Raw genomic sequence first — 57,671 nt, 5'->3', positions numbered from 1 at the left:
GAACCCATTAACGTCCTTCCATCCTCTTGAAATGTCATTGTACAAATTACCTTCATGTTTGTATTTTCCTTTGCCGCGAGGATAGCCGCCTTTGCTTCAAGCATATCAGACATTGTTTCAATCAAAACAATATCTGCACCAGCCTGTTCCCCTGCAATTACAACTTCCTTGAAAATCTCATAAGCTTCTTCAAATGCTATATCACCGTAAGGTTTCAGAAGTTCACCGATAGGTCCTATTGACAGTGCAACACTTTTCTCCTGTGCTGCATTTTTGGCAATTCGGACAGATTCACCAATTATTTTAGCCGTTTCTTTTTCAAGGCCGTATTTTGCCAATTTAGCTCTATTAGCACCAAAGGTATTTGTCTCTATCACATCTGCACCTGCATTGATATATGATTTGTGTATGTCAAATACAACATCCGGATGAGATATATTCATATACTCAGGACATTCACCGGTTTTTAGCCCTCTTTCCTGAAGTTGTGTTCCCATAGCTCCATCAAAAATTATTATCCGTTTCAACAGCTCTTTAAATATGTCCATATGCTGACCTCCATTTTAATTTGTCTCTACCTTCTTTTCTGAAAGCTTAAACTCCATATTATCAATTCTACTCGCTATATCAGCAACAACATCTACTTTTCCAAGCGGCATAACATGAATACCGCCAACATTGTTTCTTATATTCTTAATAAATTCGACGGCTATATTTATTCCTTCTTCTTTCCCTTTTATTTTTAATTTTTCAATTATATGTTCTGGAACATCTATTCCTGGAACTTTTTTATTTAAATTAACAGCCATTTTATAGCTTTTAAGAGGGAGTACGCCAACAAGTACTGGTATATTTAAAGCTTCTATCTTTTTTATAAATTTAAACAAAATATCTTCGTCATAAACCGGTTGTGTTTGTATAAAGGCAACTCCTGCATCTATTTTGCTTTTTAATTTGTCAATCGCTTTTTCAGTCAAATCATTGGGATTTGCAGTAGTTCCAATGCAAAATTCAGTAGATGACTCCAACTTGTTTCCACTATAATCATAACCGTTATTCAGAGAATTTACAATCTTTAAAAGTCCAATTGAATCGACATCGTAAACTCCTGTAGCTGTAGGTGTATCACCACGTGACGGATCATCTCCAGTTAAAGCAAGTACATTTCTGACACCAAGGGCATATGCACCAAGGAGCTCTGATTGAAGCCCAATCAAGTTTCTATCGCGGCAAGTAAGATGAAATATTGTTTCAATATTTAAGTGATTCTGCAAGAGATGCGCCAAGGCTATAGGGCTCATCCTCATGTTTGCCATAGGACAGTCTGTTATATTTAAAGCATCTACAATGCCTTTTAATTTTCTCGCTTCTTCAATTGTCTTCGTTATATCTGCTCCTTTTGGCGTGGAAATTTCAGCGGTAATTATAAACTCACCTCGGTTTAATTTATTACAAAGGCTTTCATCTTTAAACATCATAATCTCCTCCACAAAAAAATTCTTTAAAAAAACAAAAAATCTCTTCGCCAAAAGAAGAGATTTGACTTCTCTCATCTTTCAGCGATACGCTGCTGGAATTAGCACCGTGATATCCGGTTGCCGAGTTTCATAGGGCCAGTCCCTCCACTACTCTTGATAAGAGATTTAAAATATTAACTTGTTAAACTATATACTACAATGTATTTCTTAATATGTCAATAAAATTATTTTTTATACATTACAATAATTTAGTAAGTTTAATGTTAAGATTAGTCAAATACTTAATTTATCCTATACTTTTTTCAAGTTCGATTTCATCTCTTATTGGGATTCCATTATCCGCGATAAGCGGTATTTCAGGTTTTATTTTTCTTGCTTCATCAATAACTCCGGGATAAACGGCTTTTATTTTAAATCCTTTTTTTTGATAAAATCCAAGAGCATTAAGATTGTCATTTGTTGTTATAAGCCATATCCTATCACATCCCTCTTTTTTGGCTATCTCCTCAATTTTATTTATTAATGCAGTTCCAATACCTGCATTTTGTTTAAAACTTTCAAGAATTACAATTTCACACTCATTATTTTTTATGATATGCCCTATCATACCTATTACATTACCATCTTCATCATATGCAAAAAAACCTTTTAAATCTTCTGGCTTGTACACAGTATTATGTACGACAATAATTTCAGAACCCCAGTTTAGCTTTATGAGTTTTTTAAATATTTCATAATCCTCAATCACCTGAATTTGCATAACAACATCATCCTTACTAGCTTTTATTCCTTTACTCACTCTTCCAATTCATGTTGAAAAAGGTATTTTACTTGGTTATAGTAACATTATACTATAATTCAAGAAATAGAAAAAGGTCTATACGACATCTTTTTCGATAATATAATAACTTTCTGCACGGGATGTAAGCCATATTGTAAAACCCCCAGCATAATTTTTTATCCATTCCAAGCAAACTTTATATAACTTTTCGATTATGGTTAGATAGCTGCTTTATTCAAGTATTTGATTTTCATAGTAAAGAATTTATTAAATTATGTAAAAAAATAAGCCAGGACCTATCCCTGACTGCATTATCTCAATTTTTATATTCACTGTTGCTGTCAGTTATTTGTTCAAATTATGTGACTTTTTTATACCATATTCTCATTTTAAATTCAACATATGAGTAAACTTATATTAATATTTATCCGTAACTACCCCTAATGATGATGCTTTAATAAAAGGTAAGCCACGCAGCGATTTTAAGGTTTCTGCAGTACCTGTTACAACGACGCCTTGTATCTTGATGTTTTCCTTTTTTATTTTTCCATCTTTGTCTTTTAGATTGTCGTAAATCCTTTTAACCTCCGATTTGATACCGTTAACCTTATGATTATCTGTTTTAAGTTTTTCTATATCCTTTATATTATTTTCAAGAACACCTATAAAAAATTCTTCCGGATTTTTTATTAAATCACCATTGCTATCATAAACCTTTATTCCATATGCGGCTTTTTCAGAACATACATCTGCTGGATTATCCACGACAATAGATTTTCCATTTGGGAGTTTTTGAATATTTTCACGGGGTTTATGTGCTTCTTTTTCTTTGCTATTTAAATCATCAATCCAATACCATGTTAAAGTTACATTTTTGGGCATCATGTTATTTACTTCGTCGATGCTATATTCCTTGTCAAAAGATAATGCCATCTCAATATATTTGTCATTTCCTATGTCTTCTAATAAATTTAAGTCATTTTTGTATGTCTTGTATTTTACATACGGATAGAAAAAAATCATTTCCCTCTGTCCAAGTTCGTTGTACGTTGGTTTATTTAAACTGTCTTCATCAAAGCTTTTTCCGAATACTATAGCCGGTGAATTAATAGCCTGTACATCGACAGTGTTAAAAAGCCCGTAACTGTATTCCTGCTGACCTGTATAAACTACCTTACCTTCTATTATCTTGTAAGTTGAATAAACTGTTTTACCTCCAAAAATTCCTTCATACCTAATTGATTTTCCCATGTACATATCAGGGGCAGATATAATATTAAATAGCGACAAGGCCTCATCTATTAAAGAACTTTCCGACTGTGTTACTTTGTTTCCTATAAAGATACTGCTTATTGAAACAATCCCTATAACTATCAAACTTATAACTATAGTTCTTAAAATAGAGCGCCATTTTGCCCTTTTTACTGCTTTTTCAAATTTATCCTTCTTTGTGCTCTCAAAAATATCATCAAGATCTTTCTCATCATTATTGCCATTTCCGTTTATTTTTTTTTCATCTGCCATAGTCTAATACCTCCCATAATTCTTTAAATTTAATTCTTGCGCGATAAAGATATGTCTTTACTTTGCTTTCATCCAAATTCAAAATATTGCCTATTTCCTTATAAGATAAACCGATAAAATATTTAAAAATTAAAAGGGTTCTGTAACTTTCCTTTAATAAGCCAAGAACTTTTTGTACGTTTGCCTTCAGCTCTTCATTAAGCACATGGTCTTCTATCATACCATCTGAATGCAGGCTTGAAAGTATTCGATCGTCAAGTCCAATCTCCTCCTTCTTTTTCTTGTTATACAGGTTATAATATCTGTTTATTGATACCTTAAACAGCCAGGAAGAGATTTTTTCACCATCTAATGAATCAATGTACTCAATAGCTTTACATATGGTTTCCTGTACGATATCTTCCGCATCCTCTGAGCTCGCACCTATTTTCATCAAATACCTATGTATTACAAACATTTCTTTTAATAAAAGATCTTCTAACCTCTCATCTTTCATGTTTAACCTCCCTTAAATTTAAGGGTAAAAATGCCGTCATTTTTATAAAAGGGTCATGCAGTTAACTGCTTTCATTAATATAACAATTTAAGAAAATAAATGTATACACTTTTTAGATTTATTTTATGCAATTTATCAATAATCTCTGCTGTATTTATATTAATTGTCAATTAGTCGCCTCAAAAAAATTAAAATACTCTCATTTTTATACTATATGAGAGCATTTTATTTGTTTTATTAAATTGAATTTTAACAAATAAATCTATGTATTTTTGAATGTCTTACAAATTAATAAATTTATATCTTTCTTTAATCCCCATGAAATATTTATTATTTATTTAGTATTTTTCAATAATCTTATCGCAAAGTTCAGCGTATTGCTAAATATAATGCTCTTCATTCTAACTGTGTTTCCTTTTGAGCAAAACTACGCACTCGATGTGTGAAGTGAATGGAAACATGTCAACTGGTTGAACTTTTTCTGTTTTAAAACCATTGTCTTCAAGGTATCTTAAGTCGCGCGCTAATGTTGACGGATTGCAAGATACATAAATTATCTTTTCCGGTTTCATTTTTGTACAGGCTTCAAGTACGGCATTGTCGCAACCTCTTCTGGGTGGATCCACTACAATTACATCTGGTCTTATGCCTCTTTTATATAGTTTTGGCATTACCACTTCGGCTTTTCCTGCTATAAATTCAGTATTTTTTATATTATTTATCTCGGCATTTCTTTTAGCGTCTTTTATAGCTTCTTCTACGATTTCTATGCCATAAACATGTTTTGCCGATTTCGCAAAAAATAATGATATAGTGCCAATACCACAGTAGACATCTATAACAGTCTCATTGCCTTTTAAATCTGCATAATCTAATGCTTTATTATACAAAACTTTAGTTTGTACCGGATTTACCTGAAAAAATGAAAGTGGAGAGATTTCAAATTTTATATCCCCTATGTAATCCGTAATAAAATCATCACCAAATATCGTTATATTTTCCTTTCCCATTACTACTTTTAATCTACGCTTATTTATATTTAATACTATACTTTTAAGTCCACTTATATTTTCTTTCAAAGAATTTATTAATTCATCTTTGTGTGGTATGTCATCACCATTTATGACAAGTACAGCCATTACTTCACCTGTTTTAAATCCAACTTTAGTTACGATATGTCTTAAAAGGCCTTTCCCTGTTTTATCGCCATATGCCGTTATCTTAAAATCCTTCATCCAATCTCTAATAATCTTTGTAATCTTTATGCTTGTCTCGTTTTGTAACATACAAGTATCAATCGGAACAATATCATGTGTTTTTGCGGTATAGAAACCTGTAACTACTTCACCGTTATTAACTCCAACTGGATATTGTGCTTTATTTCTATAATTTTTTGGATTTTTCATACCAATTGTATCGGAAATTTCCACATTAATCTTACCAATTCTCGATAGATTATCTCTGACAATTTGTTTTTTAAACATCAATTGGCCTTCATAGTTTAAATGCTGCAGCATACAACCACCACATCTATCTGAATAAGGACATTGCGGGTTAATCCTCTCCAAAGATGCTACAATTATTTTAACTACATGCGCATTTAAATAATTTTTATGCGCTTCATCAATCCGTGCAACAACTTTTTCACCTATTAAAGCACCATCTACAAAAACAGCTATCCCATTTAACCTTCCTACACCTTGCCCTTCATGTGCCATATTATCAATATATATCTCATATCTATCGCCAACTTCGATGTTTTGCAAATGCAATCACCCCATACAAATATTCTTTTTTTATTATACTTCATATATAGCAAAAGTACTATTCACTTTTTGCACAGTCAAATCATGGTTAAATCAAAATTAAAAAGCAGAACAATTAGAAATTCGTAAGCGGCTTTTTGTTTCGCATTTACTAAAGTTAATAAAATAATATTATGTACTCACCTTGCGAAATAAAAAATGAAGCATGAGTAATATCCTTATGCTTCACTTTCACGTGCTTCATTTATTGATAATATATCTATTATATACAATATCAGGTCTATCAAGAACTTTATGTTCTATATTAGATGCAAATAAGATTACATATTCTGCATGTGCCCAATTAAGCGGTGATGCAGAACCTGTTGGAAGACCTGTATCCTCCCATATCTGTTCAGATATTATGCCGCCTTCATTTGCGTAATTCTCCATTGCTTTTACATATGGTGTCGCATCTTTTTCTGCTGCAATTTCGTACATTCCTCTCTCACCGGTAAGTAATGGCCATAATCTCCCTTTCCCTGTACCATGGTACAGCTCCGTCTTTGACGGTTCACCATATCCATCATGGTTATACCTATACCACGACGGTCCTTTTGGTGTGTCTATTTTTAATGTACTATCTACAACTTGTAATGTACTTAATATTTTTGGGTCATCAGGCGATTTTATACCAAGCCTTACAAGCTCGAGAAAGCTTGGATCTACTATTTCTTTCTGGTCATATGTACCGCCACCATTTGCAATGTTTATCATAAAATTAGAATTTGGATCAGGTAATCCTGCAATCCTGATATAATACTTTCCACTTCCGAGAAGTCCCTTTTCAGTGTATGTCAGTTTATCTATAAGTTTTTGCCAATTGTCAGCCTTTTCCTGATATTTTTTTGCTGCCTCAAAATCTTTATTCTGTTTTGCTATTTCAGATGCACATGTAAGTCCTGCAACTTCTGAGGCCATTGTTGCAGGGGAATAACCTCCTACTTCTTCCCATCTTTCTTGATTCGTCTTTGGTCCAACCTTCATAATAAAATCTGCAAGAGGTTTGACCATCTTTTTATAAAGGTCATACCTTTTAAGGCGATATGCAAGTATAATTGGATCAGCCTGTTCATCAAGCTGTATACCATTCCAATAGGGTTTACCGGTTATCCATGTATTTTGCGGAATCATACCATTTTCCTCTACTACTTTTGTGAGAAAATCTAATGCACGTCCAGCGGAGTCTTTGTCACCTGCAACTATAAAAGCATTTGCTATATGGTATAAGTCCCTCGACCATATAAGATGGTAGCCGCCTTTATTTTCATCACCTTGTCCTTCACCCCATGGTATTGAAAGTGAAGCAATGTATGCTCCCTTATTTGTCTTATCTTCGCTTGCTTTTAATATCATCATGCTGTTATAATATAGAGAATTTGCTTTACCACCATAGTTATTTAAGCTTTTACAATATTTAGTCCATTCAGATATATAATCACTTTTAAGCTTGTTGTAATTATCATTAAGTGTATTTAAGACTGTCTTTGCGGCATCCGCATCACTTTCGCCAAATGAAAGGACTGTCTCAAATTCGTTCTTCTTTGATAAATCCACCTCCGCAGCTTCTATGATGCTTCCTCTTCCACTGTCAAAATGTAATGTCATCTTTTTATTTTGCTGTAAGTCTTTCAATATATCATTCACATTATAATACCCTATAGAATAGCCAATCCACGGTACATCTGTAGCTAATGCTGAATAAATGTTTTCCCTTTTTGCAACTAACATATTCTTGCCATTTGACTTTATAACATATCCATCATTGTATTTTCCCTGATTTTTTATATGTGGATCATAGACAAGATAAAGCTTATAATCGCTGACATTACCTTTCAATGCTTCAAATTTAGTCTTCATAATAAGTGAATTTCTTTTTGGATCTGTAAATATTTCTTTCGTAATCCTGTATCTACCGGTTTTGTCTGTGTTTATGAGTTTAAAGCCTAAAGACTTTTCATCTAACTTTTCTACCTTACTCAAAGTATCTTTCGTCTCATCGGATACAAACGATTTTCCATCACTTACAATAAATTTTAGTTCCTTTGTGTTTGCAGTATCTATTGTAGGATAATAAACTTCAGATATCGCGCCATTTGCCAATGTAAACCACACTTTAGAATTATAATTATTTGCTGTACCGATCCCTTGCTTCTGTGCAGGTGCCCACGTATCATCATTTCCCGGTGCATTCACTGCTTTTGCATTGTCTAATTTTTGAATTTTTACTGACGATACATTACTGGAACATCCTGTTATTATAGAAAAAACGAAAATAAGTAAAAAAATACATGCTAAAGCTTTTCTCTTCATCAGAACACCTCCTCCATCTCTATTTTACTATAATATTTTCTTTTGCGCAAACGATTTTTCTAATTACATTATTTTTATCTATATAAATTTTTTATCTTTTTTGATTTTATCCAAAATGTTTAATTCAAAAGTAAGTCCTTAATTTGAATAAAAAGTTGATGAATTAAAATCCCTTTTCGGGGATATAGTTAGAAGAAACATTTTTGTTTACATTTTACAGAGAATATAAATACTTTCAAAATAAAAATGTGGGGACAATATGTCCCCGTAATACAATCGGTTACCAATTACCATTATAACCATTTTATTCTATAATATTCATCTTCTGAAAAAAAATCTTATTCCACCACCGCGGATGAGATATAGCAAATAACTTTTAAGCCACCTTTTTGCAGTATTACGTGTAGCAGGAATCAATAGTAAAAAACCCATCGCATCTGTAATTAGCCCAGGTGTTATTAATAGTACGCCACCAACCAGTACAAGTATGCCATTTAACAATTCATCACCAGGTACTCTTCCTTCATTTAAGGCATTTTTAAATTCTCTTATTACTTTGAAGCCTTCTCTTTTTAGCATTGAAACACCTACTATTCCAGCACCGACGACAATCAGAATTGTAGGTAGTACCCCGATATTCTTTCCCAAAACTATTAATATGTACAGTTCAATAAGTGGAACTACTATAAACAATGCAAGTATTTTATAATACATAAAACTATCTCCTTGCATTAAATGTAAAAACTTACAGTTAATGCATTTTACTTTTATCATTCTTTACCATCATAGCATTTTAACAACATCTCATATACTTCTGGCAATACCTTTTTTATGTTAACTGGCTTTTTCTCGAGTGTTGTGAAGGGATGTTCTGTAGTACCTTGTGCCAAAATTTTCCCGTCATCTTCCCTTATTATGTCGTAAGAAAATCTTATTCTCGTTCCTTTTAAGAAATCTATATGTGTCCTTATTATTACAATGTCATCATACTCTGCGGACCATAGATATTTGCAATGTGTTTCTATAACAGGAAGCATAATCTTATTATCTTCAAGTTGCCTATATGTCATACCAAGTGAGCGAAAAAATTCTGTCCTTCCTATTTCAAACCAATTTAAATAATTGGCATAGTATACAATACCCATCTTATCTGTTTCTCCGTAACGTACACGTATCTTTGCATCATATGAATACATATATATTCCCCCAAAAGTTAAAGACAAGAAGTGTTAAGCTTCCTGTCTTATTTGATATTTACTATTCCTTTATAGACAAGACCTCTCGCTGTATCAAGAGTAACCGTCATGCCGTCTTTCAATTTTGCTGTCACTCCTTCACATCCTACAATTACAGGTATGCCATAGTTAAGACCTACAATTGCAGCATGTGATGTGAGACCACCTTCTTCTGTTATTATAGCAGATGCTTTTTCTATTATCGGCATATAGTCTCTCTCAGTTTTTTGTGCTACAATAATATCTCCCTCTCTAAATTTGACCTTATCTTTATCAATATCGTGAATAACAGAGACAACACCGCTAATCGATTTTGTACCAATGCCTGTACCTTTTACTATTACATCTCCCACGATATGAACTTTCAGCATATTGGTTGTTCCAGTTGTAGCGACAGGTATACCCGCTGAAATTACTACTATGTCACCATTTCTTATAAGCCCCTCATTAAGTGCTGTATTTACAGATACTTCTATCATCTCATCAGTAGAATTAACTTCCTGTGAAACCAGTGGATATACACCCCATACAATACTTAACCTTCTAGCAACACCTCTATCAGGTGTCACCGCAATTATAGGTGATGATGGTCTATACCTTGATACCATTCTTGCAGTATATCCTGATATTGTAGAGGTAATTATGGCAGATGCACCTATGTCTCTTGCTGTTGTACATGTAGCATGGCTTATGGCGTTTGTTATAGAGACATTGTAGTCTATATTCTTGTCCGTATTTTCTTTATAATTAACATATGTTTCTATCTTCTCGGCTATTTTTGCCATTGTTTTAAATGCTTCTACAGGATATTTTCCTTGTGCCGTTTCACCTGATAGCATTATCGCGTCTGTTCCATCTAATATGGCATTTGCAACATCTGTTACTTCAGCTCTTGTTGGTCTTGGGTTTCTTATCATCGAATCTAGCATTTGTGTAGCTGTTACAACCGGTTTTCCAACTTTATTGCATTTTTCAATAATTCTTTTTTGAACAATTGGAATTTCTTCTATAGGTATTTCTACGCCCAAATCTCCTCGGGCAACCATAATTCCATCTGATACTTTTATGATCTCGTCGATGTTTTCTACACCTTCGCGGCTTTCTATCTTTGATATTATTAATATATGTCCAGCATCATTATCTTCAAGAAGCCTTCTTATCGAGATAACATCTGCCGCTTTTCTTACAAAAGATGCGGCTATCATATCTATGCCCTTTTTTATCCCAAATTCTATATCATCTACATCTTTTTGTGTCAACGCCGGAAGATTAAGCTTTGTCCCTGGAACGTTGACACCTTTATGATCGGCGATCAGGCCCGAATTTTCAACCATGCATATTATATCTTCACCTTTTACGTCATTTACTTTTAATGATATTAATCCATCATCAATTAATATGCGAGAACCTCTTTCAACATCCTGCGGAAGTCCTTTATATGTTACAGAGCAAATATTTTCATCGCCTTCAACTTCCCTCGAGGTTATCGTAAATGTTTGGCCTTCTTTAAGTTCGGCACCTCCATTTTTAAATGTACCAGTTCTAATTTCAGGTCCTTTTGTATCTAGCATTATAGCAATTGGCAAATTCAGCTCTTCTCTTATTTTCTTTATATTATCCATTCTTGAACCATGTTCTTCATGGTTACCATGTGAAAAATTAAGACGGCAAATATTTAGACCACTTTCTATTAATTCTTTTAATATTTCAAATTTCTCACTTGCAGGACCTATTGTACATATAATCTTAGTTCTACGCATATTTTCACTCCTTAGATTGATAATATCTTACTAAGTTCATATAGTTTAAAGTTAAATTCTTTTTTCATCGATAATGCAACATCGATGTCATCGTCAACTATTTGATTATTTCTAATGCTTATTATTCTCTGTGATTTATTTTCTATTAGAAGTTCTACGGCTCTTGCACCCATTTGGCTTGCAAGTATTCTATCCATAACAGTTGGTGCTCCACCTCTTTGTATATGTCCAAGAGTTGTATGTCTTAAATCAAGCTTAGGCAGCCTTTCCTGTATCATTTTTGATAGTTCTAAGCCGCTCATTACACCTTCTGCAAGCACAATTATGTGGTGCAGCTTTCCCCTTTTTATTCCATATGTGATTTTATCGCAAATTTCATCGATATCAAACTTCATTTCCGGAATAATTATCATCTCAGCACCACCTGCAAGACCTGCATAAAGTGCTATGTAACCAGCATTCCTTCCCATTACTTCAATGATGTTTGCTCTTTCATGGGATGTTGCTGTATCTCTTATTTTATTAATCGCATCTATTGCTGTATTGCATGCTGTATCAAAACCGATTGTATAATCTGAACATGGGATATCATTATCAATAGTACCAGGGAGCCCAATAGTATTAACACCATGTTCATTGCTTAAAAGCTGTGCACCTCTGAAAGAACCATCACCGCCAATAATAACAAGCCCTTCTATTCCATGTTTCTTTAATACCTCAGCAGCTCTTGTCCTACCTTCTTTTGTTTTAAATTCCTCACACCTTGCTGTTCGAAGTATAGTGCCACCACGCTGTATAATATCACCTACAGATGATAATGTCATGTCTTCAATTTCGTCATCAATTAGGCCTTGGTACCCTCTCATGATACCTTTAACTGTAAGACCATGGTATATTCCACACCTTACAACAGCCCTTATTGCAGCATTCATTCCCGGCGCATCACCGCCACTTGTTAATAAACCTATAGTTTTCATTATATATCCTCCTTACCCACTGGGTCTTATTTTGTCCCATCATATTAAAAGTTACCCCTTCTGGGGCATATTAAAGACCATATTCAATAATAGTATTTTGAGCATCTTGAGCCTCAGAATTTGGGACCATGACTTCACAATATCCCTCGCTATTATCTAAATTTTTATTAAGTGGTTTTAATTTTACTAAAAAGCCTTCTTTAGTTAAAACATCTTTGACCTTTTCAGCAATCTCCATACTATGTGCCATATATATAACTGTCCACATAAAAAGGCCTCCTTGATTTTTCTAACTATTATTTTAATTTATTTTTCATATAATATCAATATATATTTAAAAATTATACAATTTTAACATTCTCCTCGCCGAGAATATTATTAAGTTCATCAATAAGTTCATTCGTCCCATCAACCCACAAATCTTTCCTTGCTGCAAGGCTTCTATTGCTGTATTTTATAAATACAGGGATATTGCCTTTATACTTCGATAGAACACTTTTAATTTTTTCAAAGTCCCTTTGCTCCTTAACATTTAACCATAACTTTTCGTTTATCATATGTGTTAGTGGTTTTATTTCGTTGCACAAAATCTTTGGTTCTTCCTCTTCTTTGATGCTGACCTTACCAGTTATTATTACAGGAAAATCCTCTTTTATGAAATTTGAATACTTTTCGTAAATTGTCGGAAATACAATTACTTCTATTGTACCATATAAATCTTCTAAATTGATAAATGCCATCATATTATTATTTTTAGTAAATTTTACTTTTTTACTCTCTATTATACCTGCCAACACTACTTCCTGATTATCAAAAATAGTCTTCCCAATCAATGCATCATCACTATTCTTGAGGTCTCTCGTAGTATATTTTGTTATCCTTTGAATATCATTTTGAAATTCATCAAGTGGATGTCCACTTATATATAATCCCATTGTCTCCTTTTCCATCGATAATATGGTATTTTGAGAAAATTCCTTTATATCAGGAAGCGTATAATTTATTGAATCTGTATCATCTTCATGTACAAATAAGGATATCTGGCCAGTTATATTTCTTTCTTTATTTTTATGTATGCTGTCTATAATATTTTCATATACAGCAAGAAGTTGTGATCTATATATACCAAATGAACCAAACGCACCAGCTTTTATAAGACTTTCAACAGCCTTTTTATTTAATTGCATATCATCGATTCTTTCGAAAAAATCGATGATCGATCTGTATTTCCCATTTTTCTTTCTATCCCTTACAATTTCAAGCGTTGCATTGACACCGACATTTTTTACAGCCGCAAGGCCAAAGCGAATATTACCATTTGTTACACTAAAATGTGAATAACTCTCATTAATGTCTGGTGGCAATACCTTAATACCCATTTTTCTACAAACTTGAACATAAAATGCTACTTTATCAGTATTATCGACAAAGCTATTTAAAAGTGCAGCCATAAATTCTACTGGGTAATACTTTTTTAAATATGCCGTCTCAAATGCTACAACCGCATATGCAGCCGCATGGGATTTGTTAAAGGCATAATTGGCAAAATCGATCATTTCATCAAATAATCTATTTGCTGTTTTTTCATCGACGCCTTTATTTATTGCACCAGGCACTACGTAATTCCCATTCTCATCCTTTATACCGTAAATAAAATTTTTTCTTTCTTCTTCCATGACTTTCATTTTCTTTTTTGCCATGGCACGCCTTACAAGGTCAGACCTTCCGAGGGAATAACCTGCGAGGTCCCTCACTATCTGCATTACTTGTTCCTGATATACCATACAGCCATATGTAACCTCAAGTATAGGCTTAAGCAGTGGATGTTCATATTTTATATTTTCCGGATGGTTTTTATTCTCTATATATCTTGGTATTTGATCCATAGGTCCGGGTCTATATAGAGAAATACCTGCGATGATATCCTCAAGTTTCTCTGGTTTTAATTCTGTCATAAATTGTTTCATACCAGACGACTCAAGTTGAAATACACCCTCTGTGTCTCCTCTACTAATTAGAGCATATACTTCCTTGTCATCAAAATCAATGCTATTAATATCAATATCTATTCCATAATTTTCCTTAATCATATTTAAAGTATCTCTAATGACTGTCAGGGTCCTTAAACCTAAAAAGTCCATCTTTAGCAGACCTAATTCTTCAAGTGTTGTCATCGTAAATTGTGTGACAACAGTTCCTTCATTCTTTTGAAGTGGTACCCATTTTACAAGGGGTTCACGAGAAATAACAACACCTGCTGCATGTGTTGATGCATGTCTTGGAAGTCCCTCTAAGGATTTTGATATATCTATGAGCCTTTTTACTTTTTCGTCGTTTTCGTATTTTTCTTTCAACTCTGGATTATATGAAATTGCCTTATCTATCGTCATACCTATTTCAAAAGGTATCATTTTTGCTATCACATCGACATCTGCATATGGATAATTTAGAGCTCTTCCAACATCTCTTATAGCTGCCCTTGCCGCCATTGTTCCAAATGTGATAATCTGCGCTACCTTGTCTTCACCATATTTTCTGACGACGTAATCTATCACTTCCTGTCTTCTCTCATAACAAAAATCAGAGTCAATATCAGGCATGCTAACTCTTTCAGGATTTAAAAATCTTTCGAAAAGAAGGTTATACCTTATAGGATCTATTTTGGTTATGCCGAGGCAATATGCAACAAGGCTTCCGGCAGCTGAACCTCTTCCAGGTCCCGTCATTATACCGTTATCGCGTGCAAATTTAATAAAATCCCATACAATAAGAAAATAATCTACATAGCCCATCTCTTCGATAACAGATAGTTCATAGTTGAGTCTGTCCATCAATTCTTTATTTGGGTTACTATATCTCTTATTAAATCCTTCAATACACAATTTCCTTAAGTATTCTGATGATGTCATGCCATCTGGGACATCATACTTAGGCAATTTTGTCTTATTGAACTCAAATTCTACATTACACATATCTGCAATCTTCTCTGTATTTTCAACGGCTTCCTTACAAAAGGAGAAAATTTCACACATTTCCTCTGGAGATTTAAGGTAAAACTCATCAGTTGGGAAGGACATCCTATCCGCATCATCCATGTTTTTTCCTGTTTGAATACAGAGTAAGACCTCATGTGCCATATGATCTTTTTTCTCAAGGTAATGTACGTCATTAGTTGCGACAAGAGGAATATCAAGTTCTTTAGATAGCTCTATCAACTTGGAATTAACCTTTTCCTGTTCTTTTAGGCCATGATACTGCAACTCTAAATAAAAATTACCTTTGCCAAATATTGAATTATAAAATATGGCAGTATCCCGTGCTTTATCGTAATCATCAGACAGCAAATATGTAGGAATTTCGCCGCCTAAACATGAACTTAATGCTATTAATCCATCACTATGTGATTTTAGATATTCATGATCAACTCTCGGCTTATAATAAAATCCATCAAGAGAAGCCTTTGATACAATTTTCATTAGGTTTTCATAACCTGTAATATTTTTACACAACAATATCAAATGATAATTGAGATTATCTATGCCATATTCCCTATCATACAATGACCTTGGTGCAACATATATTTCACAGCCTATTATCGGTTTTATGCCTTGCGATTTTGCTTCTTTGTAGAAGTCAATTGCACCGTACATTACACCATGGTCTGTAATAGCGATAGAATCCATATTTAACTCTTTTGCCATGTTTATAAGCTCTTTTATCCTGCATGAACCGTCAAGCAAACTATATTCACTATGAACATGTAAATGTACAAACATATGAATCACCTTAGAATAATTTCTTGCTTTTTAGCAATCTTAATGACATCAATGCTTTAGCAATTATGTTGCCTTCATTTACAACGATTATTTCTAATTTACAGAAATTGCTGCTAAAATCATTTATAATTGCGTTAACTTCTATATTTTTGCCTATCTGCAAAGGCCTTATAAAGTAGATTAAAAAATTGTCAACAACAGCATCGAATCTTTTGTTTTTTGTAACAGCCGCAACTCCGCATTCACACATAAGCATCATAAGTGCGCTGCTGCTGACTGTTCCAAGCTGATTAATCATACTCTGTGGAATTGTACCTACGAATTTCATTCCATCCTGAATTTTTTCCATTTGAAAATCTTTAAATATAGTATCTTGAATAGCTTCGCCAATTTGAGGCTGCTTCGACATATATTGCAAAGCTTTTATAACATCTTCTCGGCTCATTATGCCAACAAGCTCTTTATTATTTGTAACAGGTAAAACCTCGATATTCCACCATATCATGAGATGTGCCGCAAAAGCTACTGTAGTCGTTTCTGTGACAAACACGGGATTTTTGGACATTATATCTCCTATTTTATCACTATCATCGGCTTTAGCAACATCTCTCGATGTAACCATGCCGACTAATAATCCATTATTATCCACAACAGGGTACCTTGTATGGCTTGTTTTGCCCAATAGCATCTTCCATTCTTTAACTGTTTGATCGACAGTCATATAAACTGGGTTTGTTGACATAATATTGTTTACAAGAAGTATCTTCTTCTTTGTCATGCTTTCATTTATAGCTTTGTTAATCAATGTAGCTACTGTAAATGTATCATATGTCGTAGATATCAATGGTAATGAAAGGTCATTAGCCAACTTTTTTATATCATCCTTCGTATCAAATCCACCTGTTATTAAGACGGCTGCTCCTGCTTTCAATGCAGCTTTTTGTGCATCTTCCCTATTCCCAAGTATTATTAAATCACCTGGCTGAATATATTTAATCATTTCTTCAATTGTCATAGCACCTATTAAGAATTTATGAAGTTCAATGTTAAGACCATTTTCACCGCCTAAAATAACTCCATCTACAACATTTTTTACTTCTTCATATGTTAACCTCTCAATTTGCTTGCTTTTTTGTTTTGTCCTAATGGTACCTGCCCTTGGGATCGTTGTTACGAGATACATGCTTTCTGCATCTTTAATTGCTTTATATGCTGTTCCTTCGCTTATCTTTAGAGCTTGTGCAAGACTCCTGACTGAAATTCTGGTACCCTCGGGTAGACTTTTTAAATATTCAAGTACTTTTTCATTTTTTGTCATAAAAAAATCATCCTTCATACAAAAAAGGTTTCCTAAGAAACCTTTTTTGCTTATTCTTCTCCAAATTTTGAATCAATTAATTCTACAAGAGACTTTATGGCTTCCTGTTCGTCGCTGCCATCAGCAATTAGCTTTACTGTATTGCCTTGTGCAACTCCCAGTGACATTATACCCATAATGCTTTTTGCATTTACTTTTTTGTTCTCCTTCTCCACCCAGATTTGCGAAGAAAATTTGCTTGCTGCCTGTACAAACAATGCAGCTGGTCTTGCATGAAGTCCTGTCTTGTTCTTTATTTCTACTGTCTTTTCAGTCATAATTGACTCTCCTCTCTTTTAATTTTGATACTATTTCTTCAATTTTTCTTAATCTATGATTTACTCCTGATTTTCCAACAGGAGGATCTAGCATCTGTCCAAGTTCCTTTAAGCTTATATCCGGATACTTCAATCTTAGTTCTGCAATCTCTTTTAAATTATCTGGAAGATAATTTAACCCAACACTATCTTTAATATAATTTATATTCTCTATCTGCCTCAATGATGCATTAATTGTTTTTGTGAGATTCGCAGTTTCGCAATTTACAAGCCTGTTGACGTTGTTCCTTATATCTTTATATACTCGTATATTTTCTAAGTTTAGTAAAGAACTATGCGCACCTATTATATTTAAAACATCAACAATTTGCTCTCCCTCTTTTAAGTATACTACATAATTATTTTTTCTTGCAATAACTTTTGAATGCAAATGATAATAATTTATTAATTTACATAAATCCTTAGCATGATCTAAATTATGCGTAATAAACTCCAAATGATATGCCTTTTCAGGATCACTGATTGAGCCACCTCCAAGAAAGGCGCCTCTAATATATGCCTTTTTACAGCATTTTTTGCTTATCAAGCTTTTATCGATCCCATAATTTAGTCCTATTCCATCACTGTTGCTTTTTATTAAGCCTACTTCTTTTAAAATTTTCTCAGCAGAATTTTTCTCAGATACCAAAATCAAGTAACTTAAAGATTTCTTTAAATGGCTGTTTCTCCTAACCATCACCTCTGCTGTTACATTAAAAATATCTTTTATAAACTTAAAAACAAGCCTTGCCACAGAAGCATTTTCTGTAATAAGACTTAAGCTTATCCTGTGATGCCCATAAATAGATATTGCCCCTATAGTTCTTATCAATGCAGCAAGCTCAGCCATCTTGCAGCAATTATCCTCGGGATATATCCTTGAAAGCTCGTTTTTTGTAATAGATGAAAAGGACATAAAATTTCACCTCACATTGTCCTAATTTTATTATACTACATTATTAAAAAAAAACCCCTATAAATTTTATAAGGGTTTAAAATAATTTATGAATTCAGTTTCCTAATTTCCCAATCAATGTAATCATTGGAAGTCTTCCAATCCAATTTTTCCTTTGAGTAAAGCCATTCTTTAAAGTCCTTGTAGTCTTTCCATTCTTCATATTCGCCAAATTCAACAAGTTTTTTTGCTGTTAAAAATCTAAAAACGTCAAGGCTTCCATATAGTTTCTCATATTCCTTGTAATATTGGTAATCTCTTCCGTATCTTGCATTTGTCTCCATACTCTCACCCCAAACATATTATGGAACAAATACGGGAAAAATGTTTCCCAAATAATAAATACCTATAGTATATTATTCAATAATTCATATAAAGGTTACTTTAATATATATGCACTATTTGGCTCAATGACAGCATAATCTTTTTTCAATTGATATTCATTCATACCCAATATATCCCTTTTGCCTATAATATCGTGAATTGATATTTTGGCACTTTTGTCGCTGTTATTTATAACGACAACAATAGAATTATCCATATATTTTCTTTCAAAGCATATAATAGAACCTTCTGCACACAATGTCTTATAATTACCATATCTTAATTCTTCATTTTCTTTTCGAATAGATATTAATTTTTTATAAAAATTATAAATTTCTTTATTTTGTTTATCATCATCCCATACCATACACATTCTGCAATCAGGATCATAGCCGCCAGTCATACCAACTTCATCGCCATAATAAATATATGGTATGCCCGTATATGTGAATTGAAATGCAATTGCTAATTTCATCCTCAAAACATTGCCGTCAGCCATCGTCAAAAATCTCTCAGTATCATGGCTTCCTATTAGATTAAACATACATCTATTAACTGCTTCAATATGTTTCATCATATTTTCAATTAAAATGGTATTAAACTTAGAAGAATTTATAGTTCTTTTCGCAAAAAAGTCAATCATAGCATTTCTAAAAGGATAATTCATTACACCGTCAAACTGATCACCTTTAAGCCACGGTGACGCATCATGCATCACTTCACCAATTATAATTGAATCAGATTTTGTACTTTTTACAACATCCCTGAATTCTCTCCAAAAATGGTGATCTATCTCATTTGCAACATCAAGCCTCCACCCATCTATGTCAACTTCTTTGATCCAATATTTAGCAACTTCGAGGAGATATTTTCTAACTTCAGGGTTTTTTGTCATCAATTTTGGCATTCTCCATGCATGATCACCAAAGACTTCGTAGTTACAATCATCACCGATCTTTATAGGATATTCATATATATTAAACCAATCCCAATATTTTGAACTTCGACCATTTTTAATTACATCCTGAAATGCAAAAAAATTATAACCGCAATGATTAAATACTGCATCAAATATAACTTTAATGCCATTTTCGTGGCACTTTTTTACCAATTCCTTAGCAGTTTCAATATCGCCGAAATGTGGATCTATCACATAATAATCTGTCGTATCATATTTGTGTGTCGAGGGTGATAAAAATATTGGTGTAAGGTAAATTGCATTAATTCCAAGGTCTTTTAAATAATCTATCTTTTCGATTATCCCTTTTAAGTCTCCACCAAAAAATGTATTGGAGCTAGGCTTTTCTCCCCATTTCATCACATTTCCGGGGTCATTTGATTTATCACCATTATTAAATCTTTCAGGGAAGATTTGATAAAATATGCAATCGCTTGTCCATGACGGTGAAAAAAAGATATCCCTTTCACATATATAAGGAAACTGAAAATATCCATGATAATTCATAGGTGGTTTGGAATCAAAAAAGCCATTTTCAGTATAATATATTTTTTCACTATTATTCGATATTAAATAAAAATAATATGCAAATTTTTTATTAAGCTTTAATGTTGTCTCAAAATAATCGAACAGCTCATCACTCTGTGTACGCACCATGGGCTTTACTTTAAACTTCCCATTCCAATCATACCTATCCCTGTAAAATATATATGACCTCTTTATATCTTTTGCTGCGGCTTTTAATACTATATGCAGTTCATCCTTATTTAAAGAATATGCAAATGGGGTATCGCTTTTGTGAAATATAGCTTGTTTTATCAATTTAGTACTCCTTTCTTATTTTGCCAATTTTAATGTAACCGGTGCTGGAACATCTATATGTGGAATTTCCTGCCCGTCTACTGTTATTTTAACATCTGGAGGGTTTCCCATCAATATGTCAATATTGCTTTTGACGTCAAAACTTTTTGTCATGCCATTTGTTAAAATTCCTTCATAAGTGCTTGCACCATCTACTTTAACATTAAACCAGCATTTTTGACCAGGTATTGTTATATCGACTTTATAAGTATCTTTTTCGGGTATAACTTTATAATCAAATTCACTCTGTGTATTTCTAATTTGCTGTATTGACGTCTTCTTTACCACATTATTGTAAACAGAATTATTTGTAGTGTCATTTTTATTATTATCATTATTATTAGTTTTACCTTTATCAACCTGATTTGTATTTGACAATGGTGCTAGTCCCTTGTTAATCTGATTTACCATATAATAAAGTCCGTAGACAAATAAACCTATTACTATAATTCCGATAAATGGCTTTACTAACTTCCTTAGAAATGTAAATAAGTCAAAACTTCTTACTTCTTCAAGACTTGCCAAAGCAGCCTCTTGTTTTTTCTCTTCCTCTTCTTTTTTTTCTTCAAATAAATAACTGTATTTATTAAGTAGCTCATCCGAATTAATACCTACAGCTTGTGCATAGCTCTTTATAAATCCCTTTGCATAAACTAATGCAGGTATTACATCGAAATTGCCATCTTCTATCGCTTTTAAGTACCTCGTGCGGACTTTTGTAATCTCTTGGAGGTCGTCAAGTGTCATTCCCTTTTTTAATCTTGCATTTTTTAAAATTTCACCGAGTTCATTCACAAAAATCACCCCATTCATATACTTCCATTTTCTATTTTAACATTTTTACCTATTATAAGTATACCAATAATTATAAAATTTTTCGATATGTAATAAATAATTAATAATTATTTAAGATTTATGATAGATTTATATTAAAAAGACTAAAAAATAAAATTATGAAGATAACTTCATCTTTCGTCTTTCAAGTAAATCTGTAAAGGCTTCAAGCCTCGTCTGGTATCCAGCTTGCCCCGTATTTTCATCATAGCTTAAAGACATTATAGGGATATTCATATCCGTGCCAACTTTTGCAATTATCCCCTGTGCTACAATTTCTGGTGTACAAGTAAATGGGAAAACCTGTATTATGCCATCGTAATTTTTTTTAGCATATTTTACTGTATTTGCGACAGTATTCAATCCATGTCCTCCTATGTCCCTTTCTAGGTATCCATGTGCATATCTTTTGAATTCTAATCTTTGTGGTAATTTAAATGCGCTGTTCTTTAGATAATCTGAAAGATATTCTGTTTTTGTCACTTCAATGCCTAGTTCATTCAAAGCTTTGCATATATCCATATTTGAGAAGGGTTCAAGCAAAAGGTATATCTCCCCTACAACAGCTACTTTCAATTGAATATCTCTTATTATATTGGAATTTTGCTTTATTTTTTTGATACCTTCCCGTAAAATATCGTTCACATCACTTTTAGTTTTTGCATCTTTAATATCTTTTATATATCTCTTATATATTTTTGTAGTAATTCCATTTTTATCTTCATGTGCTCTTGATATAAGAAGCTGTTTTTCCAACTTATCTGCGGCAATCATCTTCGAAACAGCGAAAATAAATGCTTTTATAGCTTCTTTAAAACCAATGCCCGGAAAATCTCCTGAAAGCTCACTTAAAAAGTCAATTAATCTACCATGTGGTGGTTCAACTATTATCATTTTAAAATTGTAACCCAAGTCTTTTAAAGCTTCCCTTTGTACTTGGCCATAATAGCCAAATCTGCATGGTCCAACACCACCAAGCATTATTATTGTATCAGCACCTTTATCAAGTGATTCTATGAAATTACCAAGATTTATTTTAAGAGGAAGACAAGCAAATTCTGGAGAATATTTAACACCCAGTGAAAGAGTATGGTTTGTAATTGGTGGTGGCTCGACTACATCAATCCCTATGCCTTCAAACATAGTCTTTAATATCATATTAATTGATCCCATATGCGGATATGTTATTCTCATACTATTATCTCTCCTTTTCGCCATCTCAATAAATCAATGAATGCTTCAAGCCTTGTTGTAATTCCAGCTTCACCAGTATGTTCATCTATTGTAATGGACATGTACGGGATACCTCCGTTTCTTTTATAATCCCTCTCAAGCAAGTCATCTGTTAATGAATCTGGCCCACATCCAAATGCAGATACTGTTATCACACCATCAACTTCTTTTTCCTCAAGAAAATACTTCCCAGCACCTATAATTTCGCGGCCATATGTCCAAAAAAGGTCCTTTTGAAGTTTTTTTGCACCTCTCTCAATTTTGAAACTATCCATCATACTCGTTGTAGTAACTTTCGCCCCCATCTTCCTTAATCTATCGATTATTCCCATGCAAATATAATCATCCATAATGTCATAGGAATGTGCCAATAAAGCAATTTTTAAGTCACCGCTATTCTGTACCTTTATATTTTTACCCTCAAGATAGTTTATAGCTTCCTTAGATGATAGCCCTTTTTTCATAATGCTTTCAAATTTGTTCTGGGTTTCTAATGATTTGAAATATGCATTATAAATTTTCACCTCATCGTTGATGAATTTTTTCCCTATTCTTAAGACTTCCTTCTGCATTGAATTATCACTTCGATACAAATCAATTTTCATATCGATTATCTCTGGTAGATCTGGAACAAGACTTTTCACCATGTCAGGTAAACCTAAAAACTTCGCACATAAATATCTTTTTCTTTCAACACTTATAACTCTTGGGATAAAGATATAGTCAACACCTTTTTCCTTTAAATCTATTACATGGCCTACATATGTTTTAACAGGAAGACATGTCTCGCCAACGCAGCTTTTTACACCGTCATCAATTATCTTTTTACACGTATTCCTTGATGTAACAACTTCTGCACCTAATTCTTCAAAAAATACTTTCCACATGGGATAAAAATTATAATATAAAAGCGCCTTTGGTATTCCAACTGTTTTTCGCATATTGACCTCCACTTGAAAATATATAATTATTAACAGCAAAATATACTACTATTATTTTTGCCATATAAATGTACATATATACATAAAAATACCGGAGTAAATCTCCGGTATTCCCAATATGTTCCATGTGTAACAAATATTAACCTTTTACTGCACCTGCCGCAAGGCCTTGTTGCAAATATCTCTGTAATGCCATAAAAAGTATTACAAGTGGCAGTGATGCAACGACAGACGCCGCAGCAAATAATGTCCAGTGCGCTGAGAATTGATTATTTATAAAACGTTGCAGTCCAAGTGCGACTGTATAACTTTCAGGCGATTTTAAAACTGCACTTGATAATATAAATTCACTATATGTCCCAATAAAGCTAAATAAGAAAATTACGACAAGCATTGGAGTAGTAAGTGGCAAAATGATCTTTACAAAAATCTGCCAATATGATGCACCATCGACAAGGGCAGCTTCGTCTAATTCTTTCGGTAGGCCATCTATATATCCTTTTAAGAGCCATATATTAAATGCACTGCCACCGGCAAGAACCAATATAAACACATATAGATTATCAAGTAAATTTAATTTTGCAAGTATCCCATATATTGCAGGTAATGCCATAAATGTCGGAAACATCTGAAGTAACAGTAGTATCATTAATCCATTTTTTCTTCCAACAAATTTCATCCTACTGAAAGCATATGATGAAGTAGATGTCAATATTGACTGAATTATCGCAACACCAAAACATAGTATTAAACTATTTTTAATCCATGCCAAAAGTTGAGTTTTACTAAATAAATCTATATAATTCTGAAAGCTTAATTGCTTTGGAAAGATCGTTCCTGAGAAGAATGCATCACCTTTGCCAAGTGAAGCACCTACAACCCATGCAACTGGAAACAGAATAATAATTATAAATGCCCATATTATTATTCTGCTAACCCATAAAGTAACTCTTTCATTGGGCCGCATTTTATGATCTGCTCTGTGTGTAACCTTAGCACTTCTCTTTGGTATTTTGGCACTTGTAGAAATATCCACTTAGTCCACCTCCTCAAACGAATGTGTCATTCTCATGTTAATATAACTTAATGTTCCAATTATCAAAAAAATTATTATAGACAATGCAGATGCAAGGTCATATCTATTAAAATTCATTGTCATCTTATATGCCGAGCTTACAAGTAAATCTGTAGATCCGGCAAAGGCAGTATCAGTTCTAGGTGGTCCACCACCCGTAATCAAAAATACTGAACCAAAGTTATTAAAATTAAACGCAAATGAAGATATTATAAGTGGCAATGCAGATGTCATAAGCATTGGAAGTGTTATTAAACGTAATTTTTGAAACCATGTAGCACCATCAAGATCTGCCACTTCATAAAGCTCCGGTGGTATTGCCTGTAACCCTCCTAAGGACGCATTCATCATAAATGGATAACCCATCCATGTGCTTGCTATTATTATGCCCACTTTTGCCCAAAATGGATCTGTAAGCCACGGTATCTTTGCAATGTGTAGATAACTTAATACCATATTTATACCACCATACTGCTGATTAAAAAGACCTTGCCATGCGAGAATAGCAATTGTGGACGGCAATGCCCATGGTATTATAAGTATTGCCCTGTATATATTTGTTTCCCACATGTTTTTATTATTCAATAAAACAGCTAAAAATAATCCAATCACATAATTTGCAAAAGTAGCTATTGTTGCAAAAACAACAGTCCAGATTAATACAGGTAAAAATACAGTTTTTAATGGTCCATTAATAATATCTATAAAATTTTTTATGCCCACAAATTGATATTGTTTAAAATGATTTAAACTAAAATTTGTGAAGGCAATATAAATAGTATATGCAATAGGTAAAAAGCTCAATATCGTCATAGACAATATGGCTGGTGATAAAAATACATACGGTGTTAATTTGTCTCGCATCCTATTCCCGTTTATCATCATAGCCCTCCTTTTTAAAAGGAGGCCGTAACTCCGGCCTCATTGATTTTACTCTTATTGTTGTGTCGCTATACCCTGTTTAATCTGATTAACCATATCATCAGCAGCCTTTTCAGGTGTAGCCTTACCTGATGTTATGAGTTGAAGTGCATTGCCCGCTGGTGTCCATACTGCCTGCATTGCAGGTATATTTGGCATTGGCTGTGCATTTTTAGCCTGTGTAGCAAATGCATTCATTATCTCATTATTTTTAACTTCGTCACTGTTTAGTGCACTATTTAATACAGGGATTCTGTTACCTGTTTCAAATAATGGTAATGCTGTATTTTGTGCTAAATATTTCATTAAATTCCATGCTTCTTTTTGATGTTTTGAACTTGAGCTTACAAATGCAGTCTGAACACCTGCAAATGTCGGGATTGGCTTTCCGTCTATCGTCGGCATAGGAGCAACTTTAAACTTTACATTGGCTTTCTTAAAGCCATCCACATCCCATGGACCACTTATATATAATCCTATTTTCCCACTTTGGAAATTACCTTTAGCCATATCGCCTTTAAGATCAGCTGGCATAAATTTATCTGTTATTACGAAATCCCTTATCATAGCAAGACCCTTTTTTGCACCATCATTGTTAAGTCCTATGTCATTAGGATCAAGCTTACCACCGCTTTGTTTAAATACGTATCCACCATTCGCTGCAAGAAAAGCATAGCTAAAATAGAAGTTATTTACGTCATATTGGAATCCAACTTTCTTTCCTTGGTCAATTAAATCCTGCATTGTTGACGGCGGAGTTGGTACTTTATCTGTATTATAGAATAATGCATATGTTTCCATTGCAAGTGGTATAGCATACAATTTTCCATCAAATGATACTGCATCAATGCTCATAGAAACATAATCAGATTTATTTATAACACCATCTGGAACCTCTGCAAGTAATCCCGCTTTCTGGAATGTACCAAGATTATCATTTGGTAAGCCGAACATTATGTCAGGTCCCTTACCGCTCTGTGCTGCTGTTGAATATGCCTGGAAATCGCTCTGATCTGCTAAAACTTTAACAGTATTCCCTGTCTCTTGAGCCCACTTATTTGCAATTTCTTGAACTTTTGCAACTTCAGTATCTGTTAAGTGTGACCATACTGTAAGAGAAACAGAACCCTTCTTTTGTTCTTGTGCAGTGTTATTGCTAGATGTCTGATTTCCACTTGATTTACTGCCACCACAACCTGTCAATACTGCTGATAAAACTAATACCATCACTGTAAATAATGCAAAAATCTTTAAAAATCTCTTCATAAAAATCCTCCTCATAATTATTTAGTCTTCAGCATTGAGAAAATAATTCTATCGTTTACAGCTTATTATGAAGTTAATGCCCCTCTACAAATATACGCCTCCTATTTCAATATTATTACAGCAACCGCTTTCTTTAATGTGAAATATTTAAGCGCATTTAGTTGCAATCGATTGCGCTTATCTTTAATTTTATTTTATATCTTACATCTACAAATGTCAATAGATTTTTTTGTTTTATTATAAATAATAATATTTTATTACAATTTAGTGGAGGCTCTGTTATTTATAGAATTGTATGCAAAGCCTCCTTAGATCATTAGACGTCATTTCTATTATTGCTTTACAGCACCTGCAATTATAGCAGTTACTAATTTTCTTTGAGCTAAAAAATAAAATATTAATACCGGCATAATAGCTATTGTAAGACCCGCCATGCCAAGATTCCATTGCTTAGTATACTGACTAAAGAAGTAAAATATCATTAATGGAAAAGTCCTTGAGCCTACTTTATTTATTACCAATGATGGCAATAAATAATCATTCCATATCCACATTATGTCAAGTACAGTTAAAGTAATTGTCGTTGGACTCAATAAAGGTAAAATAATATTCCAATATATTCTAAATCTACTGCAACCATCAATAAGTGCAGCTTCATCAATCGACCTTGGTATTCCTTTTAGAGCGCCATAATAAAGGAAAACGCCAAGGCTAGAACCAAAGCCTAAATACATTATTATAAGCCCAGACTTTGACAGCATATGAAATCTACCAAATTCTGCAACAAGTGGTATCATTACTGCCTGAAACGGAATAAGCATAGCAAGTGTAAAAATCATATATATTAAAGTACTGCTCCTTCTTTTTATTCGCTGTAAAGCATATGCCGTCATCGAAGAAAATATAGCAATTATTAAAATGCTTAAAATAGTAATCAATAGAGAATTAGAAAATGCCTCACTTAAATTCAAATTTGCAGCTGCTATTTTATAGTTATCTAATAATAAACTTTTAGGTAAAGAAAGGGTATTAATAAATAGCTCTTTTTTCGTTTTAAATGAATTAACAAGAATAATATAAAATGGTGAAATCCAAATTAAAGATAATAAAATACCAAATATTGTTAATATATATTTATGAATATTTATTTTCCTCATTACATCTCAACCTCTCTTTTTTGAGTAAAATAAACCTGTACAATTGAAATAATCGCAATTATTACAAACATAACTACTGCTTTTGCTTGGCCTAAAGCCATTTCTTGTGCTGAAAATGCCGTCTGGTATATATTTAAGGTAATCATTTGCGTTGTATTTCCCGGTGCACCCGCGGTAAGTGAAAGATTCTGATCAAAAAGCTTAAAAGAATTCGACAGTGTAATAAATAGGCTTATAGTAAATGCTGGAGATATTAATGGAAATATAACATTTTTGAACTGCTGCCAAGAATTTGCACCATCGATCTTTGATGCTTCAATTAACTCGGTTGGAACGCTTTCTATATATGCTATATAAATTACCATAACATATCCGATCATTTGCCACGAAGTCACTATAACTAAACCCCAAAAACCAGTGTTAGTAGTAGACAGCCATCCATTAAGCCAACCTATATGAGTAACGTTAGCTATCGACTGAAATACATCTACAAAAATGAAATTCCATATAAATCCTAATATAAGCCCTCCTATTAGGTTTGGTAAATAAAAAGCCGTACGCATTAAATTTCTACCAGAAATTTTTCTTGTAACTAACATTGCAAAACCTAATCCTATAATGTTTATTATTATTATACATGCTATAGAAAACTTTGCGGTAAATAATATTGAATTCCAAAATGCATAATCATTTTTCAGCATAATAAAATTCTTAAGACCAATAAACAACGGCTGATTTATTCCATCCCAGTCAGTAAATGAATAATATATACCAATAATAAATGGAATTAATACAACAATAATAAGTGATAAAAGAGTAGGTGCTATAAAAAACCAATACCATGTTCCACTATTTGTATATTTTTTTTTGTATAACATAATATCCCTTCCTTCCTATGATTTATAAAAGTGGGAGAATATACGTCTCCCACTTTTTAATTATAAAATTAAACAATTATTTTCTAGCATCTGCCCACGTTTGCTTAGCATGTTCAATCAGCTTATTCCAATCAAGTGAACCACTAACATACAGCTGTATATCAGCACCAAGTACATTCTGGCCCCAATTATTTGGATAACCCATAAATACCCAGCCATATGTCTTACCTTTACTTGCAGCAACAAATAATTGTTTGCCTAATGGATCAGATATACTGCTTTTATCATATCCATTATATGCCGGCACAAACTTAAATTGCTGAGTAACTATTTTTTTGCCTTCATCAGAAGTATATAGCCAATCGAGAAAATCCTTAGCTGCTTTTTGCACCTCACTTGATTTATTGCTATTTACACCCCAATACATCGGAACACCTTCAGGATAGCTATCTTCTACAAATCCAGGAACTGGATATGGAAGTATTCCAATATCGTTTTCTGCAAAGTTTTTATCAAATCCTTCTATTGTCGGATATACCCAGTTGCCTTGTTGAATCATAGCAACTTTACCTGTACAAAATAGTTTTTCAACTTGTGTGCTATAATCAAGGCTTGCCGTAGGCTGTACTGAATATTTGTTTTGAAGGTCAATCATTTTTTTCATAGCATCTGCATATTTAAATTCTACATTCTTTGCATTAAATGCTTTCATTACATCTCCAGTAAATTCGGGTGACAAAAAAGCATTAGAAAGATGTAATCCTGTTACCCATGTCTCTTTAGCAGGGAAAGCAAAGACTGCTTCAAGACCAAGCTCTTTCTTCTTTGAATCAAGTGTATTTACCGCATTTGTCAATGCTTCAAATGAATTTATTTTTAGAGGATCTATACCAGCCTTATTAAATATTTGCTTATTGTAAATAAGGCCATAACCTTCAAGGTCAAATGGTAAACCATAAATTTTGCCGTCTAATGTTACACCCTTAAGAGTGCCATCTAATGCCTCTTTTGCGGCTTTCGTATCTTTAAGATCTGCTAATTTTGACTTCCATGTCTCGACATCTTGCGGACCCCCAACATTAAATATTGCCGGTTCCGACCCCGAATTAAATTTTGCTTTAAGTGCTGCACCATAATCCTGACCTCCACCAACTGTTTCAAGGTTAATTTTGACATTGGGGTTCTCTTTCATGTAAGTATTTATCGCATTTTGTAATTGATCTTTAATTTCCACCTTAAACTGGAATATATCCAATGTTACCGGTGAATTTGTTTTTGTCGATTTATTTTGTTCTGTTTTGCTATTACTGCTACAGCCAGAAATGAGCACTGAAAAAGCCATTAAGAACACCAAAATTAGAGCTATACCCTTTACGGTACGTTTCATAAAAATACCTCCTCAATTTTAAGGTATCGTCAAAATTTTTATATTATTTTGGCGTATACCTTTGATTTATTTAATTTTTATTGATTTTTAAATTGCCCTCTACTTTTTAATTTAATAACAAAAAGTTAAAGGACAAATTTAAGCGGTACTTAATACACGTTAAATTATACTTCTCCATTAAACAACTATTTTCTTAAGCTTTTTATCTTGTCAATAATAATTGTTATCAACCATTTTAAAGCTTTAACAAAACTTGTTTAAAGCGTTTTCATATAAATTAAAAATGTATATACTTCCTTCATCACCTCCGCATAATGTCATATTATTACAGCAACCGCTTTCTTTAATGGGAAACATTTAAGCGCATTCAGTTGCAATCGGTTGCGCTTACCTTTAAATTTATTTTATATCTTACATCTACAATTGTCAATAGGTTTTTTTGTTAAATTAGAACTAAAATTTTATGTTATGTCAATAAATCGATTATTACCTCTGCAAGCTTTTGCTCATCATGTCTAATATAATTATTTTTTATAGCTAATACATCTTTCTCTATCACTTTTATACCCTTTTGATTGAATTTATCCAAATCATACGAAACCGGCTGCGCCATATCTTCCTTATAACGGTTTTTGTATTCATTAGGTACTTCGGCACTATTGACAATTACATAATCAAGGGATTTTAAGCCATGCGAAAAAAGTGCTTCTACATGCTCATTAGCATCATATCCAAAAGTTTCACCAGGCTGTGTCATTATATTGCATACATAAATTTTTAATGCCTTCGATCCTTCTATGGCATCACAAATACCATCAACTAAAAGATTTGGTACTATACTTGTATATAAACTACCAGGTCCCAATACAATTCCATCTGCATTAACTAAATCTAAAAGTGCTTCATCAACAGGCCTTGCATCTTTTGGCTCAAGGCATATTTCTTCAATAGGACTCTTTTCCTTTATCTGCATTTTAGGTATCAATGATTCTCCACCTATTACTATACCATTTTTTAGCTTGGCCTTTAGTTTAACATTGTCCAGCGTAACAGGTAAAACCTTGCCTGAAACAGCAAGTACCTCACTCATTTTTTTAACAGCTTCTTCAAAATTTTCTGATATGCCATTTATTGCAGCTAAAAATAGGTTTCCAAAGCTCTGACCCTTTAACATTCCATCTTTGAATCGGTACTGTAAAAGTTTTTCCATCGTAGGCTCTGTATTTGCAAGTGCAAGTATACAGTTTCTTATATCACCAGGAGGTAGCATTCCAAGGTCTTCCCTTAGTACGCCTGATCCGCCCCCATCATCAGCTACTGTTACTATGGCTGTTATATTATGTGTATATTGTTTTAATCCACGTAACATTGTAGAAAGCCCAGTCCCACCGCCAATAACGACAATTTTGGGACCATATAAAAACCCATTATTATCCCTCATTATATACAACCCCTTTATTTATGTAATTTTGATAATTTTCGATTAAACTATAATGCTCACATACAATATGGTACTAAAATATAATTTAGTTTTTGAGGGATGAGCGTCTAATTGTAAGTATATTAGAATACCTTTATTAAGCTTACTCTTCACCTATATCCCTATGGGTAATAACAACAGTATAATCTCTCTTTTTTAATAATTCATAAAGTACATTTGCTATCGTTATAGACCTATGCTTACCGCCTGTACACCCTATAGCTATTACAAGCTGTGACTTCCCCTCTCTTATATAAAAGGGCAATAAGAATTCAATCATATCTTCTAATTTGTTAAGAAATTGCTTAGCTTCTTCCCACTTCATTACATAATCTCTTACCTTTTTATCATTGCCGGTCAATAGTCTTAATTCATCAATATAATACGGATTTGGTAAAAATCTAACATCAAATACAAGATCAGCATCAAGTGGTATTCCATATTTAAAACCAAATGACATAACGTTAACTATAATTCCTTTAAATTTTCTGCCTTCTATAAATATATTGAATAATTCTTGTTTGAGCTGTGCAGCAGTTAAGTTTGTCGTATCAATTATACTGTTTGCCATACGCCTTATATCGATTAACTTCTGTCTTTCATCATTTATACCAGTTATAACTGAACCCCCGTCTGACAATGGATGCTTTCTTCTGGTCTCTTTAAATCTTTTAATCAATGTCTCATTCGAAGCTTCTAAAAATATAATCTCATAGTCATATTTGTTCTTTTTAAGATAATCGAGTGCTGAGAAAATATCCTTAAATAACTGTCCGCCACGCAAATCCATACCAAGGGCAACTTTATCAATATCTTTCGATTCATAGAATAAGTCTGCTAACTTGGGTATTAGTGCAGGTGGAAAATTATCAATGCAAAAAAATCCTATATCTTCCATTGCTTTTAATGCCTGGCTTTTCCCAGCACCTGATAAGCCTGTAATTATAACAAATCTCACAACAATCACACCTCCGCATTTATTATATCATTTACTGTAAGCCCTGCTTTTTTTGCTATTTCTAAACCTCTTTCAAAATCTCCTATACGTTCTACCGTATGTGCATCGCTATTTATTACGAATTTTGCCCCTGCAGCCTTTGCAATTTTTACATATTCTACAGTCATATAACCATGACCTGAATTAATTTCAAGGGAAGTCCCTCTTGATTTTGCCGCCGCTGCAAGCCTTTCAGTATCTATATCGACTTTTGCACCAGGATGTGTAATAATGTCTATTTTATGCTTATTTATTGCCTTAATCATTGCATCCGTATTCTGTTTCCTTATTACAGGCCTTAAAGATTTTATTAATTTTATCATTGTATTTTTGCCAAACATGTTAAATCCATTATAGATATCCTTTGGTGCAACCCCCGTATGATAACCCATAAGCAAAATATCTAAATATCTCATCAATTCGTCATCTACGTCGATATCTCCATCTAGACTTATTAAATTTGCTTCAACTCCCATAAGTACTTTAATATCAGGATATCTTTCATTAAGCCTATCAATCTCGTCTCTCATTTTTTTGTAATTGGGCCTTCTTAAACCGAAAAATATATGACCTGGGCCATGGTCTGTAATAGCAATTTCTTTTAATCCCTTCTTCAAAGCAGCTTTGACATTTTCTTCTATAGTACCATGGCCATGGCTAAATATCGTATGTGTATGATAATCGGCAAATATTTTCATGCATTGTATGCGCTCCTTTCATATGCCTATTTCTCCCCTACAATTCTTACTTCTGTTTGCAACTCCACTCCAAATTTATTTTTTACTTCCTTTTGTATATGTTCAATTAATTTTAATACATCTTCTGCTGTTGCATTTCCTTTATTTATTATAAAACCGCAGTGTTTTTCGGATACTTGTGCACCACCTATCATATAACCCCTTAAGCCAGCATCCTGTATCAATTTACCCGCATAATATCCCTCAGGTCTTTTAAATACACTACCAGCACTTGGATATTCCAATGGTTGCTTCATCCTTCTTAGACCGTTTAATTCATCCATTTTGGCTCTTATGTCTTTGTAATTGCCTTTTTTTAAATTTATCCATGCTCTTAATGCAATCAATTTGTCTATCTGTATAGCACTACTTCTATAGGCAAATCTCATTTTGCCATTTTCAAGTTCATAAATATTTCCCTTTCCATCAATGACCTCTACCATCCCTATCACATCCTTTATTTCAGGACCATATGCACCAGCATTCATTGTAACAGCCCCACCGAGTGTACCGGGTATACCACTAGCAAATTCAAACCCTGTAAGCTCGTTGTCAAGGGCTGCATTTGCGATTGCTGATAATAATGCACCTGTCTCGGAGATTATTGTTTCACCAATAATTGATATCTTTCTCATGGCAGTCAATTTAACTACTACACCTCTTATACCTTTATCAGAAACTATAATATTTGTTCCATTGCCAAGTATGTAATAAGGTATATTGTCATTTCTAATGACATTAAGTACATTTATCAATTCATCCCTATTTTGCGGTATCAAAAGTAAATCGGCAGGTCCCCCTATTCTAAATGAAGTGTGCCTTGACATTGGTTCATTTATAAAAATGTTCTCTTCTGATATTATCCCTTTAAATTTGTTAATAATATCTATCACCATATCACTCCCTATATGGAATTACAAGAAAATTATTACATAGTAATATTTTATCAATTATCATTTACTTTAATTCCTTTTTATTGGCTCTATCTTAAATAGTATATCACTTTTTTGTATCACAAAAAAGGCAAAAATAATAGAGGGTTAAGCTATCCCCTCTCAAACATTATAACAAACTTTAAATCTTTTGCTTATACAGCCCTCAGAGTCATATACACTAACAACAGCTGTACATTTTTTAATTTTAATCTCACAATTGCAATCCCTACAAAAATACAGGTTATTGCCTATTTTGCCCACATTAGTGCTTTTGCAATTCGGGCATTCCATATTACTCACCTCACTACTTAGCTGATCTGAACCTCCTCAGCCTCAAGGCGTTTGATACAACTGATACTGAACTGAATGCCATTGCACCCCCTGCTATAGCAGGACTCAAAAGCCCCATAGCAGCAAATGGTATACCTATTGTATTATAAACAAAAGCCCAAAACAAATTTTGATAAATATTTCTCATTGTTGCCCTACTCAACTTTATAGCCGTAACTAATCCCAAAAGATTACCACTTATCAGTGTGATGTCAGCTGTCTCAATAGCAACATCTGTGCCAGTTCCTATTGCAATACCAACATCTGATTGTGCAAGTGCTGGTGCATCGTTGATTCCATCGCCAACCATTGCAACTATTTTACCCTCTTTTTGCAATTTAATAACTTCTTCCGCTTTATTTTCAGGTAAAACTTCTGCTAAAACATTTGTAATGCCTACCTGTTTTGCAATAGCTTCGGCAGTTCTTCTATTGTCACCAGTTATCATGTACACATCTATATTCATTGCCTGTAATTCTCTTATTGCTTTTAATGAATCATCTTTTACTGTGTCCGCAACAGCAATCAAACCTTCCACTTTGTCTTTTGACATAACAATCATCGCAGTTTTGCCTTCATCCTCTAGTCGTTGAAGTACAGGTTCGATTACATCTATATCGATTTTTTGTTTATTTGCAAGCCTTCTATTACCTATATAATATTCTTTATTGTTTATTATAGCATAAATACCTTCGCCCGGTATAGCCTCAAATTTGTCCGGATCTGACAATTTTTTGTACTTTTCCTTTGCTTTATTTACGATTGCTTCGCCAAGCGGATGCTCAGAGTTTTTTTCGGCTATTCCTGCTAATTTTATTAGCTCTTCTTCGCTTATATCACCTGTTGATATCACATCTGTAACCTCAGGTTCACCCTTTGTTATTGTACCTGTCTTATCAAGTACTATAGCTTTTATCTCTTTTGCTTTTTGCAGATATTCTCCACCTTTTATAAGTATACCATTTTCAGCGCCTTTACCTGTCCCAACCATAACGGATGTAGGTGTTGCAAGACCTAATGCGCAAGGACATGCAATAACAAGAACTGATACTGCGCTTATGATACCCGAATTTATATTTCCCAATACTAAATACCATATTAAGAATGTTAATAATGCTATTGTCATAACAATTGGGACAAATACACCAGATACCTTATCAGCTATTTCCTGTATAGGTGCTTTTGAGCCTTGTGCATCTTCTACCATTTTTATAATTTGAGAAAGTACTGTATCTTTACCTACTTTTGTTGCCTCAAATTTAAATGTACCTGTTTTATTTATTGTTGCACCAATTACCTCATCACCTATATTTTTCTCAACATGAATTGATTCACCTGTTATCATAGATTCATCTATCGCTGAATATCCTTCAATAATCTTTCCATCGACAGGCACTTTTTCTCCAGGTCTTACTACAACTATATCTCCAACTTCTACTTCTTCGATCGGTATATCTATTTCTTGACCATTTCTTATGACTCTTGCGGTCTTTGCTCTAAGTCCCATAAGTTTTTTTATTGCTTCTGATGTCTTACCCTTTGCAGTTGCTTCAAGCATTTTCCCAAGAGTAATTAAAGTAATTATAACAGCCGAAGCTTCAAAATATAAATAGTTGTGTATTTCTGACATAGGTTTTGTAAATACATTATATACACTGTAAAAATATGCTGCCGATGTACCGAGTGCTACAAGTGTATCCATATTTGCTGATTTATTTTTGAGGTTGTGCCATGCACCTTTATAGTATCGTGCGCTGCGTTTGCGCGATAATCTTGCCCTGATAAGGTAAGAAAAACGTCAACATGTCAGAAATGACATGATAACTAGCTCATCAAAATCAGAGGTGAAATTCCTCTGCCACACAGAGTTAACGCTAATGAGGCAAATCAAAGCCGAAACGGTGTGCGTGTTGAGACTCCTGCTGGCAACAGTGTGTCGCTACACACTATTGTCAGAAGCCAGGTAAAGTCGTAACCTGAAAACCTAAACCTTACATCATGTAAGGCATGGATAATAATGGTGCGGACATCCGTGACCTATGGAGACGCAAGAAAGGTATGATTAAAGCTCCGACAAAATGTGCCATGGAAACGTGGAAACGATGGAAGCTTTGTATAATGTTGATACTTCATTATACAAGTACAAGCATGAAATAGCCTGTAAGAGCCAATGAATAACTGTAACTCAAACATTGGTGTGAGCTTCCCGGAGTAAAGTACCCTCCTAAAGGTCACATTTAAGGATAGATGAGCTGGAACGCAGGAGAGCCTACATGTGGAATGTAGCGACATGATGAAGCATGTAGGAAGTCGGAGGTGTCATAGTAGTAATGATGTATCATAACACAAATGATACTGAACGAAGGACACCAGACGGTTAGTTCTTGCAAATAATTCTCACCGCAATCTTGAAAGTCCTTGAAATATAGGTAATGAACCATAAGGAGGTGTTGCCTTATGCATATAAACAACAAGATTGCAAGTGAAGGACAGCTTAAAGAAAGGCTTGATTTAATTTACGCTAAAAGTAAAGAAGGAAGAAGCTTTCATGGACTTTATGAATTGGCATTTAATCCTATAACGATAGTCACAGCCATACACAACATCAAAGCCAACAAAGGTTCTAGCACTCCCGGTGTGGATAAAAACAACATAAACTATTACTTGCAAATGCCATATCAGGAACTCATAGAACTTGTGCAAAACACAGCTAAAAACTACCAGCCACAACCAGTCAGAAGGATATATATTCCTAAAAAGAATGGCAAGAAGAGACCGCTGGGTATTCCTACCATGTTAGACAGAATAATTCAGGAATGTATCCACATAGTCATAGAACCTGTTTGTGAGGCAAAATTTTATCCTCACAGTTATGGTTTTAGACCTTATCGTGCTACCAAACATGCAATAGCTGATATCATTAATAACATCAACAAGGCCAAAAAGGATGTACCTAAATATGCAATAGAAGGCGATATCAAAGGTTGCTTTGACAACATCAACCATCGCATATTATTAAACAAATGCTATCGCATAGGTATACATGATAAACGAATATTGATGCTAATTAAACAAATGCTCAAGGCTGGTTATATAGAAACAGACCTTAAACACCTAACAGAACTAGGAACGCCACAAGGTGGTATTATATCACCAATCTTAGCGAATATATATCTAAACAATTTTGACTGGACCATTGGTAGAATGTATCAGGAACCAAAGCAACAATATCAAAGACTAAACCATGATAGAGCAAGACTTAAGAATCAGGGCACAATACCAAAGTACCTAGTCAGATACGCTGACGATTGGATAATAATGACAACGACTGAAAAAGAAGCCAACAGACTGTTAAAGTATCTCCGGAAATACTTTAAGCATAAGCTTAAACTTGAACTTTCCGAAGAAAAGACGATCATAACGGATATGACACAAAAATATGTCAAATTTTTAGGCTTCCTTATACAGGCGGACTATAAGCGGCCATCTCCGGACAATCCACATCCTACCAAGCTCGTAGGTAAATCAAGACCTGACTTCAAGAAAGTCAAAGAGCAGGTCAAAATAATCAATAAGGAGATACGTAAATTGAAAGATGTACCTAAAGAGCTTGACAGAGCCATCCAAATTGAGAAGGTTAACTCTATGATTATAGGCATGGCAGAATATTGGAAAACAGGAATATGCAGCAACACTTATCAATATATCGACAATAAAATATATCGCTGTGCATTCCGAACTTTCCAAAAGCTCTATCCTAAAACGTATATGGAACATCAAGTTGAACTGGAAAAATTGGCAAACAGACCGCAGAGACATCAAGGCTACAAGACCAAAACATTTGCGGTCAAAGTTAAAGACCAGTACATTGGCATCACCAAAACATTTATCACTCATAGCCAGTGGACAAAATATCCGTTCAACCAAAAGATGACGCCATATACGGAAGAAGGCAGAAACCTGTATTTAAAGCAGTTTAAAAAGAAAGAGAAAGTACCTTTGGATAGACCGCCACTATACGATATAAAGACTCTAATACACCACAAAAATAATAAACTATATAATTTTGAATATTTTATGAATAGAGAATACGCCTATAATCGTGATAAAGGCAAATGCAGGATATGCGGAAAATGGCTGGAAAAATGCAACATGGAATGTCATCATATCCAACCACAACTAAAATCTGATAAGGTAAACAAGGTGCCTAACCTAGCATGGTTGTGCGAACAATGCCATCATATTGTACATGGAAGTCCAATTCCAAGCAACTATACGGATAGACAGAAAGTGAAAATCAATAAATTCAGAGAATTATTGCAAGCAGGTAATAGTGGCGACACTAACGCCTGTCCCCGTAAAGGCGACTAATCGTTGGAAAGCCGTATGAGGCGAAAGTCTCACGTACGGTTTGGAGTGGGGGAAAAGGCAAAGATAACTTCAAAGCCTTACCTATCACTACTAAATCCAATAATAAATTGCACTGGAAAAGATATTACTATTTGAGCCCATGGATTATCTAATATACCTGCAGAAAAATTAAATATCCTCCCGAACATTGATATAAGTAATGGTATTGTTAATATAGTTGAAATAATAACTAACTTTTTTAATGTTTTTATCGTTTTTTCTCTTTCCTCTTTTTCTGTATCTATTCCAATCTCTGTCTTTTCTTTTGCATTATAACCGATATTTCTAATAGCTTTTATCATAGTAGCGGCATCTACTTTGCTTGAATCATATTCAACAGTTGCAGTTTCAGTTGCAAAATTAACTGTCGCTCTATTTATACCGGGTAAATTGTTTAATGCTTTTTCTATCTTAGCTGCACATGATGCACATGACATCCCTATAAGTATTAGTTCGACTTTTTCTTTAATTACTCCATATCCTAAATCCTCGATTTTTTTGGTCATATCATCTGTATTAACTTTTTCAGGGTCATATGTTACCGTCACTTTTTCAATGGCTAAATTGACATTTGCTTCACTAATGCCATCCATATTCTTAAGGCCCTTTTCTATCTTAGCTGCACATGATGCGCAGGACATCCCAGATATCTTTAAAGTTGCTTTTACTGACATATAGCTCATCTCCTATTAAATTAATTGATTTTTATATATTAATGCTTCATTTATAGCATTTAATATCATTTTCTTAGAAGGTATACCTGAATATCCATTTTTGGTTTTATATACCCTGCAACCATAAAGAGGCTCGTCATTTTTTCTCTCTTTTTCTATATCTGTACCATTTACATGAATTGATGGTGAACCTAAAAAATTGTATCTATTTGCATCTTCTTCAGAATTTATTTTTATAATATCAATATCTTCTTTAAAACCTTTCTCTAATAAAACTTCCTTTAATAGCTTTAATGCAGGTTCTGAATTAGGACATCCTTCGAAATATAAAAAACTTACTTGCATATCTTCACCTCTTAAATTTTTAGCTGTATTACTGGACTAATTTTTGTATTAGTAATACCCCCTATAGGTATCTCTATTGTTATTATATTATTCCGATATAATTATGTCAATATTATTTTTTGTAAATATCCCAATAAAATATGTATAGCATTAATTAAATTGTAAATAATAATTTTGAATTGATTTTTGGAGGTGTTTTTTATGAACGCGGAAAGCGTAGTTAAATGCGGAGTTAATACTTGCACATACTGGAAAGATATGAAATGCCATGCACAATCAATAGAAGTAAATCCTAAAACACCAACAGCAAAGACAAGTGCAGAAACTGAATGTACAACATTCAGAACAAGATAAATAAAAAAGCATTGGGTAACCAATGCTTTTTTATTATAAATATTCTATTGTTCCTGTATTTTCCCTAAAGTTGAATTTATCATATTTAGGTACTGAAGTATGATTTACCATTATGGTCTTAACTAATTTTCCATTTACCTTATATTTCAATATTATTCATTAAAGTTCTATCAGCCATTATTCTTGGCAATATAAACTTAATATAATTAAGTCGATATTACGATTCATAAATATAAGTAATTTATTAAAAATTTATATGCACTTTTAAAATAAATTAAAAAATTTATTTTTCTATTTTAAACATTGTTATAAGAATTACGGCTAAAAATGAGCATATTGCACCAAAATAGAATGGTGCAGAGGGTGTGACTTTATCCCACAAATATCCAGCAATAAAACTGGCAGGCAGTGCAAGAATACCAATAGAGGCATTATATAATCCAAAAGCCGTTCCTCTACTATTTTCATCTACAAGGTGTGCAACAAGAGACTTTGCTACACCTTCCGTCGTAGAATAATAAACACCGTAAATTGCATATAAAACCCATATATGCCAAGGCACCCTGGCTAATGCAAATCCAATGTACGTAACTGCATAAATTAACCATCCGATTTTGATTACATTAACTCTCCCAATCTTGTCAGACAGCATTCCGCTCGGTATAGACAATAAAGCATAAAAAAGATTAAACATAGCAATAATAATAGGTATCATGGCTGAGCTTACACCTACACTACGAGCTCTTAATATTAAAAATGCATCACTGCTATTTCCAAGTGTAAATATGAGCATAACTATAAAAAACAACAAAAATTTTCCTTTGAATATAGTAAAATCAAATTTAAATGGTGTACTGATATTCTCCCCTTTTCTTTCAACTATAAATAATCCAATAAGCAATATTGTGATAAAGCCAACAAGCCCTGCAACTAAAAATATTATCCTGTATTTCGTTTCATCTATATATTTAGCTAGCAAAACCATTAACCCTGTTGTGATAAGTGGTCCTATAAATGAGCCTAACGTATCAAGCATTCTTTGAAATCCAAATGAATAGCCCATATTTTTCATTTCAGATGACTTTGCAACAAGTGCATCTCTTGGCGCATCCTTTAAACCTTTACCAATGCCATCAGTAAAGCGCAATCCAAACGTCATTGCCGCACCATTAGTCAATGATAGAAAAATTCTTCCTATTGCAGAAAATAGATATCCTATAAAGACGATTGATTTTCTCTTTCCAAGTTTGTCAGATATTATGCCAGAAACTATCCTCATAATACTGACAATTGTTGTTACACTTCCCTCAATTAACCCTACGGTTTCTTTACTTAAACCCAATATCTGAGTATAAAATGTTGGCAAAATAGGCTGTATCATGTCTTGACTCAAGCCGCCAAAAAAGGCAACCCATCCCAATGTTTTAATATTATTGACTGTATTCTTATTTGGTCTTTCTTTGTTGTCCATTTTATTACCTCCTTAATTAAATCTTGATTTAATATTTTCTAAAGCAATTAAAGCGATGTTCTTTGTTAAAATTGAAAAATTATCTATATTGTTGTAAATATAGTCGTATGCAGTTTTATCGCCTATTTCGCCTAATGCCGCTACAATGGCTTGTTCAATATATGGATCCCTATTTTTTTTATCCTTCTTAAGAAATTCTATTAAAGCACTTTTTGCTTCTTTAATCTTAAGTTCCCCAATAATTTTCGCTGCCATATACTGAACATTATAATCAGGATGATTTAAAGCCGTTATAAGTTTTCGACTATAATCATCATTCACAATATTTTTAAAATCATACCCGCATTTTTGACACTTTTCATCGCCAATGTCTGCTATTTTAAAGCAGTTAGGACATATATACCTCATTCTTCATCAGTCCTTATGCCAGAAAGACCTCTTAAATAATTGTTTTCTGCTTCATACCCTTTCAATTTTATATCCAGTGTTTGATTATCTCTTACTAGCTGGAAATATTTAAATCTCATCGCAGAATACTTTGATGCCAACATTATAAGCTGCTTTCTTATATCTTTATCATCAGGATTTTTCCGCTCCATCCAATATGCCTTTATTCCCATCTCAAAAATAGCTCTATAGCAGTCATCACTGCTGAAACCGTCCCTTTCCAAATCCTCTTTTAATTCTTTTATTTCTTCGATTTGTTCGTCACTTATTTCAAATGATACTTTTTTCATCACGGCCACACCTTCCTATTCTAAAAACAATACTATTATTCTCTGAATATTCTCTTGTATAAATCTTCGCCATAGCTTGTCTTAAGCGGTTCACCCTCAACTAATTTAAAAGATCTTTCACCATTAGGCTTTCTTTCGGCTCTTAAAAAAATCGCATTGTCCATTTTTTTATCATACAAGCTGCGAGATAATTCATAAAGATGAGTTACAAAAAATATTTTTACTCGGACTTCCAGCAATGCGCTTATTATCTGTCTTGAAATCTCTGAGCCCTCTCTTTCATTTGTAGCTGCAAATGATTCATTAAAAAGTATCATTGAGTCTTGCTTTATATTATCAACAATATCACTCATCCTGCTTAATTCTTCGTCTAATTTACCGCTGTTCATTTCTTCATCTTCTTCTCTTTTAAAGTGTGTAAATAAGCCAATACATATATTTGATGAAAATTTCTCTGCCGCCACAAACATCCCGCACTGCATCATTAACTGCGCCAGCCCAATGCTTCTTAAAAATGTCGTTTTTCCCCCTTGGTTAGCTCCTGTTATGACAAAAAGGTCTTTTTTGTCCGCATTCAAATCATTTGCCACTACTTTCTGTTTCATTGTCAGAGACAGACTAATATCATATAGACCAACAAAAGAGTGTTTCCGTTCATCCGCAGATAAAGGCACGGGAAAACATATAGTCTCACCTATCTTCGTAAGTTGCTCATATAAATTAATGCAACCGATATAAAATGCTAATTCCGTCCTAAGCATCTTAAAAAAGCCGTTAATGTGATCTGCAGACTGCGCTAAAGCATTCGCTACAAGGTTTATGCCTCTATCTTTTAATTCTGATAATGCTTTCATACCGCTTTCGTCTCGATCACTGATGTAAAAAGTAAATGCGGGTGTCTTTTTTGAAAAAATCCTCTCAATTAAGCCTTGTTTAGTCTCCTTTGACTTACGAAGAATATAGTGAATTCCTTTATTTCCCTTTCCCAGTTCTGCACTTATTAGTACGCCATTATCAAATTTCAGCTCTTTCAAATGATTTTTCACAGTTTCAATATATCCATCATCCAATTCTTTTTGAAGCATTGAAAATAGCGACTTAAAACCATCAGAATCAAAATTATGAATATTTTCTTCCGCAACGTTTCTTAATTTTTTAAGCATATCAATATACATGTGCATTAGTTCAATGGAGCTATGCAAAATTGATGACGGGTAGCTACTAAAAATGCTCCAAAAATTTTTCTTTTCATTTTCTATTGTTTCAACTGCAATGCCATAAATGGTTCTGACGACATAAGGATTCTTAAGACAATCTCTGAGAATATCTTGACGATAAAGGATTTCATCAATATCATTTAGACTTGTTAGAATGACTCTATAAGCTACATCGTACAAAAACTCATCACCTTGTGCCATAGCATCAAAAACCACATTCAAACCTAAATCCTGTATCAGCATCTGTTCATTCCAAGGCAATTCCTGCTTCATATCAAAATCGCGATTTTTGTATAATAGAAATGTCTTCATTGCTTTACACGCTCCTTTATATAGTCGTACGTAAGTCTGTATTTTTCCGCAATTGTAATAGCATAAGATAATCCATCAGCCGGTTTTCTTACAACCTTATAAGTTCTAAGTACAGGATTGTCTGGTACCACTGTACTAACTACGCTTACAGTCTTTTCGCTATAAGTGGATAATTCATCTATAAATGTAACCCAAACACAAAGCAAATCTAATTTTATTATCTTATCCATTATTTTTTTGCTGAGAAAGATCGCATCTTCTAATGTAGTAGAAGTAAATATTTCATTCAATATAACAATGCTATTTGATGTAGCTTTTAAAAGGATATCGTAAATTCTAATCAATTCATCTTCTAATTTGCTATGAAGGTCATTTACGTCTTCCTCTCTTTCAAAGTGTGTAAAAATATTGTCATATAAAAATAGCTGCGCTTTATAACCTGGAACAGGGCACCCAATACTTGCTAAATAATGAACTTGCCCAAATGTCCTAGCAAATGTCGTTTTCCCACCTTGATTAGGTCCAGATACAACGAAAATTCTCTCTTTGCCACTTAGGTAAAAATCGTTTGTGACAACTGTCGATTTATTGGCAATAAGTTTATTGGCCAAAGCCAAGTCAAAACATCCATAATCAAAAACTTCTTTAGATTCGCTGACAACAAGTGGATAGCAGAAATCCAATCCTATCTCTTTGAACCTTGAAATAAACTCCAAATACGACATATAAAACTGTACCTCTCGTTCAAATGCGCCTATCTTATCATCAATGTAATCGCTATTTTTAAGGCAGTAATCATCAAGCTCTGCAAATATTTCTTTGTATAATTGAGCTACCAAATCTAAAATGTTTGCCTCCACATGGTTCATATCTGCATACTCTGAAAACTTCTTTCTGTAATCTTTCGCTTCTCCTTCTTTAAACTTCTTAAAAGTTTCTTCCACAATGTCGCTGTAATTTATCTCTGATTCGTATTTGCTTACTTTTATGCCGTTTCCCCTTATAAGTATACTGTACTTTATAGATGACAAATCGTCTTTAAGCTTTTTTGTTGCTTCATTCAAAGATACAAAAGAATCGCTTTTAACATATTTCAAGATATATTCTCGAAATGCAATAAAACCAGTAGACTTTAAATCCATAAGCGTTAAATCGTTAGCTAGAGAAGCTACAGCATCACAATAAATATCAACTGCATCTAAAAACCATCTTTCTTTTTGATACTTGTAGTAAAGTTTATCTGCCTGCATCAGATTTTCACGCATATGTTGAAATTTCTCAGAAAAAGATTTTATGCACTCAAAAAGTTTATTATCTTCAAGATCCCTCATTATTTCCTGACGATATTTTATAGTATCAATGTCATTAGGCGTTTTGTAGAAAAATGGTTTGAGGTTATATTCGCTCCTGCCAAATGTTATAGCATCTACTATTTGATCAATATTCAAATCCTGAAAAAAATCTGGTTCACTAGGTACCTCTTTATTTAACAAATCATTGGTATTTAAAAACAGGATACTTTGAAACGTCATTTCATCGCACCTCCTAAAATAATTAGAACGATACTTAAAAGGATATTTCATCTAAAAATTAAAAAGCCGACAGCTATCTACTCTACTAGTAGAAGCCATCAGCTTTTCAGCAGTTTAAATGAGGGAGCTTCATCCTCTTTTTTATTGTCAAATATATTATATCATTTTATCCATTAATATGGAAGAGCATTTTTATGCAAGCTAATAACCTTTTATTAATCTTGATACAATGTTGTATATTATACTAAATCAATTAGTTGCTAATGTCAATACGAAATTGTGTTCTGCCTTTCTGCTCTTAAAAAAATTGCATTATCCATTTTTTTATCATATAAGCTATGTGAGAGTTCATATAAATGCGTAACAAAGATGATTTTTATTCGTTTTTCTAATAATACACTTATTATTTGCCTAAAAATCTCCGAACCCTCCCTTTCATTTGTCGCCGCAAATGATTCATTAAAGAGTATCGTAGAATTTGATGTTATATTATCTACAATATCGCTCATTCTCCTAAGTTCTTCATCAAGTTTCCCGCTTTTCATTGTAATATCTTCTTCCCGTTTATAATGAGTAAAAAGACCATTGCAGATATTTGAACAGAATGTTTCAGCTGGCACAAACATGCCACATTGCATCATCAATTGTGCTAAGCCAATACTTCTTAAAAAAGTGGTTTTTCCGCCTTGATTAGCACCAGTTATAATAAAAAGATCCTTATCATTAGCATTCAAATCATTTGCTACAATTTTCTGCTTCATAGTTATTGCTAAGCAAACATCATATAAGCCCTTAAAAGAAAGCTTGCGTTCATCAGGAGATACAGGTACTGGAAAGCATACTGGTTCTCCTTTTTGAATGAGTTGTTCATATAATTTGATACAACCAATATAAAAGGCCAATTCTGCCCTTAACATATTAAAAAAGCCGTTAATATGATCAGCAGATTGTGCTAACGCATTTGCTACAAGATTTATCCCTTTATCTTTTAATTCTGACAATGCTTTCATGCCGCTTTCATCCCGATCACTGATGTAAAAAGTAAATGCGGGTGGCTTTTTTGAAAAAATCCTCTCAATTAAGCCTTGTTTAATCTCCTTTGACTTACGAAGAATATAATGAATTCCCTTATTGCCCTTTCCTAGTTCTGCACTTATTAGTACACCATTATCAAATTTCAGCTCTTTTAAATGATCTTTTACACTTTCAATATATATTCATCATTCAATTCTTTTTTAAGCATTGAAAATAGTGATTTAAACCCTTCTGTTTCAAAATTATGAGCATTCTCATCTGCAACATTCCTTAATTTTTTTAGCATATCCAAATACATCTGCATCATTTCAATTGAACTATGCAATATGGATCCTGAATAATTGCTAAAAATGCTCCAAAAATTTCTCCTCTCGTTTTCGATCGTTTCTACTGTAATATTATAAATATTTCTGACAACGGAAGGATTCTTAAGGCAATCCTTGAGAATATACTGGCGGTAAAGTATTTCATCAATATCATTTAAGCTAGATAAAATAGCTTCTTTAGCAACATTAAACAAAAATTCGTCACCTTGTGCCATTGTATCAAAAAGCGTCTTTAATTCCAAATCCTGTATCAATATTTGCTCATTCCATGGTAAATCTTGTTTTAAATCAAAATCACGGTTTCTAAACATAAGAAATGTCTTCATGATTTTATCCGCTCCTTTATATAGTCATACGTGAGTCTGTATTTTTCCACAATTGATAAAGCATATGAAAGCCCATCAGCCGGCTTCCTTATAATTTTATAAGTTCTTTCTGCTGGATTATCTGGTACTACTGTACTAACTACATTTACAGTTTTTCCGCTATAAGAAGACAATCCATCTATAAATGTTACCCAAACACAAAGCAAATCCAATTTAATTATTTTATCCATTATCCTTTTGCTTAAAAAAACTGCATCTTTTAAGGTAGTGGAAGTAAATATTTCATTTATTATAATAATACTATTTGGTGTAGATTTACTAAAAATGTTATGAATTCTAATCAATTCGTCTTCTAATTTACCATGAAGATCATTTATGTTTTCCTCTCTTTCAAAATGTGTAAAAAACTTGTCGAATAAGAAAAGTTGTGCCTCGCTACCGGGGACAGGACAGCCTATACTAGCCAAATAATGTACCTGCCCAAATGTGCGAGCAAAAGTTGTTTTTCCACCTTGATTAGGACCAGATACGACGAAAATTCTTTCATTCCCTTTAAGATAAAAGTCATTTAAGACGACTGGCGATTGATTAGATATAAGTTTATTAGCTAAAGCCAAATCAAAACTTTCATAATCATAAACTTCCTTGCATGTACTGGAAATTTGCGGATAACAAAATTTTAATCCCACTTGTTTAAACATCGATATAAACTCTAAATAGGCCATATAAAATTGTATTTCACGATCAAAAACACTTATTTTTTCATCTATATAATTGATATTTTTTATGCAATAATTATCAAGATTTGTAAATATTTCTGGATATAATTGAACTACAAAATCCAATATATTTGCTTCAACATGGTTCATTTCCGTATATTCGGAAAATTTCATCCGATAGTCTTTCACATCTCCTTCTTTGAATTTTTTAAATGTTTTTTCAACTATATCGCTGTAATTAATTTCTGATTCATATTTACAAACCTTGATGCAGTTGCCATTTATAAGCAAACAATATTTTATAGATGATAATTCGGCTTTAAGCTTTTTTGTCCCAGACAAAAGTGAAGTAAAAGATTCAGATTCAACATACTTCGCTAGATATTCGCGAAATGCAAGAAAACCAGTTGATTTTAAATCTACAAGTGTTAAATCACGTGCTAAGCAAGTTACAGCTTCACAATAAATTTCAACTGCATCCAAAAACCAACTTTCCTTTTGGTATTTATAGTAAAGTTTATCTGCCTGTGCCAGATGTTCACGCATTTCATGAAATTTTTGAGCAAATGATTTTATATACTCAAATAATACTTTATTTTCAAGATCTTCCATTATTTCTTGACGATACCTGATTGCATTGATGTCATTTAATAAAGTATAAAAAAATGGTTTTAGATTATATTCTCCTCTGCCAAATGTTATAGCTTCTATAATCTGATCAAGATGTAAATCCGCAAAAAATTCAGGCTCTTCAAATAATTCTTTTTTTTGACTTGTTTTCAATATTTTTAAATAGTATGCTTTGAAAAGTCATTTAATTATAACACCTCCTTGGGTATTTATAGTATCAAATAAACTGCAACATATTCCGCATTTGTAACATATAGATAAATTCAGCAACATAAAAAATCTCCCCTTTGAAACCAACTCATATAAAAAGGCCGATAGCCATCTACTCTTTCTCGTAGAAGCCATCAGCCGTTATCAGCAATTCATAAGGGAGCTTCATCCCTTTTTTTTTACATTATAATTATAATACTTTTTGTTATAGTTCACAAGAATAATCCTTATTGTATTTCGCATATTAATATTCATATAAAGATGATGTAAAATATGTATGAAAGAGTTGATTAATATGAGGACTACAATAAATATTTCAGAAGAATTAATTAAGGAAACCGAGGCTATGTACAATACCAATGACAGATATATTGATTGCTGAAATATCTATATATACACTTGACAAGCATTTTAAATTAATACCAAATGTAAAATTCTATAAACCTTCTAAATAGAAAGAATATGAATCAAGAGCCATAAAATTACGGCTCTCTTTTATTTCCTAAAAACTTAATGCGGGAATCTTAAAGGCTTTTATAGATGGAAGAATACTTTCAGGATTAACTAAAGTTAGTAAGTATATAGGAACAATTTCAAGAATCTTGAATACAATTGTGGCTATATTCGGATTATTACTTTTAACGAGGAAATACTCTTATATTGTTGATATACTTATTAAGATAATACCATATAAACTACCTCTGGGTATGCAAAATAATAAAAGTTTTTTAATATTTTTATCTTCATAAGATCTTTATAATTACCTTGTATAATAAAAGCATAATAAAAAATTGAGGAGGAATTTATGATGAAGAAGAAAGTTTTAGCTATAATTGCAGGCGTATTATTAATAGGTGCAATAGTATTTACACAAATACCTGCATTAAGAGCAAAAGCAGATACCTCAAATAATGGTTATGGCTATGGCATGATGAGCACAAATCTCAACTATAAAGCAATGTATAATTACATGAAAGGACTCACAGCAAAAGATGTGCAAAATATGATGGGTGGAAAAATAGACGAAAAAGATGCACAAAATATGCTTAATGCCTGCACGAATTCTTTAAAAAATACAACTAATGGGTCACAAAAATAATTTAGGATTTAGGAGCCTTATGGCTCTTTTTTTCTCACAATAAATTAAAGTTTTATCTAAAATTACCTAATGGAAATCCTCCAATAACTTTTCCTTGTATCGGCATAATCTCAAACTTCATGTCTTTCAATTCCTTGTTTTATTAAATTTTCATGCCTTGTTTTGACTTTCTTCCACTGTTTTAATATATGCTTTTAGTCTTCTTTGAATCCAACTATCAAGGGATTACGCTTTGCAACCAGCATATATGTCTTATATGCAGTTTCTGTTCGTCACGCCATGATTTTGCTGCTTACTTCTATCGCAACCTACCTATGTTGAGTACCCGGCCTCACGATGGACACCCTTATCTTTAGCTAACGGTTATGTGCTATCCCCCCATAACGGACTTTCGACGTCAAGGCTGCGCGCATGCCACCCACATAAAAATAGAACTCCTATAAAGAGTTCTATTTTTTTACATTCTTTATATCAAATTTTAAGTCATTTAGCTTTTCTCTTTGTTTTAATGATTTTAGCTCAAGGATTTTGAGATTCAATTCATTTTTAAGTTCATCCATATCAGAAATATCTTTATCAAGATCTTGCTTTCTCTTTTCAAGTGTAGATATCTTACTTTCCATGTCTATTTTTTCTTTAAGATAGTCTTTAGCTGAAGACTCGTCTGCGGAAAGCATTGTTTCTGCCGCTTTTTCAAGATTTGTTGCTTTTCTTTTTAAATCTTCAATCTGTGAAATTAATTCATTTTTTATCTTCAATGATTCTTCTTTAGCCTTATCAATTTGATTTAATTTGTCATAATACTTTTTTAATTCAAAATCAGTCTCACTGTATTCACTATTTGATTTCTTACGGCTATTTATCTCGATTCTCATTAAATCATCAATTGTAAGGTTACCACTTGCAGCATCTTTTCTTAATCTTGAATACAATTCTGTATCAATCTTACCTTCTGCATATAATCTATCTATTACTGTGATCATTTCATCATATCTGTCATATTCATAATGCCTTTCATGATGGTAACCACCACTTCCACAGCCTCCATAAATATCATAAAAATCAAAGATCTTGAAGAAACCTCTTCCGCCACATCCCATAAAAATCACTCCTTATTTATTTGATTTTTTCCATAATTCGTTTTTTTAGTTCTTCAAGTTCTTCATTGACTTTTTTCTCCTTTTCAATATTTTTTAATTCCTTCTCAACATTATCTCCATCATCTAAAATATTATCGAGCATACCTTCATCAACCATATAATCTATAGCCTGTGATTTAGCATATTTTTCTTTAATTTTTCCTTCCGCATTTTTTATCCTCTCCCCTATATTTGTTGAATCACCTGCAATTCCTGTCAATGTTTCCTTAATCATGACCTGGGCATCCGCTACTTTTTTCATTGTAATAAGTTCTTCTTTTTTGCTTTGTAATTTCACTACATTTTCTTCCATCTGCTCTTTGCTTTTTTCTATATTTTTAAGCTGTTCTTCGATGCTTTTTATCTGTATTTCAAGATTTGTCTTTTTTTCTAATAGATCATTTTTATTTTGTATCAATGTTTTCGCCAAATCCTCTCTACCATTTTCTAATGCTAATTCCACATTTTTGTCATATTCTGATACCTTAATATTGATTTCATTTAATTCGTTCTCTAATCTTTTCTTTACCGTTGCTACTTCTACCATGGAACTTTTTATTTTTGATAAGTTTTCTCTCATCTCCACTAATGAATAATTTAGAGTATCTTCTGGGTCCTCCATTTTTTCTACTATATAATTTGCCTTTGCTTTAAAGATTGTAGATATGCGTTTTATTATACTCATATAAATCTCTCCTTTTTAAATTTTATATTTTAATAATATATCAAAACTATGAAGATCTAATGAAATACCTCTTAAAAAACTATTAAATGTTACATACCACTTCTCCAAATGAAAAGAGAAGACCAATATTTAGCCTATATTATATTCTCTTTATCTTCGGGTTTTTCGATTTGCTCATTATTAATTTCTTGATCATGATTTTGATTATGATCATGCATTCCCTTCATTATAAAAAGATGCATTAATGGACATAATAGTAGAAATAAAAATGGTAAAATGTATGATAAAAACTTCATCTATGATTCTCCTTTCATAAATTAAAATTTAAATTTAATTAATGTATATAGTAAAAGAAAGCTGTCGACATTACCATTAGCATTACTATAACTATAATGTCTGTATAACCTTTTTTAGTTTGTACTGGCATTTCATCTTTTTCAACAGTGTTATATTTTTTAATATAATGTGTTGAAATCAGAGCTGCTACTATAAATACTGCACTTGCAAGATGCGCTATATTAAATGGTGGTAAAATCATTGGATTTGCCATGAAGAATTCCACAATTGCCCTATTTATATTGAAGAAGATTATATATATGATAAATAATTGCCCATTGTATTTTATCTAACCCCTTCTTCTCCATAGCACGAGAAACATGATATAGTCAAGTAAAAATTCATAAACTTGTGCAGGGTGCAATAATTGTCCATCTACTCTTACACCACATGGCCATGGACGTGCCATCGCATAACCGAATACATCGCAACCTATTCCTCCTATTGCTTGTCTTATAGTAAGCCCATGTGCCACTGCGTCGGATATTCAAGAAAATAAGTCCACATAAATGAATAGGATTTGATTTATCAAACCCTACTCATTGCTATCACTCCAAAAACAAATTAACAGCAACCATGATTACCATGGCGATGATGTACTTGATGCAGATGTTCTTTTTGGTCATTAACATATTTCTCTGGATCTTTCTCAAATTCTACTTTGCAGCTATTCGAACAGAAGAAATACTCCTTCCCGTTATATGTTGTTTTAGCTGCGGCATCTTCTTCTCTTAAATCCATTCGACATACAGGATCTTTTGCCATTTTTCGCGCCTCCTTTGGTACTTTATACCCCTATTAGGTATCCTTTCATTATAATAACATCTAATCTATTAAAAGTCAATCGGAATATATGAAATTCTGTAATTATTGAGAAATCGTCTGATAGTATTCCTCTATCTCATCATACGTCATTGCACCATTGCTTATAGATCTTATTATTCCCTTTTCATCAATGAAAAATGACATAGGTATAAATTGAACTTTATAGTTTATAGCAGTTTTGGCATCACTGTCTAGAAGTATCGTAAAACCATACCCTTTGCCTTCAAGATAATTTTCAACTGTAGATTTTTCTTCCCCTATATCTATTGCTAATAGCACGACATCTTTCTTATTGTTTTGATAAAACTTATTCAACTCCGGCATTTCAATTTTACAATATGGACATGTTGTAGCCCAGAAATTTAATATAACTTTTTTGCCTCTTAGCTTTGACAAAGTCACTGTATTGCCGTTTATATCTTTTAATGAAAAATCTGGTGCTAAATCTCCTTTCTCAGTGCCGACTTGTACTTTTTCATCAGCAGTATTCACGCCGGAAACATTTTGGCTATTGCTTTTTGATTGGTTTGACATTACATAGCTATTTAAAAAGTAAATTGATGTTCCTAATATTAAAATTATAAATACGGATGCAGCAAATTTAATATTTTTTTTCTTTTTACCTGATATTTTAATATCCTTAGACTTATTGTTTTTCATGCTAAATCACCCCAGAATATTGATATAACTTTCTAGTCTTATTATTAAATTAAAATACAAAAGAATTCCAAAAATTATCAAAATCAAACCGCCGATTTTTTCTATATACGGCATAATAGAATTAATTTTTTTGTAAAATGATTTAAATCTGTCAATAAGTATCGCAGCTACTATGAACGGCAGTCCTAACCCTAATGAATATGCAAAAAGCAGAATAACACCTACTGACACTGTACTTGTAGTACCAGCATATAAAAGAATAGTCGCGAGAATAGGCCCCACGCAAGGTGTCCATCCAGCAGCAAACGTTATACCAAAAATAAAGCTGCTTAAATATCCTTCTTTCATGCCAGAAACATTTAGCTTAGCCTCTTTATTAAGAAACATCGGCCTTATAGCTCCCATCATATAAAGCCCAAACAATAATATTATTATGCCGCTTGCCTTTCTAAAAAGAACTTTATATGAAACAAAAATCTTCCCCAATTGGCTGGCTGTCGCACCCATAAGAATAAAAACAATGCTGAAACCTAATACAAACAGAAACAGATTAAAAAAATTTTTCTTTTTCCCGCCAAAAATATATGTTACGTAAACAGGTATTAGTGGTAAAATACATGGTGAAAAGAACGAAACAATACCACCTAAAAACGCCGCAAATAAAGACACTTAAATCCCCCTTATCCCCCTGTATAGGGGGGTTGTTTATTTTCATTATATTACATTATATTCATAAAAACAAATAAAAAGCTATAAACAATTGTTTATAGCAAAAAAACAATATCATCATTTTCTTTTACTTTCTCTACATCAACTAATGATGCAGCATCTTTATCAATAATAATCGTAACATCAGGATGTAATGACAGCACTGTTGAAGGAACATCTGTTGTAAGATAGCCATTCAAAGTCTCTTTTATAGCTTTTGCTTTGTTTTTTCCGGATGCCAAAAGCATAATCTTCCTCGCCTTCATTATCGTGCCTAATCCCATTGTAACTGCCTTTCTGGGAACTTCATCAATGCTTTTGAAAAACCTCTTATTAGCATTTATTGTTTCTTCCGCCAATTCCACTATATGAGTTTTGGTATTTATATAATCATCAGGCTCATTAAATCCTATGTGTCCATTGACACCCAGACCCAATATTTGAAGATCAATTTCTCCAAACTTTTCAATCGCTTCATCGTACAATCTACAATCTCTATCAAAATCATCTGAAATTCCTTTTGGAATATGAATATTTTCCTTTTTTATATTTATATGATTAAACAAATTTTCGTACATGAAGTAGTGATAACTTTGAGGATGATCATCCGGCAAGCCCACATATTCATCAAGATTGAAAGTTATGACGTACGAAAAATCAATCTCTCCATTCTTGTACATATTAATTAACTCTCTATAAGTCCCAAGAGGTGTAGAACCTGTAGCAAGACCTAATACGGAGTTTGCCTTTTTATTTATTTGTTCTTTTATGATTTCTGCTGCAGCTCTACTCATCTCATCATAGTCATTTGTTATCATTATCTTCATAAACATTCATCCTTTCATATTTATATTAAAATTAAATAATTAGTTTTAAGAAGAACATACGCAGATGCACCTATTGCGGCAGCATCTTCGTTTAGCTTTGTATATATGATTTTTACATCAAAAGGAACTATCCTTTCAATCAGTCTTTTTAAGCTTTCTATTATATCAATGTCATAATTTATAATATCACCTGCTATAACTATAAGCTCCGGATTTAATATGCTGATGATATTAGCAAAACCCATACTTAAATTTTCTATAAATTCGTTAAAAACCCTAATGCAAATCTCATCTTTTGCCAAATAGCCATTAATAAAGTCTTCCATCGTATTAAATTTTCCATTTGACAAATTTTTTAGAGACGAGAGAAGACCTAAAAGTGATGCTTTGCTTTCAAAATATCCATAATCTTCATACAGATACTTTTTATTAAAGATATCTTTGCCTATAGCCATGTATCCAGCTTCTCCCGCCGAATATTTGTGCCCTCTTACTAGTTTTCCGTTAATGTATATTCCAGAACCTATTCCATTTCCTATTGTTACAAGTACAAAATCATTGACATCTTTGCAGGAGCCAACCCATCTCTCGCCTAGTGCTGCGTAATTAACGCTGTTGTCGATAAATATGTCATAGTCAAACGCTTCTTTTAACTTAGGAAGGAGATTAAAATCAACCCATGAAAGCCCCGGTGCGTACACTGTTCCTTTTTCTATATTTGTTATGCCAGGAGCTCCAACTCCTATGCCTGTTATTTCTTTTTGACAATTTAATAGTTCTCTAATTATGCCAACAGCGTTATCAAAAGCTTCATCTTTCACACCAGTCGGTCTTTTTATCTTTTTTATTATTTTTCCTTCCAAATTTGTAAGCACTCCAATTGTATTTGTCGATTCTATATCAATACCTATTGAAAACTTCGCATTAGGATTAAAAGTAAGCTCTATAGGCTTTCGACCCGCTGATGTCGTCTTGCCATACCCTTCTTCACTTACAAGCCCTTCCTTGATTAATTCATCAACTATCACAGATACCGTCGACTTGCTCATATTAAGAACTTTAGAAATTTTAATTCGTGAGACAGGCTGCATTTTTTTAATGACATCCAAAACATTTGCCGTGTTAATATTTTTGATAAGATAATTAGTGCCCTTTCGGTACTGCGTCAATCTATCACCCCCCTAATTAGTTCACAGTCCGAACCAAATATCTTTAAAAAATTAGTTCGAGCTTCGAACTTTCATCTAATAATATTATACCACTTAAAACGTAATTTTGTAAATAACTTTTATCCACATAACATTCATATAAACTTTATAATATGTTTAATACGAATAACGGCATAGGAATAGCTATCATACTTTAAAAACCGGTATTGTAGATTTTGACGGCAATATATTAACTTAAAAATGATTTTTGAACCAAAAGGGTTCACTAATTTACTAATAATACCAATTAAATGACCTAATTTGGTTCATTCACAAATAGATTAATATGGTTTATAATGGAATCAAACAGAAGATGGCCGTTGGATGTTTAATAAAAAATGTAGTTAGTAATACTGTTTAGATACCAAAATGGTATTGCGACTCAAAAAGGGGAGAAAGTAAAATATGTTAAAGAAGTTGGTTTCATTATTTCTTGTTGTTATGCTTCTTTCAGTTTCAACTTTTAGTTCTGTTTTTGCTTCAGAAGTTCTGTCAAAGGAAAAAGTAATAAAAATATCTTCAAATACTATAATTACAGAAAATAATATTTTAGAGGTTTGCAAATATTTAGGTATTGATGCAATAATTTTGAAAGAACGAAAGTAACGGGAAAAAGTGTTTATACTGTATGGGAATTAGAAAAAGCTATTAATCAAGCAAAAGCACAACCTAGTACAATTAATTTATCAGAAACTACAGTGCCAAAAAACAAAGTTTCTCCAAATATTGGGTATCTTCCATATCAAAAACTAATATTTTACCCAATAATACAGTATCTTCTAGTTATTCTAAGATATT

55 protein-coding genes, 2 pseudogenes and 3 riboswitches (1 of these 60 cut by a window edge) are annotated in these 57,671 nt (G+C 32.9%); of the genes and pseudogenes, 4 read left to right on the top strand and 53 right to left on the bottom strand.

Going from position 1 to position 57,671, the window contains the following annotated elements; all coding sequences use genetic code 11:
- The 33 genes and pseudogenes from CPG45_RS12475 to CPG45_RS12320 form a co-directional block, all read right to left on the bottom strand.
- A protein-coding gene (locus CPG45_RS12475; protein ID WP_096232235.1) for a homocysteine S-methyltransferase family protein crosses the window boundary here: on the bottom strand, nucleotides 1-548 show its start. The gene continues 1,867 nt to the left of window position 1, outside the view; only the first 548 of its 2,415 coding nucleotides appear in the window; it begins with the start codon at nucleotides 546-548; its stop codon lies beyond the left edge, outside the window.
- A 15-nt stretch (nucleotides 549-563) separates the two neighbouring features.
- On the bottom strand, nucleotides 564-1,475 hold the full coding sequence (locus CPG45_RS12470; RefSeq protein ID WP_096233603.1) for a methylenetetrahydrofolate reductase: 912 nt from the start codon (nucleotides 1,473-1,475) through the stop codon (nucleotides 564-566).
- 71 nt (nucleotides 1,476-1,546) lie between these two features.
- A riboswitch (SAM riboswitch) is annotated at nucleotides 1,547-1,641 on the bottom strand.
- A gap of 123 nt (nucleotides 1,642-1,764) precedes the next feature.
- Nucleotides 1,765-2,238, bottom strand: coding sequence for a GNAT family N-acetyltransferase (locus tag CPG45_RS12465; protein WP_096232234.1), 474 nt, complete (start codon nucleotides 2,236-2,238; stop codon nucleotides 1,765-1,767).
- Nucleotides 2,239-2,676: 438 nt separating this feature from the next.
- Complete coding sequence (locus CPG45_RS12460) at nucleotides 2,677-3,783, bottom strand: anti sigma factor C-terminal domain-containing protein (protein ID WP_096232233.1); 1,107 nt, start codon at nucleotides 3,781-3,783, stop codon at nucleotides 2,677-2,679.
- Nucleotides 3,773-4,279, bottom strand: coding sequence for an RNA polymerase sigma factor (locus CPG45_RS12455; RefSeq protein WP_096232232.1), 507 nt, complete (start codon nucleotides 4,277-4,279; stop codon nucleotides 3,773-3,775). Before CPG45_RS12455 ends, CPG45_RS12460 begins: the two co-directional genes overlap by 11 nt.
- A 401-nt stretch (nucleotides 4,280-4,680) precedes the next feature.
- On the bottom strand, nucleotides 4,681-6,045 hold the full coding sequence (gene rlmD / locus CPG45_RS12450) for a 23S rRNA (uracil(1939)-C(5))-methyltransferase RlmD (protein ID WP_096232231.1): 1,365 nt from the start codon (nucleotides 6,043-6,045) through the stop codon (nucleotides 4,681-4,683).
- A gap of 240 nt (nucleotides 6,046-6,285) precedes the next feature.
- On the bottom strand, nucleotides 6,286-8,397 hold the full coding sequence (locus CPG45_RS12445; protein WP_096232230.1) for a glucan 1,4-alpha-glucosidase: 2,112 nt from the start codon (nucleotides 8,395-8,397) through the stop codon (nucleotides 6,286-6,288).
- A 318-nt stretch (nucleotides 8,398-8,715) separates the two neighbouring features.
- Nucleotides 8,716-9,111 carry an FxsA family protein gene (locus tag CPG45_RS12440; protein WP_096232229.1) on the bottom strand — a complete coding sequence of 132 codons (396 nt, stop codon included), beginning with the start codon at nucleotides 9,109-9,111 and terminating at the stop codon, nucleotides 8,716-8,718.
- A gap of 56 nt (nucleotides 9,112-9,167) precedes the next feature.
- Nucleotides 9,168-9,593 carry an acyl-CoA thioesterase gene (locus CPG45_RS12435; RefSeq protein ID WP_096232228.1) on the bottom strand — a complete coding sequence of 142 codons (426 nt, stop codon included), beginning with the start codon at nucleotides 9,591-9,593 and terminating at the stop codon, nucleotides 9,168-9,170.
- A 47-nt stretch (nucleotides 9,594-9,640) separates the two neighbouring features.
- Nucleotides 9,641-11,392, bottom strand: a complete 1,752-nt coding sequence (pyk, locus tag CPG45_RS12430) for a pyruvate kinase (RefSeq protein ID WP_096232227.1) — start codon at nucleotides 11,390-11,392, stop codon at nucleotides 9,641-9,643.
- Nucleotides 11,393-11,403: 11 nt separating this feature from the next.
- Nucleotides 11,404-12,369 carry a 6-phosphofructokinase gene (gene pfkA, locus CPG45_RS12425; RefSeq protein ID WP_096232226.1) on the bottom strand — a complete coding sequence of 322 codons (966 nt, stop codon included), beginning with the start codon at nucleotides 12,367-12,369 and terminating at the stop codon, nucleotides 11,404-11,406.
- A gap of 70 nt (nucleotides 12,370-12,439) precedes the next feature.
- Nucleotides 12,440-12,637 (bottom strand): hypothetical protein, encoded by a 198-nt coding sequence (locus CPG45_RS12420; protein WP_096232225.1) that lies wholly within the window; start codon nucleotides 12,635-12,637, stop codon nucleotides 12,440-12,442.
- Nucleotides 12,638-12,710: 73 nt separating this feature from the next.
- A complete protein-coding gene (locus CPG45_RS12415; protein ID WP_096232224.1) occupies nucleotides 12,711-16,145 on the bottom strand; it encodes a DNA polymerase III subunit alpha in 3,435 nt (1,144 codons plus the stop codon).
- 10 nt (nucleotides 16,146-16,155) lie between these two features.
- Nucleotides 16,156-17,463: a DRTGG domain-containing protein gene (locus CPG45_RS12410; RefSeq protein WP_172856566.1), complete on the bottom strand. Its 1,308-nt coding sequence runs from the start codon at nucleotides 17,461-17,463 to the stop codon at nucleotides 16,156-16,158.
- A 50-nt stretch (nucleotides 17,464-17,513) separates the two neighbouring features.
- The gene (locus tag CPG45_RS12405; protein WP_096232222.1) at nucleotides 17,514-17,780 is read right to left on the bottom strand and encodes an HPr family phosphocarrier protein; all 267 of its coding nucleotides are present in this window, start codon (nucleotides 17,778-17,780) and stop codon (nucleotides 17,514-17,516) included.
- Complete coding sequence (whiA, locus tag CPG45_RS12400) at nucleotides 17,773-18,735, bottom strand: DNA-binding protein WhiA (protein ID WP_096232221.1); 963 nt, start codon at nucleotides 18,733-18,735, stop codon at nucleotides 17,773-17,775. Before whiA ends, CPG45_RS12405 begins: the two co-directional genes overlap by 8 nt.
- Nucleotides 18,736-18,821: 86 nt before the next feature.
- Nucleotides 18,822-19,058: a hypothetical protein gene (locus tag CPG45_RS12395; RefSeq protein WP_096232220.1), complete on the bottom strand. Its 237-nt coding sequence runs from the start codon at nucleotides 19,056-19,058 to the stop codon at nucleotides 18,822-18,824.
- A gap of 95 nt (nucleotides 19,059-19,153) precedes the next feature.
- Nucleotides 19,154-20,878, bottom strand: a complete 1,725-nt coding sequence (locus CPG45_RS12390) for a glycoside hydrolase family 13 protein (RefSeq protein ID WP_096232219.1) — start codon at nucleotides 20,876-20,878, stop codon at nucleotides 19,154-19,156.
- A gap of 15 nt (nucleotides 20,879-20,893) precedes the next feature.
- A complete protein-coding gene (locus CPG45_RS12385) occupies nucleotides 20,894-21,712 on the bottom strand; it encodes a helix-turn-helix domain-containing protein (RefSeq protein WP_096232218.1) in 819 nt (272 codons plus the stop codon).
- 156 nt (nucleotides 21,713-21,868) lie between these two features.
- Nucleotides 21,869-22,945: a hypothetical protein gene (locus CPG45_RS12380; RefSeq protein ID WP_096232217.1), complete on the bottom strand. Its 1,077-nt coding sequence runs from the start codon at nucleotides 22,943-22,945 to the stop codon at nucleotides 21,869-21,871.
- Entirely contained in the window at nucleotides 22,942-23,925 is a 984-nt protein-coding gene (locus CPG45_RS12375) for an acyl-CoA dehydratase activase-related protein (protein WP_096232216.1), read from the bottom strand. Before CPG45_RS12375 ends, CPG45_RS12380 begins: the two co-directional genes overlap by 4 nt.
- A gap of 139 nt (nucleotides 23,926-24,064) precedes the next feature.
- Nucleotides 24,065-24,892, bottom strand: a complete 828-nt coding sequence (locus tag CPG45_RS12370) for a sugar ABC transporter permease (protein ID WP_231969119.1) — start codon at nucleotides 24,890-24,892, stop codon at nucleotides 24,065-24,067.
- A gap of 69 nt (nucleotides 24,893-24,961) precedes the next feature.
- Entirely contained in the window at nucleotides 24,962-25,882 is a 921-nt protein-coding gene (locus CPG45_RS12365; RefSeq protein ID WP_096232214.1) for a carbohydrate ABC transporter permease, read from the bottom strand.
- Between the two features lie 54 nt (nucleotides 25,883-25,936).
- Entirely contained in the window at nucleotides 25,937-27,187 is a 1,251-nt protein-coding gene (locus CPG45_RS12360; RefSeq protein WP_096232213.1) for a sugar ABC transporter substrate-binding protein, read from the bottom strand.
- Nucleotides 27,188-27,519: 332 nt separating this feature from the next.
- Nucleotides 27,520-28,344, bottom strand: coding sequence for a carbohydrate ABC transporter permease (locus tag CPG45_RS12355; RefSeq protein ID WP_096232212.1), 825 nt, complete (start codon nucleotides 28,342-28,344; stop codon nucleotides 27,520-27,522).
- Complete coding sequence (locus tag CPG45_RS12350) at nucleotides 28,344-29,222, bottom strand: carbohydrate ABC transporter permease (RefSeq protein ID WP_096232211.1); 879 nt, start codon at nucleotides 29,220-29,222, stop codon at nucleotides 28,344-28,346. The genes CPG45_RS12355 and CPG45_RS12350 overlap by 1 nt, the downstream gene beginning before the upstream one ends.
- 76 nt (nucleotides 29,223-29,298) lie before the next feature.
- Nucleotides 29,299-30,609, bottom strand: coding sequence for an ABC transporter substrate-binding protein (locus CPG45_RS12345; protein WP_096232210.1), 1,311 nt, complete (start codon nucleotides 30,607-30,609; stop codon nucleotides 29,299-29,301).
- 466 nt (nucleotides 30,610-31,075) lie between these two features.
- Nucleotides 31,076-32,050, bottom strand: a complete 975-nt coding sequence (gene mgfK / locus CPG45_RS12340) for a gluconeogenesis morphogenetic factor MgfK (protein WP_096232209.1) — start codon at nucleotides 32,048-32,050, stop codon at nucleotides 31,076-31,078.
- Nucleotides 32,051-32,192: 142 nt separating this feature from the next.
- Entirely contained in the window at nucleotides 32,193-33,047 is an 855-nt protein-coding gene (rapZ, locus tag CPG45_RS12335) for an RNase adapter RapZ (RefSeq protein ID WP_096232208.1), read from the bottom strand.
- A gap of 5 nt (nucleotides 33,048-33,052) precedes the next feature.
- The gene (locus CPG45_RS12330; RefSeq protein WP_096232207.1) at nucleotides 33,053-33,784 is read right to left on the bottom strand and encodes a PHP domain-containing protein; all 732 of its coding nucleotides are present in this window, start codon (nucleotides 33,782-33,784) and stop codon (nucleotides 33,053-33,055) included.
- A 26-nt stretch (nucleotides 33,785-33,810) separates the two neighbouring features.
- Nucleotides 33,811-34,716, bottom strand: coding sequence for a UDP-N-acetylmuramate dehydrogenase (murB, locus tag CPG45_RS12325; protein WP_231968757.1), 906 nt, complete (start codon nucleotides 34,714-34,716; stop codon nucleotides 33,811-33,813).
- A gap of 162 nt (nucleotides 34,717-34,878) precedes the next feature.
- Nucleotides 34,879-35,049: a YrzR-like zinc ribbon domain gene (locus tag CPG45_RS18530; protein ID WP_013297276.1), complete on the bottom strand. Its 171-nt coding sequence runs from the start codon at nucleotides 35,047-35,049 to the stop codon at nucleotides 34,879-34,881.
- A gap of 13 nt (nucleotides 35,050-35,062) precedes the next feature.
- Nucleotides 35,063-36,838 (bottom strand): annotated as a pseudogene (locus CPG45_RS12320) (copper-translocating P-type ATPase); the annotation flags it as partial.
- Between the two features lie 707 nt (nucleotides 36,839-37,545).
- Here CPG45_RS12320 and ltrA point away from each other — a divergent pair.
- Nucleotides 37,546-39,459: a group II intron reverse transcriptase/maturase gene (ltrA, locus tag CPG45_RS12315; RefSeq protein ID WP_096231590.1), complete on the top strand. Its 1,914-nt coding sequence runs from the start codon at nucleotides 37,546-37,548 to the stop codon at nucleotides 39,457-39,459.
- A gap of 92 nt (nucleotides 39,460-39,551) precedes the next feature.
- On the opposite strand, the pseudogene CPG45_RS12310 reads toward ltrA, so the two are convergent.
- Nucleotides 39,552-40,172: pseudogene (locus tag CPG45_RS12310) on the bottom strand (heavy-metal-associated domain-containing protein); the annotation flags it as partial.
- A gap of 15 nt (nucleotides 40,173-40,187) precedes the next feature.
- The gene (locus tag CPG45_RS12305; protein WP_096232205.1) at nucleotides 40,188-40,517 is read right to left on the bottom strand and encodes a DF family (seleno)protein; all 330 of its coding nucleotides are present in this window, start codon (nucleotides 40,515-40,517) and stop codon (nucleotides 40,188-40,190) included.
- A gap of 201 nt (nucleotides 40,518-40,718) precedes the next feature.
- Here CPG45_RS12305 and CPG45_RS12300 point away from each other — a divergent pair, with 201 nt between their 5' ends.
- Entirely contained in the window at nucleotides 40,719-40,871 is a 153-nt protein-coding gene (locus CPG45_RS12300; RefSeq protein WP_096232204.1) for a DUF1540 domain-containing protein, read from the top strand.
- A gap of 283 nt (nucleotides 40,872-41,154) precedes the next feature.
- Here CPG45_RS12300 and CPG45_RS12295 read toward each other — a convergent pair whose 3' ends face one another.
- The 8 genes from CPG45_RS12295 to CPG45_RS12265 form a co-directional block, all read right to left on the bottom strand.
- On the bottom strand, nucleotides 41,155-42,342 hold the full coding sequence (locus tag CPG45_RS12295) for an MFS transporter (RefSeq protein WP_096232203.1): 1,188 nt from the start codon (nucleotides 42,340-42,342) through the stop codon (nucleotides 41,155-41,157).
- Nucleotides 42,343-42,354: 12 nt separating this feature from the next.
- A complete protein-coding gene (locus CPG45_RS12290; protein ID WP_096232202.1) occupies nucleotides 42,355-42,750 on the bottom strand; it encodes a HEAT repeat domain-containing protein in 396 nt (131 codons plus the stop codon).
- Nucleotides 42,747-43,079, bottom strand: a complete 333-nt coding sequence (locus CPG45_RS12285) for a hypothetical protein (protein WP_096232201.1) — start codon at nucleotides 43,077-43,079, stop codon at nucleotides 42,747-42,749. Before CPG45_RS12285 ends, CPG45_RS12290 begins: the two co-directional genes overlap by 4 nt.
- A gap of 35 nt (nucleotides 43,080-43,114) precedes the next feature.
- The gene (locus tag CPG45_RS12280) at nucleotides 43,115-44,608 is read right to left on the bottom strand and encodes a MutS-related protein (RefSeq protein ID WP_096232200.1); all 1,494 of its coding nucleotides are present in this window, start codon (nucleotides 44,606-44,608) and stop codon (nucleotides 43,115-43,117) included.
- Entirely contained in the window at nucleotides 44,605-46,140 is a 1,536-nt protein-coding gene (locus CPG45_RS12275; RefSeq protein ID WP_096232199.1) for a MutS-related protein, read from the bottom strand. Before CPG45_RS12275 ends, CPG45_RS12280 begins: the two co-directional genes overlap by 4 nt.
- A gap of 82 nt (nucleotides 46,141-46,222) precedes the next feature.
- A riboswitch (Fluoride riboswitch) is annotated at nucleotides 46,223-46,286 on the bottom strand.
- Between the two features lie 120 nt (nucleotides 46,287-46,406).
- Nucleotides 46,407-47,297 (bottom strand): MutS-related protein, encoded by an 891-nt coding sequence (locus tag CPG45_RS17655; protein WP_502695821.1) that lies wholly within the window; start codon nucleotides 47,295-47,297, stop codon nucleotides 46,407-46,409.
- 41 nt (nucleotides 47,298-47,338) lie between these two features.
- Entirely contained in the window at nucleotides 47,339-47,827 is a 489-nt protein-coding gene (locus CPG45_RS17650) for a hypothetical protein (RefSeq protein ID WP_231968753.1), read from the bottom strand.
- Nucleotides 47,824-49,329 (bottom strand): MutS-related protein, encoded by a 1,506-nt coding sequence (locus CPG45_RS12265; RefSeq protein ID WP_231968751.1) that lies wholly within the window; start codon nucleotides 49,327-49,329, stop codon nucleotides 47,824-47,826. The genes CPG45_RS17650 and CPG45_RS12265 overlap by 4 nt, the downstream gene beginning before the upstream one ends.
- A gap of 175 nt (nucleotides 49,330-49,504) precedes the next feature.
- A riboswitch (Fluoride riboswitch) is annotated at nucleotides 49,505-49,568 on the bottom strand.
- 626 nt (nucleotides 49,569-50,194) lie between these two features.
- Here CPG45_RS12265 and CPG45_RS12255 point away from each other — a divergent pair.
- Nucleotides 50,195-50,485, top strand: coding sequence for a hypothetical protein (locus tag CPG45_RS12255; protein ID WP_096232198.1), 291 nt, complete (start codon nucleotides 50,195-50,197; stop codon nucleotides 50,483-50,485).
- 449 nt (nucleotides 50,486-50,934) lie between these two features.
- Here CPG45_RS12255 and CPG45_RS12250 read toward each other — a convergent pair whose 3' ends face one another.
- The 10 genes from CPG45_RS12250 to CPG45_RS12210 all read right to left on the bottom strand — a co-directional run bounded on the left by CPG45_RS12250 (nucleotide 50,935) and on the right by CPG45_RS12210 (nucleotide 56,834).
- The gene (locus CPG45_RS12250; RefSeq protein WP_096232197.1) at nucleotides 50,935-51,585 is read right to left on the bottom strand and encodes a hypothetical protein; all 651 of its coding nucleotides are present in this window, start codon (nucleotides 51,583-51,585) and stop codon (nucleotides 50,935-50,937) included.
- Between the two features lie 16 nt (nucleotides 51,586-51,601).
- Entirely contained in the window at nucleotides 51,602-52,309 is a 708-nt protein-coding gene (locus CPG45_RS12245) for a PspA/IM30 family protein (protein WP_096232196.1), read from the bottom strand.
- A 134-nt stretch (nucleotides 52,310-52,443) separates the two neighbouring features.
- Nucleotides 52,444-52,605, bottom strand: a complete 162-nt coding sequence (locus tag CPG45_RS12240) for a DUF2933 domain-containing protein (RefSeq protein WP_096232195.1) — start codon at nucleotides 52,603-52,605, stop codon at nucleotides 52,444-52,446.
- Between the two features lie 38 nt (nucleotides 52,606-52,643).
- The gene (locus CPG45_RS18525) at nucleotides 52,644-52,859 is read right to left on the bottom strand and encodes a hypothetical protein (protein WP_231968749.1); all 216 of its coding nucleotides are present in this window, start codon (nucleotides 52,857-52,859) and stop codon (nucleotides 52,644-52,646) included.
- A 75-nt stretch (nucleotides 52,860-52,934) separates the two neighbouring features.
- On the bottom strand, nucleotides 52,935-53,120 hold the full coding sequence (locus tag CPG45_RS18520; RefSeq protein WP_231968747.1) for a prolipoprotein diacylglyceryl transferase family protein: 186 nt from the start codon (nucleotides 53,118-53,120) through the stop codon (nucleotides 52,935-52,937).
- Between the two features lie 89 nt (nucleotides 53,121-53,209).
- Nucleotides 53,210-53,410, bottom strand: a complete 201-nt coding sequence (locus CPG45_RS12230) for a YHS domain-containing protein (RefSeq protein WP_096232194.1) — start codon at nucleotides 53,408-53,410, stop codon at nucleotides 53,210-53,212.
- Between the two features lie 102 nt (nucleotides 53,411-53,512).
- A complete protein-coding gene (locus tag CPG45_RS12225) occupies nucleotides 53,513-54,130 on the bottom strand; it encodes a TlpA family protein disulfide reductase (RefSeq protein WP_096232193.1) in 618 nt (205 codons plus the stop codon).
- Between the two features lie 6 nt (nucleotides 54,131-54,136).
- Entirely contained in the window at nucleotides 54,137-54,799 is a 663-nt protein-coding gene (locus tag CPG45_RS12220) for a cytochrome c biogenesis CcdA family protein (RefSeq protein ID WP_096232192.1), read from the bottom strand.
- A 95-nt stretch (nucleotides 54,800-54,894) separates the two neighbouring features.
- Nucleotides 54,895-55,665 (bottom strand): glucosamine-6-phosphate deaminase, encoded by a 771-nt coding sequence (gene nagB / locus CPG45_RS12215; protein WP_096232191.1) that lies wholly within the window; start codon nucleotides 55,663-55,665, stop codon nucleotides 54,895-54,897.
- A 20-nt stretch (nucleotides 55,666-55,685) separates the two neighbouring features.
- Nucleotides 55,686-56,834, bottom strand: coding sequence for an ROK family transcriptional regulator (locus CPG45_RS12210; protein ID WP_096232190.1), 1,149 nt, complete (start codon nucleotides 56,832-56,834; stop codon nucleotides 55,686-55,688).
- 444 nt (nucleotides 56,835-57,278) lie between these two features.
- Here CPG45_RS12210 and CPG45_RS12205 point away from each other — a divergent pair, with 444 nt between their 5' ends.
- A complete protein-coding gene (locus CPG45_RS12205) occupies nucleotides 57,279-57,479 on the top strand; it encodes a hypothetical protein (protein ID WP_096232189.1) in 201 nt (66 codons plus the stop codon).
- Nucleotides 57,480-57,671 lie beyond the last annotated feature (192 nt).

The organism is Thermoanaerobacterium sp. RBIITD, assembly GCF_900205865.1.
Lineage (GTDB): Bacteria > Bacillota > Thermoanaerobacteria > Thermoanaerobacterales > Thermoanaerobacteraceae > Thermoanaerobacterium.
The sequence above is the reverse complement of the archived record's forward strand: the minus strand, read 5'-3'. Positions and strand labels throughout refer to the sequence as shown.

What these genes read in the sequence shown, in the direction of transcription:
- CPG45_RS12470 (WP_096233603.1), bottom strand. Translation starts at nt 1,475, where the DNA reads ATGTTTAAAGATGAAAGCCTTTGTAATAAATTAAACCGAGGTGAGTTT.
- CPG45_RS12465 (WP_096232234.1), bottom strand. Translation starts at nt 2,238, where the DNA reads ATGCAAATTCAGGTGATTGAGGATTATGAAATATTTAAAAAACTCATA.
- CPG45_RS12460 (WP_096232233.1), bottom strand. Translation starts at nt 3,783, where the DNA reads ATGGCAGATGAAAAAAAAATAAACGGAAATGGCAATAATGATGAGAAA.
- CPG45_RS12455 (WP_096232232.1), bottom strand. Translation starts at nt 4,279, where the DNA reads ATGAAAGATGAGAGGTTAGAAGATCTTTTATTAAAAGAAATGTTTGTA.
- CPG45_RS12445 (WP_096232230.1), bottom strand. Translation starts at nt 8,397, where the DNA reads ATGAAGAGAAAAGCTTTAGCATGTATTTTTTTACTTATTTTCGTTTTT.
- CPG45_RS12440 (WP_096232229.1), bottom strand. Translation starts at nt 9,111, where the DNA reads ATGTATTATAAAATACTTGCATTGTTTATAGTAGTTCCACTTATTGAA.
- CPG45_RS12435 (WP_096232228.1), bottom strand. Translation starts at nt 9,593, where the DNA reads ATGTATTCATATGATGCAAAGATACGTGTACGTTACGGAGAAACAGAT.
- pyk (WP_096232227.1), bottom strand. Translation starts at nt 11,392, where the DNA reads ATGCGTAGAACTAAGATTATATGTACAATAGGTCCTGCAAGTGAGAAA.
- pfkA (WP_096232226.1), bottom strand. Translation starts at nt 12,369, where the DNA reads ATGAAAACTATAGGTTTATTAACAAGTGGCGGTGATGCGCCGGGAATG.
- CPG45_RS12420 (WP_096232225.1), bottom strand. Translation starts at nt 12,637, where the DNA reads ATGTGGACAGTTATATATATGGCACATAGTATGGAGATTGCTGAAAAG.
- CPG45_RS12415 (WP_096232224.1), bottom strand. Translation starts at nt 16,145, where the DNA reads ATGTTTGTACATTTACATGTTCATAGTGAATATAGTTTGCTTGACGGT.
- CPG45_RS12410 (WP_172856566.1), bottom strand. Translation starts at nt 17,463, where the DNA reads ATGACAAAAAATGAAAAAGTACTTGAATATTTAAAAAGTCTACCCGAG.
- CPG45_RS12405 (WP_096232222.1), bottom strand. Translation starts at nt 17,780, where the DNA reads ATGACTGAAAAGACAGTAGAAATAAAGAACAAGACAGGACTTCATGCA.
- whiA (WP_096232221.1), bottom strand. Translation starts at nt 18,735, where the DNA reads ATGTCCTTTTCATCTATTACAAAAAACGAGCTTTCAAGGATATATCCC.
- CPG45_RS12395 (WP_096232220.1), bottom strand. Translation starts at nt 19,058, where the DNA reads ATGGAGACAAATGCAAGATACGGAAGAGATTACCAATATTACAAGGAA.
- CPG45_RS12380 (WP_096232217.1), bottom strand. Translation starts at nt 22,945, where the DNA reads ATGAGAATAACATATCCGCATATGGGATCAATTAATATGATATTAAAG.
- CPG45_RS12375 (WP_096232216.1), bottom strand. Translation starts at nt 23,925, where the DNA reads ATGCGAAAAACAGTTGGAATACCAAAGGCGCTTTTATATTATAATTTT.
- CPG45_RS12370 (WP_231969119.1), bottom strand. Translation starts at nt 24,892, where the DNA reads ATGCGGCCCAATGAAAGAGTTACTTTATGGGTTAGCAGAATAATAATA.
- CPG45_RS12365 (WP_096232214.1), bottom strand. Translation starts at nt 25,882, where the DNA reads ATGATAAACGGGAATAGGATGCGAGACAAATTAACACCGTATGTATTT.
- CPG45_RS12360 (WP_096232213.1), bottom strand. Translation starts at nt 27,187, where the DNA reads ATGAAGAGATTTTTAAAGATTTTTGCATTATTTACAGTGATGGTATTA.
- CPG45_RS12355 (WP_096232212.1), bottom strand. Translation starts at nt 28,344, where the DNA reads ATGAGGAAAATAAATATTCATAAATATATATTAACAATATTTGGTATT.
- CPG45_RS12350 (WP_096232211.1), bottom strand. Translation starts at nt 29,222, where the DNA reads ATGTTATACAAAAAAAAATATACAAATAGTGGAACATGGTATTGGTTT.
- CPG45_RS12345 (WP_096232210.1), bottom strand. Translation starts at nt 30,609, where the DNA reads ATGAAACGTACCGTAAAGGGTATAGCTCTAATTTTGGTGTTCTTAATG.
- mgfK (WP_096232209.1), bottom strand. Translation starts at nt 32,050, where the DNA reads ATGAGGGATAATAATGGGTTTTTATATGGTCCCAAAATTGTCGTTATT.
- CPG45_RS12330 (WP_096232207.1), bottom strand. Translation starts at nt 33,784, where the DNA reads ATGAAAATATTTGCCGATTATCATACACATACGATATTTAGCCATGGC.
- CPG45_RS18530 (WP_013297276.1), bottom strand. Translation starts at nt 35,049, where the DNA reads ATGGAATGCCCGAATTGCAAAAGCACTAATGTGGGCAAAATAGGCAAT.
- ltrA (WP_096231590.1), top strand. Translation starts at nt 37,546, where the DNA reads ATGCATATAAACAACAAGATTGCAAGTGAAGGACAGCTTAAAGAAAGG.
- CPG45_RS12305 (WP_096232205.1), bottom strand. Translation starts at nt 40,517, where the DNA reads ATGCAAGTAAGTTTTTTATATTTCGAAGGATGTCCTAATTCAGAACCT.
- CPG45_RS12300 (WP_096232204.1), top strand. Translation starts at nt 40,719, where the DNA reads ATGAACGCGGAAAGCGTAGTTAAATGCGGAGTTAATACTTGCACATAC.
- CPG45_RS12295 (WP_096232203.1), bottom strand. Translation starts at nt 42,342, where the DNA reads ATGGACAACAAAGAAAGACCAAATAAGAATACAGTCAATAATATTAAA.
- CPG45_RS12290 (WP_096232202.1), bottom strand. Translation starts at nt 42,750, where the DNA reads ATGAGGTATATATGTCCTAACTGCTTTAAAATAGCAGACATTGGCGAT.
- CPG45_RS12285 (WP_096232201.1), bottom strand. Translation starts at nt 43,079, where the DNA reads ATGAAAAAAGTATCATTTGAAATAAGTGACGAACAAATCGAAGAAATA.
- CPG45_RS12280 (WP_096232200.1), bottom strand. Translation starts at nt 44,608, where the DNA reads ATGAAGACATTTCTATTATACAAAAATCGCGATTTTGATATGAAGCAG.
- CPG45_RS12275 (WP_096232199.1), bottom strand. Translation starts at nt 46,140, where the DNA reads ATGACGTTTCAAAGTATCCTGTTTTTAAATACCAATGATTTGTTAAAT.
- CPG45_RS17650 (WP_231968753.1), bottom strand. Translation starts at nt 47,827, where the DNA reads ATGAAGACATTTCTTATGTTTAGAAACCGTGATTTTGATTTAAAACAA.
- CPG45_RS12255 (WP_096232198.1), top strand. Translation starts at nt 50,195, where the DNA reads ATGAAGAAGAAAGTTTTAGCTATAATTGCAGGCGTATTATTAATAGGT.
- CPG45_RS12250 (WP_096232197.1), bottom strand. Translation starts at nt 51,585, where the DNA reads ATGGGATGTGGCGGAAGAGGTTTCTTCAAGATCTTTGATTTTTATGAT.
- CPG45_RS12245 (WP_096232196.1), bottom strand. Translation starts at nt 52,309, where the DNA reads ATGAGTATAATAAAACGCATATCTACAATCTTTAAAGCAAAGGCAAAT.
- CPG45_RS12240 (WP_096232195.1), bottom strand. Translation starts at nt 52,605, where the DNA reads ATGAAGTTTTTATCATACATTTTACCATTTTTATTTCTACTATTATGT.
- CPG45_RS18525 (WP_231968749.1), bottom strand. Translation starts at nt 52,859, where the DNA reads ATGGCAAATCCAATGATTTTACCACCATTTAATATAGCGCATCTTGCA.
- CPG45_RS12230 (WP_096232194.1), bottom strand. Translation starts at nt 53,410, where the DNA reads ATGGCAAAAGATCCTGTATGTCGAATGGATTTAAGAGAAGAAGATGCC.
- CPG45_RS12225 (WP_096232193.1), bottom strand. Translation starts at nt 54,130, where the DNA reads ATGAAAAACAATAAGTCTAAGGATATTAAAATATCAGGTAAAAAGAAA.
- nagB (WP_096232191.1), bottom strand. Translation starts at nt 55,665, where the DNA reads ATGAAGATAATGATAACAAATGACTATGATGAGATGAGTAGAGCTGCA.
- CPG45_RS12205 (WP_096232189.1), top strand. Translation starts at nt 57,279, where the DNA reads ATGTTAAAGAAGTTGGTTTCATTATTTCTTGTTGTTATGCTTCTTTCA.